Here is a 42,255-nt window from a genome sequence, read left to right as displayed (position 1 = left end):
CCTGGCCGAGTACCGCCTGTACTACTACCCGAAAGGGCAGAACGTGGTGCACACCTTCCCGCTGGGCATCGGTCGCGAGGGCTGGGGTTCGCCGATCGCCAATACCAAGATCACCGCCAAGACGCCGAACCCGACCTGGACGCCGCCGGCCTCGATCCGCGCCGAGCATGCCGCCGATGGCGACATCTTGCCGGCCGTGGTACCGGCCGGGCCGGACAACCCCCTGGGCCCATTCAAGTTCACCCTGGGGGTACCGGGTTACCTGATCCATGGCTCGAACAAGAAGTTCGGCATCGGCATGCGTACCAGTCACGGCTGCTTCCGCATGCTCAACAACAACGTGCTGACCTTGTCGAAGATGGTCCCTGTGGGCACGCCGGTGCGCATCATCAACGAGCCCTACAAGTTTGGCATCAGCGCCGGCAAGGTCTACCTCGAGGCGCACACGCCGCTGGACGACCACGGCAACCCGTCGGTGGTCGACAAGCATACTGCGGTCATCAACGCCTTGCTCAAGCGTGAAGACCTGGCCAACAACTTGCGCATGAACTGGGACATGGTTCGTGATGTGGTGGCGGCCGAAGACGGCATGCCAGTCGAAATTGCCGTGCCGGTCAATGGCTCGAGTGCGCCGATGGTGTCGAGCATTCCGCCAGAATTGCAGTAAGCGATTGCCCGCTGGCAACTAGCGGTGCACTTTGGGGCCGCCCGGCGGCCCATCGCGGGACACGCCCGCTCCTGCAGGTACGGCGAACGCCATGCCTTTGGGTGCAGGGTTGTTCCGCGATGGGTCGCAAGGCGGCCCCAGTTGTTTGGCCGGCATCGCCTGCTTTTCTCCCAGGCAATAAAAAAGCCGACCCACAAGTGGGTCGGCTCCATAACAATCCGTGAGGATTATTACTTGCGGCTGGCTTTGTCCAGCATACGCAGAGCGCGCTCGTTGGCTTCGTCAGCGGTCTGCTGAGCCTTCTGAGCAGCTGCCAGAGCGTCGTCAGCTTTGCGGTAGGCTTCGTCTGCACGAGCCTGGGCGCGAGCTGCTGCGTCTTCGGTAGCAGTCAGGCGAGCTTCGGTTTCTTTGGATACGCTGCTGCAACCGGTAGCCAGAACTGCGGCCAGAGCCAGAGCAGAGAATTTCAGAACGTTGTTCATCGTGTTCCCCTTCAAGGACTTTCTATTAAATAGCCATCTCTCGGAAAAGAGAAACTGGCCGGCGTACATAGTACCCATTACTTGTAGTAAGTAAACTGACTGAGCGCAAGAACTGCAAAAAAAATGCTCTGGGCGGCCCCGGCGACGGGGTTTGTAAACAAAGTGTGAAAATCCTGAGCAGCGTTCGCAAGCGATTGTAGTACAGGAACTTTTTGTTGAACTAAGGGTGACTTTAACTGTCGACGAGCGTCATAGCCCAAGAACATCCGGTTGCTGTTGCCGGGCCTCGGGCGGGTGGCTGTCAGTATTTTCATTCTGCGCAGCTTGAGCATTCTCGCTGGCGCCGCCTACTATTTGAGGGTGCCTCGACGCAGAACGATCCCGGTCGGGCTGCTGTCCAAGGGGCAACAGGTGGCGTAGAGGTTCCTCCGCCGGATAAACCACATCGGTAAGGTAAGGGTCTGCCGACAAGACCTGCGAGGAGTAGTGATGAGCGAAACGCTGACCATCCACCATGACCAGGCCGGTCATCAGTTCGAGACCACCGTGGACGGTCACCGGGCCTATCTGACGTACATGGACCTGGGCAAGCAGACGCTGGACATCTATCGCACCTTCGTCCCCAATGCCCTGCGCGGTCGCGGGATCGCCGCGGCGCTCACCGAGCAGGCCTTGGCCTATGCCGAGCAGATGGGCTATACCGTGATTCCCTCTTGCTCTTACGTCGAGCGCTATATGGAGCGCCAGCAGCGCCACTCGAGCAAGGTCTGAACGGCCGTACACATGAAAAACGCCGGGCATTGCCCGGCGTTTTCGTTTGCGCAGGATTTCAGCCGCGCTGGCGCTTGGGCAGCACGTCCTTGAGCTTGGCGTGCATGCTGCGCAGGGTCTTCTCGGTGGCCGCCCAGTCGATGCAGGCATCGGTGACCGACACGCCGTATTGCAGCTCGTCGAGGTTCTTCGGAATAGCCTGGCAGCCCCAGTTCAGGTGACTCTCGACCATCAGGCCGATGATCGACTGGTTGCCTTCGAGGATCTGGTTGGCGACGTTCTCCATGACCAGGGGCTGCAGGGCCGGGTCCTTATTGGAGTTGGCGTGGCTGCAGTCGACCATGATGTTGGGCTTGATCTTTGCCTTGACCAGGTCCTGCTCGCACAGGGCAACGCTAACCGAGTCGTAGTTGGGCTTGCCGTTGCCGCCGCGCAGTACCACGTGGCCGTAGGCGTTGCCCTTGGTAGTGACGATGGACACGCCGCCTTCCTGGTTGATGCCCAGGAAACGGTGCGGCTTGGACACCGACTGCAGGGCGTTGATGGCCACGGTCAGGCCGCCATCGGTGCCGTTCTTGAAGCCGACCGCCGAGGACAGGCCCGAGGCCATCTCGCGGTGGGTCTGGGATTCGGTGGTGCGGGCGCCGATGGCCGACCAACTGATCAGGTCCTGCAGGTACTGCGGGGAGATCGGGTCAAGCGCTTCGGTGGCGGTGGGGAGGCCCTTCTCGGCCAGGTCCAGCAGCAGTTGGCGACCAATGTGCAGGCCGTCCTGGATCTTGAACGAGTCGTCCAGGTACGGGTCGTTGATCAGGCCTTTCCAGCCGACGGTGGTCCGCGGCTTCTCGAAGTACACGCGCATGACCAGGTACAGGGTGTCGGAGACTTCCTCGGCCAGCACCTTCAGGCGCTCGGCATACTCGTGGGCGGCCTTGATGTCGTGGATCGAGCAGGGGCCGACCACCACGAACAGGCGATGGTCCTTGCCGTCGAGGATGTTGCGCACCACTTCGCGGCCGGCAGTCACGGTCTGCAGGGCCTTGGCGCTGAGGGGGATTTCCTTCTTGAGCTGATCGGGGGTGATCAAGGTCTCGTTGGAGGCAACGTTAAGGTCATCGATCGGTAAATCAGCCATCGTGTTACTCGTCAGGTCACGGGTGCCGGCCGCCAGCGTTCCCCGTGCGGCCCAGCAGCAGAATATTCGCAGCGGGGAGGCCGAACCTTAGCGCGTTAGCAGGGGCGCGACAATGGGCTGGGGCCCGTCGATACGGGGTTTTTACCCATCTGACGGCATTTGCGGGCAAGCGCCGCGCCTATGGGGAGGATTTGGCCGCGATGGCTGGCACGCGGGTATAGTGGCTGACTCACAATAATGACTCTCGACCAGGAGCACGGCATGGCGTCCCTTGACCCTCGCATTGGCAATCCCCGCATCGGCATCATCGGCAGCGGCGCAATCGGTGGTTTCTACGGCCTGATGCTGGCCCGTGCCGGCTACGACGTGCACTTCCTGCTGCGCAGCGAATACCAGGCCGTGCGTGAGCAGGGGCTGCGCCTGGACAGCGCGGTGCATGGTCAGGTGCACATGTCGGTGCAGGCATACGCCCGTGCCGCCGACATGCCGCCCTGCGACTGGCTGCTGGTGGGGGCCAAGGCCACCAGCAACGCGGAGCTGGCGCCCTTGATCGTCCAGGCAGCGGCGCCCGAGGCCCGGGTGGTGTTGCTGCAGAACGGCCTTGGGGTCGAGGAGCAGTTGCGCCCGGCCTTGCGCCCGGACCTGCACCTGCTCGGCGGCCTGTGCTTCATCTGCGTCAATCGCGAGGGGCCCGGCGAAATCCGCCACCAGTCGCTGGGCGCGGTGAACCTGGGCTATCACAGTGGCCCGGCGCAGGACGGCGGGGCCGCCGTGGTGGAGGAGGGCGCCGGGCTGTTCCGGGCTGCGGGCATCGACTCCCAGGCCATGGCCGACCTCGACCAGGCGCGCTGGCAGAAACTGGTGTGGAACGTGCCCTACAACGGCCTTTCGGTGTTGCTGCAGGCCAGCACCACGCCCTTGATGGGCGATGCCGACAGCCGCGCGCTGATCCAGGCGCTGATGGCCGAAGTGGTGGCGGGCGCCAAGGCCTGTGGCCGCGAGCTACCGTCGGGTTATGCCGAGCACCTGTTTCGCATCACCGAGAAGATGCCGGACTACTGGCCGAGCATGTACCACGACCATGTGCAGCAGCGGCCGCTGGAGCTGCAAGCGATCTATGCCGAACCCCTGGCCCGCGCCCGCGCGGCCGGTTGCGCGCTGCCGCGCATGGAGGCGTTGTACCAGGCCCTGGCGTTCATCGACCGGCGTAGCCGGCAGGCCTGAAGCCCGCGGCGGCTGTGCGCCGGACGGCCAGGCGACCGGCTATGGCGCTGCTAAGCTCAAGCTTGCTCTGCCGTCGCGGCAGTCGAGGAGGTCGAATGATCCGTTCCATGCTGTTTGCCACTGACCTCGGTGTCTATGCGCCCTTTGTCATGCAGCACGCCCTGGCCCTGGCGCGGACCTTTAACGCAGAGCTGTATGTGATCCACGCCGTGGAGCCCATGGGGCAGTTCGCCGAATCGCTGCTGCAGAGCTACCTCGACGAGCAGACCCTCGATGCGCTGCACAGCGAGGGCGTCAACACGGTCATGGCCAATATCGAGCAGCGGGTGCTGGAGAACTTTCGCGACGAGATGACCGAACCGGCCGACCTGGCATTGATCCGCGCGGTGCGGGTGCGCCAGGGCGACCCGGCCCAGGTGATCCTCGAGCAGGCCCAGCGGTTGTCGGTTGACCTGTTGATCTTCGGTAGCCACAGCGCCGGCGCGGGGGTGGATGTGCCGATCGGCCGCACGGCGGTGCGGCTGCTGCAGCTGTCACCGGTGCCGGTGTACATGGTGCCATTGGCTCACCATCTTGGGCGTAGGAAATCGTGAGCCTCACGGTAGGACTTTTTACAGCGAACGTAACAAAATAGTTCTAGATTTATTTCTCAAGCCACTAATATAGTTATAACTCGTCGCTGCCGGCGCGCCGGTGACCTACCGCCTTTGAGGGAAATCTATGAAGCTTCAGCAACTGCGCTACATCTGGGAAGTGGCGCACCATGACCTCAACGTTTCCGCGACGGCGCAGAGTCTGTACACCTCCCAACCAGGTATCAGCAAGCAGATCCGCCTGCTCGAGGATGAGCTGGGCGTCGAGGTCTTCGCCCGCAGTGGCAAGCACCTGACCCGCGTCACCCCGGCCGGCGAGCGCATCATCAACACCGCCGGCGAGATCCTGCGCAAGGTCGAGAGCATCAAGCAGATCGCCCAGGAATTCTCCAACGAGAAGAAGGGCACCCTGTCGATCGCCACCACCCACACCCAGGCGCGCTACGCGCTGCCGCCGGTGATCAGCAACTTCATCAAGCAGTACCCGGAAGTCGCCCTGCACATGCACCAGGGCTCGCCGATGCAGATCGCCGAGATGGCGGCCGACGGCACCGTCGACTTCGCCATCGCCACCGAGGCGCTGGAGCTGTTCGGCGACTTGATCATGATGCCTTGCTACAAGTGGAACCGCTGCGTGGTGGTGCCCCAGGGCCATCCGCTGACCAAGCTGCCGAAGCTGACCCTGGAAGCGGTGGCCGAGTACCCGATCGTCACCTACGTGTTCGGCTTCACCGGTCGCTCCAAGCTTGACGAGGCGTTCAATCACCGTGGCCTGACGCCGAAGGTGGTGTTCACCGCCGCCGACGCCGACGTGATCAAGACCTATGTGCGTCTGGGTCTGGGCGTGGGCATCGTGGCCAAGATGGCGGTCGACCCGAAGCTCGACAGCGATCTGGTGTGCCTGGACGCCAGCGAGCTGTTCGAGGCCAGCATCACCAAGATCGGCTTCCGTCGTGGCACCTTCCTGCGCGGTTTCATGTGCGACTTCATCGAGAAGTTCGCGCCGCACCTGACCCGTGAGGTGATGGCCAAGGCGATCCAGTGCCATAACAAGCAGGAGCTCGAAGAGCTGTTCGAGGGTGTCGAGCTGCCGGTGCACTGATCTGAAATAGCGGGGCCGCTTTGCGGCCCATCGCGACACAAGGCCGCTCCTACAGGCCCCGGCTATTTCAAGCCTTGGTAATTAGGTTGCCGGCATGCAACCCGCACTCCTTCTGCGTCGACTCTTCCCACCACCAACGCCCTTCGCGCTCGTGCTGGTTCGGCAGCACCGGGCGGGTGCACGGCTCGCAACCGATGCTGATGAAGCCGCGCTCATGCAGGCTGTTGTAGGGCAGCTCGAGCATGCGGATGTAGCCCCAGACTTCCTCGCTGGTCATCTGCGCCAGCGGGTTGAACTTGTACAGGGTGCGCTCCGGGGTGGAGAAGGCGCTGTCGATCTCCAGGGCAGCCACCTGACTGCGGGTACCGGGGCTCTGGTCGCGGCGCTGGCCGGTGGCCCAGGCGCTGACGGTGGCCAGCTTGCGGCGCAGCGGCTCGATCTTGCGGATGCCGCAGCACTCGCCGTGGCCGTCCTTGTAGAAGCTGAACAGGCCTTTTTCCTTGACGAACGGGTCGAGCTTGTCGCGGTCCGGGCTGAGGATCTCGATGGGCAGGTTGTACTGCTCGCGTACCTGGTCGATGAACCGGTAGGTTTCCGGGTGCAGGCGGCCGGTGTCGAGGCTGAACACCTTGACCTGCTTGTTCAGTTTCCAGGCCATGTCCACCAGCACCACATCCTCGGCGCCGCTGAAGGAGATCCACAGGTCGTCGCCAAAATGCTCGAAGGCGAGCTTGAGGATCTCCTGCGGGGACTTGCTGGCATAGGTCGCGGCCAGGGCGGCGACGTCGAAGGGTTGGCTCATCAGGCGGTTTCCATCGGTTGAGTGGCGCTGTGCGCTCGTAGTGGTCAGATGGTAACAAAAAATGGCGGGGCAGACGCCTGGCGATCGCGGGGCAAGCCCGCTCCCACCGAGTCTTACAAGGCCTGCAACGTTTCCATCAGCACCCGCACCTTGGCGATCGACTCCTCGTACTCGGCCTGCCAGTGCGAGTCGGCCACCACCGCGCCGCCACCCCAGCAACTGACCTGGCCATCCTTGACCAGCAGGCTGCGGATGGCGATGGAGCTGTCCATCTCGCCGCGCACGTCGACATACAGCAGCGAGCCGCAGTACAGCGCCCGGCGCGCCGGCTCCAGCTCGTCGATGATCTGCATGGCGCGGATCTTCGGCGCACCGGTGATCGAACCGCCGGGGAAGCTGCCGGCGATCAGGTCCAGGGCGTCCTTGCCGGCGGCCAGGCGGCCGACCACGCTGCTGACCAAGTGATGAACGTTGGGGTAGCTCTCCAGGCTGAACAGCTCCGGCACCTTCACCGAGCCGGTCTGGCAGGTGCGGCCGATGTCGTTGCGCAGCAGGTCGACGATCATCAGGTTTTCCGAGCGGTCCTTGGGGCTGGCCAGCAGCTCGGCGGCGTTGCGTGCGTCCTCCACCGGATCGGCGGCACGCGGGCGGGTGCCCTTGATCGGGCGCGTCTCGACCTCGCCCTGGCTGACACGGATGAAGCGCTCGGGGGAGAAGCTCAGTAGCGCAGTGCCTTCATCCAACTGCTGGTAGCCGGAGAACGGCGTCGGGCAGGCAGCGCGCAGGGCCAGGTAGGCGCGCCACGGGTCGCCCTGGCAGGGGGCGCGAAAGCGCTGGGTAAGGTTGATCTGGTAGCAGTCGCCGGCCTGGATGTAGCGCTGCACCTGGTCGAACGCCGCCCGGTAATGCTCGGGGCGAAGATCGCCGGTCATGGGCGCGAGCAGGCGGAAGTCGCCGGTGTCGCCCGGGGCGCTGGCGTCGAACAGCGCGATGAGCCGTTGCCGCTCGGTCTGGGGCAGGCTCGGGTGAAAGACCAGTTGGCTGCTGCTTAGCCGATGGTCGGACACCAGTGCCCAGGCATACAGCCCCAGCCGGGCATCGGGCAGGCCGAGATCGTCGACCGCGTGTGTCGGCAACTGCTCCAGGCGCCGGCCGAAGTCGTAGCTCAGGTAGCCGATCAGGCCACCGGCGAACGGTAGTTCGATGCCCTCGGGCAGTTGTGCCGTCCCCAACTCGGCCAAGGCCTGGCGTAGGCGCTGCAGGTAGTCGCGACCGTCCTCCTCGGGATTTGCCTGCAACTGCTGCAAAGGCCAGGCGCTGAGCAGGTCGTAGCGACCGCGTTCGGCACCTGGGCGGGCGCTGTCGAGCAGGATCGCACCGGGCGCGCGGCGCAGGCGTTCGAAGTAGAAGGCGGGGTCGGGCTGGTAAGGCAGGGGGTGGAGCGTACAGGTCGGCATCAGGATGGACGGCGATGAACAAGCGAGGTGGGCGATTGTAGACCCGTGCGGGAAATGCGCCTAGCACTGGCAACGACATTCATCGTCCGGTTCTGCGCAGTTCCCCTGTAGGAGCGGCCTTGTGTCGCGAAAGGGCCGCAAAGCGGCCCCGGCAATCTCTGCATAAACGCTGAAATTCTGGGGCTGCTTTGCAGCCCTTTCGCGACACAAGGCCGCTCCTGCAGGGATTGCGCAGGGCCTGGGCTATAGCGGATTGACGTGCCCGAACAACCCCTGCGAGACCTTCACGCGCTGCTCGGCATCCTCGCTGCGACCTTCCTTGGCCAGCATCTCCAGGTGCGCCTCGATGGCGTGGGTGCGCTGGGTCAGGCCGCAGTCGTTGGCGATCTGGATGTTCAGGCCGGGGCGGGCGTTGAGCTCGAGGATCAGCGGGCCCTTGTCCTGGTCCAGAACCATGTCCACGCCGATGTAGCCCAGGCCGCACAGCTCGTAGCAGCTGGCGGCAAGCTTCATGAAGCCGTCCCAGTTCGGCAACTGCACACCGTCCACCGCGTTGGTGGTGTCCGGGTGCTTGCTGATGATCTTGTTCAGCCAGGTGCCGCGCAGGGTGAGGCCGGTGGCCAGGTCAACGCCCACGCCGATGGCGCCCTGGTGCAGGTTGGCCTTGCCGCCAGACTGGCGGGTCGGCAGGCGCAGCATGGCCATCACCGGGTAGCCCATCAGCACGATGATGCGGATGTCCGGCACGCCTTCGTAGCTGATGCTCTTGAAGATCTGGTCCGGGGTGACCCGGTACTCGATCAGCGCGCGGTCGCGGTGCCCGCCCAGCGAGTACAGGCCGGTAAGGATGCTGGAGATCTGGTGCTCGATCTCCTCGTGGCTGATGATCTTGCCGGAGACCGTGCGGTAGCGGTCCTCGAAGCGGTCGGCGATCACCAGGATGCCGTCACCGCCGGCGCCCTGGGCCGGCTTGATGACGAAGTCGCTGCGCCCGCCGATGATCTCGTCGAGTTTCTCGATCTGCTTCTCGGTCTCGATGATGCCGTACATCTCCGGCACATGGATGCCGGCTGCCAGGGCACGCTCCTTGGTGATGATCTTGTCGTCGACGATCGGGTACAGGTGGCGCTTGTTGTACTTCAGCACGTAGTCCGCGTTGCGCCGGTTGATACCCATGATGCCCCGGGCCTCCAGGGCTTTCCACGTCTTGATCAGGCCGAACATCAGGCGTCAGCCTTCTTCAGGAATGCCTTGAAGCGCACGAGCTCGGTCAGGCGGTAGCCGCGATAGCGACCCATCGCCAGCATGAAGCCCACCAGGATCAGCAGTACCGCCGGGAAGGTGAAGACGAAGTACACCGCTTCCGGCACGGTCATCAGCAGGTGCGCGATGGAGGCAGCGAACAGCGTGCCAACGGCCACTTTCATGGCATGGCCGCCGCCACGCTCTTCCCAGGTGATCGACAGGCGTTCGATGGTCATGGTCAGGATCACCATCGGGAACAGTGCCACCGACAGGCCGCGCTCCAGGCCCAGCTTGTGGCTGAACAGGCTGATGGCGGCGATCAGCACCACGACGAAGGTCAGTACCACCGACAGGCGCGGCAGCATCTGCAGCTTGAGATGCTCAAGGTACGAGCGCAGCGACAGGCCCAGGGCGGTGATCACCGTGAACAGGATGATGCCGAAGCCCAGCTGGGTCTCGCGGAAGGCCAGGGCGATCAGCACCGGGGTGAAGGTACCCAGGGTCTGGATGCCGATGAGGTTGCGCAGCACCAGGATCACCAGCACGCCGATCGGGATCATCACCATGATCATGAAGGTCTGCTGGGTCTGCAGCGGCAGGCCGTACAGCGAGTATTCGAGGAAGTCGGCGTCGGTGTTCTCGTCGGTCAGCTTGGCCAGGCGGATGGCGTTCATCTCGCTGTTGTTCATGCTGAAGGTGACGGTGGCCTTCTTGCCGCCATCGACGGTGATCAGGTTGTCGTCACCGGTCCACCACAGCAGGCGGTCGCTGGGCAGGCCCTGCTCGCCGGTCTCCGGGTTGAAGTACAGCCAGTCGTTGCCGTTGAAGCTGCGCAGCCACAGTTCGGGGCTCTGCGGGGTGTCGGCCACCAGGCGGATGGTGTGAACCTTCTCCAGCGGCACGTGGGCGATGGACAGCAGCAGGTCGATGACCTGGGCCTTCTTCAGCGGTGAGTTGTCGCCGGCCAGCAGCAGCTTGGCGTTGTCGTCGTTGACATTGTTGACGCGCTTGATGGTCTCGCTGACGAAGGTCTCGACGTCGGCCGAGTGCTGGCGGATCGGTGCCATCAGCGCTTCGGCGGCGATCTTCTCCGGGCCCTCGACGGCCAGGCTGTCGCGGAAGGTCGGGCCCTTGATCTTGGTCTTTTCGTTGCTGTAGCGCTTGGTCAGCACCAGGCGGTAGTAGAGGGTCTGGTTGCCGCTGGCGCGACGGGCCGACCAGGTCACCTTGCGGTTGCCGTCGGCGCGGTTGACGCTGACCCCGTAGTTGTTGGAGATGAAGCTCTCGTTGAGGCTCACGTAGTCACGGTTCAGCGGGGGCACGAACATCTGCACCTTGACCGGGTCCTTGGCGCTGGCGACGAACTCGACCTTGGCGTCGATGTTCCACAGGTCGTCGGTCTCGTCCTCGGTCACCGGGATGCCGAGGGCGAAGATCTGGTAGGCCGTGATCGCGATGCCCAGCAGCACCAGGACGGTGATCAGGACTTTCAGGTGAAGGGTAAGAGAGCGCATCGGAATTACTCTGCTTTGGGAGCTTCGGTGGCGCAGGCAGGTTTGCCGGCCGCGTATTTAAGGCTTGGGTCGACCAGCGCACCGAAGTGCTTGAGGGCCTCGGAACCGATCAGCAGCGGGAACTGGAAGGCGCTGCGGTCGGTGAGGTTGACCTCGATGGTGCGTTGCGTCTGGCCCATGCAGATCTCGAGTTCGATGACCGGGCGGGCAGTGTAGGCCTTGCCCGAGTCGGCATCATAGTCCCCGGCGCGGCGCTTGATCTTGCTGACGCGGGCCAGGGGGCGTTCGATGGGGTGCTTGTGCGCGGCGTCGATGGCCAGGTAGAAGCGCACCCAGCTCTCGCCGTTGCGCTTGAAACGCTTGATGTCGCGGGCGCTGAGCGAGGCGGTCTTGGCGCCGGTGTCGAGCTTGGCCGCCACTTCCAGGTCAAGGTCGCCCAGGCGGGCGTATTCGTTCAGGCCGTACACGGTTTTCTCGGCCGCGGGCGCGAGCGCCGGCAGCAGGGTCAGGCAGAGCAGCAATAAAGCGGGTTTGAGTCTCATAATCCTGGCGCGGTGCTGTGCAGGTTTCAGGGCAAGGCGACTGGCCAAGCGTCCTCATTGATCTGTCAACAACATGAAATGATGACAGACACACTATCCATGCTCCCGAAGGAGCGCGGCATTCTATCACGCCGATGTCTTGACGCCAGCGCGCCCGCGATCAGACCCCATGAAGGCGGGGTAAGTTCGTTATTAGACGATTGTCGACAATATTCTTTTTGTCTTTGACTCCATTCCTCTATTTGGCTAGTTTTGGCGTCACTGATTTTGAAGGTGTCGACAATCATGCTGGACACAGCCCCGGCCACCACGCTGCCTCAGGACGAGACCGAGACCCTCTCGGAGCACGTCTTCCGGCGCATCCAGGCCGCCATCGTCAAGGGCGAGATCGCCCCCGGCAGCAAGATCTCCGAGCCGGAGCTGGCGCGCACCTACGGCATCAGCCGCGGCCCGCTGCGCGAGGCGATCCACCGCCTGGAGGGCCAGCGCCTGCTGGTGCGCGTGCCCCATGTCGGCGCCCGGGTGGTGTCGCTCAGCCATGCCGAGTTGATCGAGCTGTACGAAATCCGCGAATCCCTCGAAGGCATGGCCTGCCGCCTGGCCGCCGAACGCATGAGCCAGGCGGCCATCGACGAGCTGCGCCATGTGCTCGACACCCACGAGCGTGACGCCGCGTTCCAGGCCGGCCAGGGCTACTACCAGCAGGAAGGCGACTACGACTTCCACTACCGGATCATCCAGGGCAGCGGCAACCAGACCCTGTACAAGATGCTCTGCGGCGAACTGTACCAACTGGTGCGCATGTACCGCATCCAGTTCTCCAGCACGCCCAACCGCCCGCGCCAGGCCTTCGCCGAGCACCACCGCATCCTCGATGCGATCGAAGCCCGCGACGGCGAACTGGCAGAACTCCTGATGCGCCGCCACATCGGCGCGTCCAAACGCAATATCGAGCGCCACTACCAAGGTGCCGACAACAATAGCCCACGAGGTGAGTCATGACAGTGAAGAGCACGCCCGGCCAGCGTTTCCGTGACGCGGTCGCCGCCGAACATCCGCTGCAGGTGGTCGGGACCATCAACGCCAACCACGCCCTGCTGGCCAAGCGTGCCGGCTTCAAGGCCATCTACCTGTCCGGCGGCGGTGTCGCCGCCGGCTCCCTGGGCCTGCCGGACCTGGGCATCAGCGGCCTGGACGACGTGCTCACCGACGTACGGCGCATCACCGATGTATGCGACCTGCCGCTGCTGGTGGATGTCGACACCGGCTTCGGCGCCTCGGCCTTCAACGTCGCCCGCACCGTCAAGTCGATGAGCAAGTTCGGCGCCGCGGCCATTCATATCGAGGACCAGGTCGGCGCCAAGCGCTGTGGCCATCGCCCGAACAAGGAGATCGTCTCGCAGCAGGAGATGGTCGACCGCATCAAGGCCGCCGTGGATGCCCGCAGCGACGACAGTTTCGTGATCATGGCGCGCACCGACGCGCTGGCGGTGGAAGGCCTGAACGCCGCCCTGGACCGCGCTGCCGCCTGCATCGAGGCCGGCGCCGACATGATCTTCCCGGAAGCCATTACCGAGCTGTCGATGTACAAGACCTTCGCCGACCGGGTGAAGGCGCCGATTCTGGCCAACATCACCGAGTTCGGCGCCACGCCGCTGTACACCACCGAGGAGCTGGCCTCGGTCGACGTGTCGCTGGTGCTCTACCCGCTGTCGGCTTTCCGCGCCATGAACAAGGCGGCCGAGAACGTCTACACCGCGCTGCGCCGTGACGGCACGCAGAAGAACGTGATCGACACCATGCAGACCCGCATGGAGCTCTACGATGCCATCGGCTACCACGCCTTCGAGCAGAGCCTCGATGCGCTGTTCGCGCAGAAGAAGGGATGATTCAAGCGCACGTCGCCCTGTAGGAGCCGGCTTGCCGGCGAACAGGCCCGATACCCGATTAGCCAGAAAAGACTTCGATAACAAATTCAAGAAAGGAGAAACACCATGGCCGAAGCAAAAGTACTCAGTGGCGCTGGCCTGCGTGGCCAGGTGGCCGGCCAGACCGCGCTGTCGACCGTCGGCCAGGCCGGGGCCGGCCTGACCTACCGCGGCTATGATGTGCGCGACTTGGCCGCCGGCGCCGAGTTCGAGGAAGTCGCCTACCTGCTGCTGTACGGCGAGCTGCCGAGCAAGGCGGAGCTTGCCGACTACAAGCGCAAGCTCAAGGGCCTGCGCGACCTACCGCAAGCGCTGAAGGAAGTGCTCGAGCGCATCCCGCGCGACGCCCACCCGATGGACGTGATGCGCACCGGCTGCTCGGTGCTCGGCACCCTGGAGCCGGAACTGACCTTCGACGCCCAGCGCGAGAAGACCGACCGCCTGCTGGCGCTGTTCCCGGCGGTGATGTGCTACTGGTACCGCTTCACCCACCACGGCGTGCGCATCGACTGCACCAGCGACGAGGACACCCTCGGCGGCCACTTCCTGCACCTGCTGCACGGCAAGAAACCGAGCGCGCTGCACGTCAAGGTGATGAACGTCTCGCTGATCCTCTACGCCGAGCACGAGTTCAACGCCTCGACCTTCACCGCCCGGGTCTGCGCCTCGACCCTGTCCGACCTGTACTCCTGCGTGACCGCCGCCATCGGCTCGCTGCGCGGCCCGCTGCACGGCGGCGCCAACGAAGCGGCGATGGAGCTGATCGAACGCTTCCAGACTCCGCAGGAAGCCACTGCCGAGCTGCTGCGCATGCTCGAGCGCAAGGACAAGATCATGGGCTTCGGCCACGCCATCTATAAAGAGTCCGATCCGCGCAACGAGGTGATCAAGGGCTGGGCCAAGCAACTCGCCGATGAAGTCGGCGACAAGGTCCTGTACCCGGTTTCCGAGGCCATCGACAAGACCATGTGGGAGCAGAAGCGCCTGTTCCCCAACGCCGACTTCTACCATGCCTCGGCGTACCACTTCATGGGCATCCCGACCAAGCTGTTCACCCCGATCTTCGTCTGCTCGCGCCTGACTGGTTGGGCCGCGCACGTGTTCGAACAGCGCGCCAACAACCGCATCATCCGCCCGAGCGCCGAGTACGTCGGCGTCGAGCAACGCCAGTTCGTGCCGATCGAGCAGCGTTGACTGATAGAGCGCTGGGGCTGCTGTGCAGCCCTATCGCGACACAAGGCCGCTCCCACAGGTGCGGCGCAGTCCCTGTAGGAGCGGCCTTGTGTCGCGAAAGGGGCGCGTAGCGCCCCCCAAGGCCAGACCTGCCTACTGAACACCGTGACCGAGCCCGATAACGATATGAACACCGCATTCCGCAAGAACCTGCCAGGCACCGCCCTGGACTACTTCGACGCCCGTGCCGCGGTCGAGGCGATCAAGCCCGGCGCCTACGACGGCCTGCCGTACACCTCCCGCGTGCTGGCCGAGAACCTGGTGCGCCGCTGTGATCCGGCCACGCTCAACGCCTCGCTGGAACAGCTGATCGAGCGCAAGCGCGACCTCGACTTCCCCTGGTTCCCCGCCCGCGTGGTCTGCCACGACATCCTCGGCCAGACCGCCCTGGTCGACCTGGCCGGCCTGCGCGATGCCATTGCAGATAAAGGCGGCGACCCGGCCCAGGTCAACCCGGTGGTGCCGGTGCAGCTGATCGTCGACCACTCGCTGGCCGTGGAGTGCGGCGGCTTCGACCCGCAGGCGTTCGAGAAGAACCGTGCCATCGAGGATCGCCGCAACGAAGACCGTTTCCACTTCATCAACTGGACCAAGCAGGCTTTCAAGAACGTCGACGTGATCCAGCCGGGCAACGGCATCATGCACCAGATCAACCTGGAGAAGATGTCGCCGGTGGTCCACAACGATCGCGGCGTGGCCTACCCGGACACCTGTGTCGGCACCGACAGCCACACCCCGCACGTGGATGCCCTGGGTGTGATCGCCATTGGCGTCGGCGGCCTGGAGGCCGAGAACGTGATGCTCGGCCGCGCCTCGTGGATGCGCCTGCCGGAGATCGTCGGCGTCGAGCTGACCGGTCGCCTGGCGCCGAACATCACCGCCACCGACCTGGTGCTGGCGCTCACCGAGTTCCTGCGCAAGCAGAAGGTGGTCGGCGCCTACCTGGAGTTCCACGGCGCCGGCGCCAGCGCGCTGACCCTGGGCGACCGCGCCACCATCTCCAACATGGCCCCGGAATACGGCGCCACCGCGGCGATGTTCGCCATCGACCAGCAGACCATCGACTACCTCAAGCTCACCGGCCGCGATGACCAGCAAGTGCAGCTGGTGGAAACCTATGCCAAGGCCACCGGCCTGTGGGCCGACAGCCTGGCCAAGGCCGAGTACGAGCGCGCCCTGAGCTTCGACCTGTCGAGCGTGGTGCGCAACATGGCCGGCCCGTCCAACCCGCACGCCCGCGTGGCCACCAGCGACCTGGCGGCCAAGGGCATCGCCGGCCAATGGGAAGAAGTGCCTGGGCAGATGCCCGATGGCGCGGTGATCATCGCCGCCATCACCAGTTGCACCAATACCAGCAACCCGCGCAACGTGATCGCCGCCGGCCTGCTGGCGCGCAACGCCAACAAGCTCGGCCTGGTCCGCAAACCATGGGTCAAGTCGTCGCTGGCGCCGGGCTCCAAGGCCGTGCAGTTGTACCTCAAGGAAGCAGGGCTGGAGCAGGAATTGGAGCAGCTGGGCTTCGGCATCGTCGCCTTCGCCTGCACCACCTGTAACGGCATGTCCGGCGCGCTGGACCCGGTGATCCAGCAGGAAATCATCGACCGCGACCTGTACGCCACCGCCGTGCTATCGGGCAACCGTAACTTCGACGGGCGCATCCACCCGTACGCCAAGCAGGCGTTCCTGGCTTCGCCGCCGCTGGTGGTGGCCTACGCCATCGCCGGCACCATCCGCTTCGATATCGAGAAGGATGTGCTGGGCGTGGTCGACGGCAAGGAGATTCGCCTGAAGGACATCTGGCCGAGCGATGAAGAGATCGACGCCGTGGTGCGCGCCTCGGTCAAGCCTGAGCAGTTCCGCCAGGTGTACATCCCGATGTTCACCATCGAGGAAGACAAGGGGCCGAAAGTCGCGCCGCTGTATGAATGGCGCCCGATGAGCACCTACATCCGCCGTCCGCCGTATTGGGAAGGCGCCCTGGCCGGTGAGCGTACCCTGCGTGGCATGCGCCCGCTGGCGGTGCTGCCGGACAACATCACCACCGACCACCTGTCACCGTCCAATGCCATCATGCTCGACAGCGCCGCCGGCGAGTACCTGGCGAAGATGGGCCTGCCGGAGGAGGACTTCAACTCCTACGCCACCCACCGCGGTGACCACCTGACCGCCCAGCGCGCCACCTTCGCCAACCCCAAGCTGTTCAACGAGATGGTGCGCAAGGACGACGGCAGCGTGAAGCAGGGTTCGCTGGCGCGCCTCGAGCCGGAAGGCAAGGTGACCCGCATGTGGGAGGCCATCGAGACCTACATGGAGCGCAAGCAGCCGCTGATTATCATCGCCGGTGCCGACTACGGCCAGGGCTCGTCCCGTGACTGGGCGGCCAAGGGCGTGCGTCTGGCAGGTGTCGAGGCCATCGTCGCCGAAGGCTTCGAGCGTATCCACCGCACCAACCTGGTGGGCATGGGCGTGCTGCCGCTGGAGTTCAAGCCGGGCACCGACCGCAAGACCCTGGGCCTGGACGGCAGCGAGACCTACGATGTGCTCGGCGAGCGCACGCCACGGGCGACGCTGACCCTGGTGGTGACGCGGCGCAATGGCGAGCGTGTCGAGGTGCCGGTGACCTGTCGCCTGGATACCGCCGAAGAGGTATCGATCTACGAGGCGGGTGGGGTGTTGCAGCGCTTTGCCCAGGACTTCCTGGAGGGGGCGGCCTGAGCATGAAACGGGGGTCGCTTTGCGGCCCTTTCGCGACACATGGCCGCTCCCACAACGAGCGGCGCAGTACCTGTGGGAGCGGCCATGTGTCGCGAAAGGGCAGCAGGGCAGCCCCAGGGTACTTCACCGGACTATCAGGATGCCCAAGACAATGGCTCACGTACCCCAGATCAAAATTCCCGCCACCTATATTCGCGGCGGCACCAGCAAAGGCGTGTTCTTCCGCCTCCAGGACCTGCCCGAGCAGACGCAGATTCCTGGTCCTGCCCGCGACGCCCTGCTGCTGCGGGTGATCGGCAGCCCCGACCCGTACGGCAAGCAGATCGACGGCATGGGCGGCGCCACCTCCAGCACCAGCAAGACGGTGATCCTGTCCAAGAGCATCAAGCCCGACCACGACGTCGACTACCTGTTCGGCCAGGTGTCGATCGACAAGGCCTTCGTCGACTGGAGCGGCAACTGCGGCAACCTGTCCGCCGCGGTCGGCTCGTTCGCCATCAGCAGCGGGCTGGTCGATGCCAGTCGGATTCCGCGCAATGGTATCGCCACCGTGCGGATCTGGCAGGCCAATATCGGCAAGACCATCATCGCCCATGTGCCGATCACCGAAGGCGAGGTGCAGGAAACCGGCGATTTCGAGCTCGATGGCGTGACCTTCCCGGCCGCCGAGGTGCAGCTGGAATTCCTCGATCCGGCCGCCGACGAGGGCGGTGACGGCGGGGCGATGTTCCCTACCGGCAACCTGGTCGACGACCTCGAGGTGCCGGGTGTCGGCACCTTCAAGGCGACCCTGATCAACGCCGGCATACCGACCATCTTCGTCAATGCCGCCGATATCGGCTATACCGGAACCGAGCTGCAGGACGCGATCAACGGCGATGCCGCGGCATTGCAGCGTTTCGAGATCATCCGTGCCCATGGCGCGGTGCGCATGGGGCTGATCGAGCACATCGACCAGGCCGCCGGGCGCCAGCACACGCCGAAGGTCGCGTTCGTCGCGGCGCCGACCGGCTATACCTCCTCCAGTGGCAAGGTTGTCGCAGCCGAGGACGTCGACCTGCTGGTGCGTGCGTTGTCGATGGGCAAGCTGCACCACGCGATGATGGGCACCGCGGCGGTCGCCATCGGCACCGCCGCAGCGATCCCGGGGACGCTGGTCAACCTTGCCGCCGGTGGCGGTGAACGCAGTGCCGTGCGTTTCGGTCATCCGTCCGGGACGTTGCGGGTCGGGGCCGAGGCGCGTCAGGTGGATGGGCAGTGGACCGTGACCAAGGCAATCATGAGCCGAAGCGCTCGGGTGCTGATGGAGGGCTGGGTGCGCGTGCCCGGTGATAGTTTCTAAGGCATCTAGCGTTCGGCTTTCGTTGGTTGGGGCCGCAAAGCGGCCCCGGCAATCCAGAAGGGAGCTGTATATGAGCGCAAACGTAGACCTCAACACCCGCCCCGACTACGACCAGGTCCTGCAGACCCTCGCCGACTACGTGCTTGGCTACCGCGTCGATTGCGCCGAAGCCCTGAACACCGCCCGCTATTGCCTGATGGACACCCTGGGCTGCGGCCTGCTGGCCCTGCGCTTTCCTGAATGCACCAAGCACCTAGGCCCGCTGGTCGAGGGCACCCTTGTCCCCCATGGCGCCCGCGTGCCTGGTACCAGCTATCGCCTCGATCCGGTCAAGGCCGCCTGGGACATTGGCTGCATCGTCCGCTGGCTGGACTACAACGACACCTGGCTGGCGGCGGAGTGGGGGCACCCCTCGGACAACCTCGGCGGCATCCTGGCGGTCACCGACCACCTCTCGCAAAAGCGTGTGGCCAATGGCGAGGCGCCCCTGGTCATGCGCGAGGTACTCGATGCCATGGTCATGGCCCACGAGATCCAGGGCGTGCTGGCGCTGGAGAATTCGTTCAACCGGGTCGGCCTGGATCATGTGCTGCTGGTCAAGGTCGCCTCCGCGGCGGTCTGCGCCAGGCTCATGGGCGCCAATCGCGAGCAGTTGCTGTCGGCGCTGTCCCACGCCTTCGTCGATGGCCAGGCCCTGCGCACCTACCGTCACGCGCCCAACGCCGGGTCGCGCAAGTCGTGGGCGGCGGGGGATGCCTCCAGTCGCGGCGTGCGCCTGGCCGATATTGCCCTGCGTGGCGAGATGGGCGTGCCCGGTGCGCTGACCGCCAAACAGTGGGGCTTCTACGATGTGTCGTTCAGCCACACCAACAAGGACTTGGCGCTCAAGCCCGAGCCGCTGCGTGAACTGCGCCTGCCGCAGCCGTTGGGCAGCTACGTGATGGAAAACGTGCTGTTCAAGATCAGTTTCCCCGCCGAGTTCCACGCCCAGACCGCCTGCGAGGCTGCAGTGACCCTGCACCCGCAGGTGCGCAACCGCCTGCACGAGATCGACCGGATCGTCATCACCACCCATGAGTCGGCGATCCGCATCATTTCCAAGGAGGGGCCGCTGGCCAACGCCGCCGACCGCGACCACTGCCTGCAGTACATGACCGCCGTGCCGCTGATCTTCGGTGACCTGGTGGCGGAGCACTACGAGGATGCCTTCCACGCCGCGCACCCGAGCATCGACCGCATGCGCGAGAAGATGGTGATCGTCGAGGAGCCGCGCTTCACTCGCGAGTACCTGGAGCCCGACAAGCGCTCCATCGCCAATGGCGTGCAAGTGTTCTTCAGGGATGGCTCGCACACGCCGCAGGTGGTGGTGGAGTACCCGATCGGGCATCGGCGGCGGCGGGAGGAGGGGATGCCGTTGCTCGAGGCCAAGTTCCGCGAGAACCTGGCGACGCGGTTCGCGCGGCAGCGCTGTGAGGCGATCCTGGACGTGTGCAAGGATCAGCAGGCGCTGGAGGTGATGCCGGTGCACAGGTTCGTTGATCTGTTCGTGATCTGACGACAATCGCGGGGCAAGCCCGCTCCCGCGTGGGGAAATTCATGTTGACGTGGGAGCGGGCTTGCCCCGCGACAGGATCGTAAATCCAACAAAAAAGCCCCGGTATCGCTACCGGGGCTTTCTTCTACAACGTCCTGCTCAGCTTACGCCTGAACCACCGGGATCTTGGCGTTGGCCGCCGCTTCGCGGAACTCGGCGATCTGGTCGAAGCTCAGGTAGCGGTAGACGTCGGCAGCCATGCTGTCGATGTCTTTCGCGTACTGCATGTACTCCTCGACGGTCGGCAGCTTGCCGATGATCGAAGCGACAGCAGCCAGCTCGGCCGAGGCCAGGTACACGTTGGTGGCGTCGCCCAGACGGTTCGGGAAGTTACGGGTCGAGGTGGAGACCACGGTCGAACCGGTCTGCACACGTGCCTGGTTACCCATGCAAAGCGAGCAGCCTGGCATTTCCATGCGCGCGCCAGCCTTGCCGTAGATGCCGTAGTAGCCTTCTTCGGTCAGCTGGTGGGCGTCCATCTTGGTTGGCGGAGCCAGCCACAGACGGGTCGGAATACCGCCCTTGACCTTGTCCAGCAGCTTGCCGGCAGCGCGGAAGTGACCGATGTTGGTCATGCACGAGCCGATGAACACTTCGTCGATCTTCTCGCCTTGTACCGAGGACAGCAGGCGGGCATCGTCCGGGTCGTTCGGCGCGCAGAGCACAGGCTCCTTGACGTCGGCCAGGTCGATCTCGATGATTTCGGCGTACTCGGCGTCGGCGTCGGCCGACAGCAGCTCAGGCTTGGCCAGCCAGGCTTCCATGGCCTGGGCGCGGCGCTCCAGGGTGCGGGCATCGCCGTAGCCTTCGCCGATCATCCAGCGCAGCAGGGTGATGTTGGACTGCAGGTACTCGGCGATGGCCTTCTCTGGCAGCTTGATGGTGCAACCGGCGGCGGAACGTTCGGCCGAGGCGTCGGACAGCTCGAAGGCTTGCTCGACGGTCAGCTCGTTCAGGCCTTCGATCTCGAGGATGCGGCCGGAGAAGATGTTCTTCTTGCCTTTCTTCTCGACGGTCAGCAGGCCCTTCTGGATGGCGTAGTAAGGGATCGCGTGGACCAGGTCACGCAGGGTGATGCCTGGCTGCAGTTTGCCCTTGAAGCGCACCAGCACGGATTCAGGCATGTCCAGCGGCATGACGCCGGTGGCGGCGGCGAAGGCCACCAGGCCGGAACCGGCCGGGAACGAGATGCCGATCGGGAAGCGGGTGTGCGAGTCGCCACCGGTACCCACGGTGTCAGGCATCAGCATGCGGTTCAGCCAGCTGTGGATGATGCCGTCGCCCGGGCGCAGCGACACGCCGCCACGGGTGCGGATGAAGTCTGGCAGGGTGTGGTGGGTGGTGACGTCGATCGGCTTCGGATAGGCCGCGGTGTGGCAGAACGACTGCATCACCAGGTCGGCGGAGAAGCCCAGGCACGCCAGGTCTTTCAGCTCGTCGCGGGTCATCGGGCCCGTGGTGTCCTGGGAACCGACGGTGGTCATCTTCGGCTCGCAGTAGGCACCTGGACGCACGCCCTGGCCTTCCGGCAGGCCGCAGGCGCGACCGACCATCTTCTGCGCCAGGGTGAAGCCCTTGGTCGAAGCGGCTGGCTGCTCGGGTTTCTTGAACAGGTCCGATGGGGCCTGGCCCAGTTCGGCGCGGGCCTTCTCGGTCAGGCCACGGCCGACGATCAGCGGGATACGGCCGCCGGCGCGGACTTCGTCGAGCAGTACTTCGGTCTTCAGCTCGAAGTGGGTGACCAGTTCGTCGCTGCCGTGGCGGCGCACTTCACCTTTGAACGGGTAGACGTCGATGACGTCGCCCATGGCCAGGTTGGTGCAGTCGAACTCGATCGGCAGGGCGCCGGCGTCTTCCATGGTGTTGTAGAAGATCGGGGCGATCTTGGTGCCGAAGCAGAAACCACCGGCGCGCTTGTTCGGCACGTACGGAATGTCGTCGCCGAAGAACCACAGCACCGAGTTGGTGGCGGATTTGCGCGAGGAGCCGGTGCCGACCACGTCACCGACGTAGGCAACCGGGAAGCCTTTGGCTTTCATGGCTTCGATCTGGGCCAGCGGGCCGACCGAACCTGGCTGCGAAGGCTCGATGCCGTCGCGGGCCATCTTCAGCATGGCCAGGGCGTGCAGCGGGATGTCAGGGCGCGACCAGGCGTCCGGAGCAGGGGACAGGTCGTCGGTGTTGGTTTCGCCAGGCACCTTGAACACGGTCAGGGTGTACTTGTCGGCGATCGCCGGACGGCTGGTGAACCACTCGCCGGCAGCCCAGGATTCCAGCACGGCCTTGGCGTGGGCGTTGCCCGCCTTGGCTTTTTCGGCCACATCGTGGAAGGCGTCGAACATCAGCAGGGTGTGCTTGAGCTGTTCGGCCGCGACGGCGCCCAGTTCGGCGTCGTCCAGCAGCGCGACCAGCGTCTCGATGTTGTAGCCGCCCTGCATGGTGCCCAGCAGCTCGGTGGCGTGCTTACGGTCGATCAACGGGGATTTGGCTTCACCCTTGGCGACGGCGGAGAGGAACGCGGCCTTGACGTAGGCGGCTTCGTCCACTCCTGGCGGAACGCGGTTGGTGATCAGGTCTACGAGGAAGGCTTCTTCGCCGGCCGGCGGGTTTTTCAGCAGCTCGACCAGGCCTGCAGTTTGTTCGGCGTTCAGCGGCTGGGGCACGATACCCAGAGCGGCACGCTCTTCGATGTGTTTGCGGTAGGCTTCAAGCACAGTTATTACCCTCATCAGTGGTCCCTAAAGGGAGTCCGGGACGCTCATCCAGCATTCCCATGCACCCATGCGCTCAAGACGGCTTTTTGGGCCGGCAAGCCAGGGTCGCAGAGAATCCTTACAGAAGCTGCTTTCAAAGTTTTACGCCTGTAGAACGGAAGGCTGATGAGGGGTTGGCCATGGCCATGCACGCTTGCATGGACAGGGCCAACGCCGTTCTACCGGATTAACTGTGCTCGTGACGCTTTGAAAACAGCTTCCAACGGACATTGTTGCCTTGAAAAGGCGGGATGATTCTACGGCAAAAATAAGCCGAAAGTAAGGCGGCGTAGATGACTTTAACGGGTGACCCTGGTTAGACAAAGGGCTAACATGAACCGGTGTTCCACCGCCAAGCTGTTGTTTCTACATGTCCAACCAATCCATCAAGACCCCTTGCGTCGGCCTGTGCTCCACGGTCTACGGCGACCTGGTGTGCCGCGGCTGCAAGCGCTTTCACCACGAAGTGATCCACTGGAACGGCTACGACGACGAGCAGAAGCGCGCGGTGTGGCTGCGCCTGGAGCAACTGCTGGTGCAGGTGATGATGGCCAAGCTGGAAGTGTTCGACAAAGCGCTGCTGCGCCAGCAGCTGGAGCAGCGCTCGGTCCGTTTCGTCGCGCACCAGTCCGAGTATTGCTGGGCGTATCAGCTGATCGCCCGTGGGGCGCGGATGATCCGTGACCTGGAGGCGTACGGGATGGCGCTGCTGCCGGAGTTTCGCGACTGGGAACTGCCGCAGTTGCGCGATGCCATCGACCGGGAGTTTTTCCTGTTGTCGGAGGCGCATTACCAGCGCTATATCGCGCCGAGCTTTTTGCGAGACGCCCTGGACCGCGGGCAGGGCTGAAGCTCTGGGATAACGGTGCTGGCCTCTTCGCGGGATTACCCGCGAAAAGGCCGGTGCAGATCAGTCGCCGGTGTACTCGCACCCGCTGGTGCAGGTCTCATGGATCCGCACCTTCGACAGCTCCGGCAGCAGCGGCTTGACCTGGTCCCAGATCCACTTGGCGATCACTTCGCTGGTGGGGTTTTCCAGGCCTGGAATATCGTTCAGGTAGTTGTGGTCCAACTGCTCGTAGATCGGCTTGAAGATCGCCTTGATCTCGGAGAAATCGCGGATCCAGCCGGTGTGCGGATCGAGCGGGCCGGTCAGGTGCAGGGCAACCTTGAACGAGTGGCCATGCAGGCGACCGCACTTGTGGCCGGCAGGGACGTTGGGCAGGCGGTGAGCCGATTCGAAGGTAAATTCCTTAAAGATTTCCACGCTGGCATAACTCTGTGTGAATCAACGATGCGCGCAGTCTACCAGCATGCCCGCTACAAGGCTTGCAACCGATCCTGCAACCGCCCGGTGGCGATCAGTTCCAGCAGTTCGTCGCCCAGGCGCCGGCTTTCGGCCATGGCCTGGTACCAGTAGCGCCTGCGGCCCGACGCATCGCCCATGAAACGCTTGAAGTCGTTGCGGTCTGGCAGCTTGCCGTAGGGGAGGGCGGCCAGGTACTGCGGTGACGGGGTCATCAGCAGCACGTTCTGCAGGCGCGTGGCGTCGCCTTTGCGCCAGGGCAGGGCCTTGTCGAACCAGCCGGGCACCACCTTGTCGGTGAAGTGCGGGTAGAGCACCAGGTCGTCGCCCTGGTAGGGCAGGTCCAGGTGATAGTCGAGCAGGCCGCCGTCGCGGTAGGTGCCGGCCCCGGCGCCGGGGATGTCGCGCACGCCTTCCATGACCATGGGGATCGAGCCCGAGGCGAGCAGGGCGTGGCGTAGGTTGGCCAGGTCCAGCGGCAGGCTGCGCGACGGGAAGTCGGTCAGTGGCTCCAGCGGCGGCGCGGCGCGTTGGTCGTGGAGGATGACCCGCTCGAAATGCCGGCCCAGGCGCGCGCGTCCCAGCAGGTTGCTGGCGATCACCGAGGACAGGCCCATGCCCAGACGGCCGCGGTGGTCGTGGGCGAGCTGGCCATGGCTCTTCACCACCAGGATGTTCAGGCGGTAGTGCGGGTTGGCCAGGACCTGCCCGTCGCGGCCTTGCAGCAGGTCGTCGAGCATGCGCTGGCAGCTCTGGCTGATCTCTTTGGGTGTCACGCCCTTGGCGAAGTCCTGCTCGGTGTACAGCTCGCCCAGGCGGCGGATGCCGGCGACCGGATCGTCGAGGCAGGCGCTGGCGAAGCGCCAGGCACCGATCGAGGCGCCGATCAGCGCACGCTGGCGCGGCGCGCTGGTCAGCCATTCACCGAACAACGCCAGGTCCAGGCCCTGGATCCCCAGCGGCTTGGGGCCACCGGCGGCGCCCGGCAACACACCGACATCTTCGGCCCGCAGGCCGCGTTCGCGGATCTGCCGCAGGGCACGCTGGCCGGCCTTGAAGGTCAGGGCGGGGTACTTGATGTGAATCGCGCTCATGGCGGGGTCTCGGGTGGGGCAGGCGGGCAGTATAGGGGATTTGCCGGCCTTGCCGAGGTGCTCCTGCAAGGGGCTGCGCATGGGTACCAAGAGCTGCGCTATCATGCGGCCAGCTGTTTTCAGGTTGAGTTAAGGGCCGGTGGTTAATCTTAACCCCGGAGACAAATTACACATCTCGCTGGAGAGAACCTCATGAAAACTTTGACTGCCCTGTTCACCGCCGCTGCCCTCGCTTTCGGTGCCAACGTCGCCTTTGCCAAGGACGTGCAGCCCGATGAAGTGGTCAAACTGGTGAACGCCAAGACCATCAAATCGCTGGACGAACTCAAGGCCGCCGCCATCGCCAAGCACCCCGGCGCCACTGTGACCGACTCGGAGCTCGAGAACGAGTACGGTCGCTACATCTACAAGGTCGACCTGCGCGATGCCCAGAACGTCGAATGGGATGTGGATCTGGACGCCAAGACCGGTGAAGTCCTGAAGGACGAGCGAGACAACTGATGCACGCACTACCGCGAACGGCACGCTACCTGGCCTTGGCCCTGATGGTCGTGTGTTCGCTGGCCGCCGCGCGCGACCTGGATCAGGATGAAGCCCTGGCGCTTCGGCAACAGGGCATCATCCTGCCGCTCGAGCAACTGCTCGAGTCCGCCCTGGGGCGTTACCCCGGGGCGCGGCTGCTGGAGGCGGAGCTGGAAGAAAAGCACGAGCGCTACGAGTACGAGGTCGAACTGCTGACCCCGGCCGGCGTGGTACGCGAGATCAAGCTCGATGCCCGCACCGGCGAGTTGCTCAAAGACGAGGAAGACGACTGAGATGCGCCTGTTGCTTGTCGAGGACAATGTCCCCCTGGCCGATGAACTGACCGCCGCCCTGCAACGCCAGGGCTACGCCGTGGACTGGCTGGCCGATGGCCGCGACGCGGTGTACCAGGGCCAGAGCGAACCCTATGACCTGATCATCCTCGACCTCGGCCTGCCCGGTCTGCCGGGGCTCGAGGTGCTGGCGCAGTGGCGGGCGGGCGGCTTGGCCACTCCGGTGCTGATCCTCACCGCCCGCGGTTCCTGGGCCGAGCGGATCGAGGGGCTCAAGGCTGGCGCCGACGATTACCTGAGCAAGCCCTTCCACCCCGAGGAGCTGCAACTGCGCATCCAGGCCCTGCTGCGCCGGGCCAAGGGGGTGGCCAACCAGCCGAAGCTGGAAGCGGCCGGCCTGCACCTGGACGAATCGCGCCAGTGCGTGAGCCGCGAAGGCGTCGATGTCCAGCTCACCGCCGCCGAGTTCCGCCTGCTGCGCTACTTCATGCTGCACCCGGGGCAGGTGCTGTCCAAGAGCCACCTGGCCGAGCACCTGTATGACGGTGAAACCGAGCGCGATTCCAATGTGCTGGAAGTTCACGTCAACCATCTGCGGCGCAAGCTTGGGCGCAGCGTGATCGAGACCCGTCGCGGTCAGGGCTACGTGTACGCCGGGAGCACCGCGTGAAGTCGATCCAGGCGCGCCTGAGCCTGGGCCTGGTGGCGGTGCTGGTGGTGGTGGGGCTGGTCCTGGCGCAGTTGACCCTGTGGCTGTTCGAAGCCGGCCTGCAGCGCTACCTGGAAGCCGGCCTGCGCAAGGAAAGCGAGAACCTGCTGGTGGCGCTGGTGCGCGGCCCGTCCGGTTTGCAACTGGACGAGCGACGGCTGTCGGCGGCCTACCAGCAGCCATTCTCGGGCTACTACTTTCGCATCGATTTCGACCAGGGCACCTGGCGCTCGCGTTCGTTGTGGGACATGGACATGCCCAAGCCCGGCAAGCCGGGGCTGGACGATGGTCACAAGCTGGGGCCCGAGGGCCAGCAGCTGCTGGCCTATCGCGGCGATTACCGGCGCCTGGGGCAGGACATCTCGATCAGCGTGGCCCAGGACTATTCGCCGGTGCGCGAGGGCTTTCGGCGCATGCAGCAGATCGGCCTGGGCCTGGGCCTGGTGGCGCTGCTGCTGGTGCTGGTGCTGCAGCGCATCACCGTGACCCGTTCGCTGCGTCCACTGGAACGGGCGCGTCAGCAGATCGCCCAGTTGCAGCAGGGCCAGCGCTCGCAACTGGACGCCGAGGTGCCCAGCGAGCTGCAACCGCTGGTGGACCAGATCAACCACCTGCTGGCCCACACCGAGGACAGTTTGCGCCGCTCGCGCAATGCCCTGGGCAACCTCGGCCATGCCTTGAAGACACCGTTGGCGGTCCTGCTCAGCCTGGCCGCCAGCGAGCGCCTCCAAGGATTGCCTGAGGTACGTGCGCAGATGCGCGAGCAACTCGAGCAGATCCAGCAGCGCCTGGCCCGCGAGCTCAACCGCGCGCGCCTGGCCGGCGATGCGCTGCCGGGGGCGCAGTTCGACTGCGACGCTGAGTTGCCCGGGCTGCTGGCGACGCTGGGCATGATCCATGGCGAGGGCCTGCTGCTCGAGCGCGATGTACCGCCCGGGTTGTTGTTGCCTTGGGACCGCGAAGACCTGCTGGAACTGCTCGGCAACCTGCTGGACAACGCCTGCAAATGGGCCGACAGCGAGGTGCGCCTGGGTATCGCGCCGACCGCCGAGGGTTACCGGCTGTGGGTGGACGACGATGGCCCGGGCATCCCCGAGACGCAGCGCCTGCAGGTGCTTGAACGCGGTTCGCGGCTGGACGAGCAGGTCGATGGCCATGGCCTGGGGCTGGGCATCGTGCGCGATATCGTCGAGGCCTGGGGCGGGCGGATTGCGCTGCTGGAAAGCCCCCAGGGCGGGTTGCGGGTCAGCATTGACCTGCCGCGCAAGGGGCGTTGATCGGCGAGGCCGTTCCCACAGGGATGGCGTATGCCTTGAAGAAAGGCGGATCAACCCTGCAAAAAAATTGCAGTACAGCCGCAGTTTTTTGAATTGGCCCATGGCCACCCGCGCCCGGCACAATCATTCCCCACGAAACCCTGCGGTTTCCATCTCTCCATGGACGGAGCCCCTTGCGCGATTGCACTGCGCAACACAGGGCCCAGGCCGGTCGCGCTGGGCTTTCTTTTTCGCACAAGAACACGATCCGAATACCTCGATGCCTGCCTCGCGTCCCCAATCCCGCTTGCAGCGCCTGCTCCCGGCGCCCCTGAACATTCCTCGCAAAGAGTGGTTGCGCGCTGGCTTCGGCGCGCTGCTGGGCCTGTTTCTCGCCGGCTACTTGTGCAGCCTGGCCTACGGCCCGTCCATCGCCCTGCACCTGCTCGGGCCGCTGGCGGCCTCGGCGGTGCTGGTGTTCGCCGTGCACTCCGGGCCCCTGGCCCAGCCCTGGCCGGTGCTGGGCAGTTATGCCCTGGCTGGCGTGGTGGGCCTGGCCATGCGCCACGGTTTCGGTGATGGCCTGTGGGTGGCGGCGGCGGCGCTGGGTGTCGCGATCCTGGCGATGTGCCTGCTGCGCTGCCTGCACCCGCCTGGTGGCGGCGTGGCGGTGAGCGCGGTGCTGGCCGATCCGGGCCTTGTGGCCATGGGGGACCATCTGCTCGAACCGGTGCTGCTCAACGCGCTGGTGCTGGTGGCGGTGGCGGTGCTGTACAACCGCCTGACCGGCGTGCGCTATCCCAAGAATGCGGCGCCGCGCAAGGACCCGCACCATACCCACGATCCCCTGCCGGGCGAACGGGTCGGTATCCGGGGCGAAGACCTGGACCAGGCCCTGGCAGAGATTGGCGAGTTCGTCGATGTCACCCGCGATGAGCTGGAACGCATCATCCTGGCCACCGAGCAGCATGCCCTGCAGCGCAGCCTGGGCGGCATCACCGCGTGCTTGGTGATGTCCCGCGATATTCAGGCCGCCACTCCGGCCACCACCTTGGAGCAGGCTTGGCGGATGCTGGCCGATCACCACCTGAAGACCTTGCCGGTGCTGGAAGATGGCCACCTGGTCGGCATGGTCAGCCTCAGCGACCTGGTCGGCGCGGCCATGGCCCGTGGGCGATTCAGCTGGCGTGGCCTGTTCCGTCGCCAGCCCGTGCGTCTGGAACAGGTGATGAGTCGCCGGGTGGTCAGTGTCGACTGCGGGCAGCCCCTGGAGCGCTTGTTGCCGTTGCTCGGCGAGCAAGGCTTGCACTGCCTGCCGGTGCTCGACGGCGAGCGTCTGGTGGGGGTGATCACCCAGACCGACCTGATCGCCGGCCTCAAGCGACACCTGCTTAGCGCCGCCGCGTCGGGCTCAGATCAACGGATCCCAGCGTTGTGACCAGTCGCTTTCGCCAGCGGCCACCAGCCGGCGCAGCACGTTGAAGGCCTGCTGCAAAGCCTCGCTGTCGCGCTCGCGGGCATGCACCAGGAAGGTCGGGTAGGTGAACTCCGGCGCCTGGGGCACGCGCTCGAACACGCCGTTCTGCAGGTAGGCCTGCACCACGCGCGTACGGAAATAGCCACTGCCGCCACGGTCGAGGATGAACTGCAGAGCCAGCGGCCCAAGGTTGAAGCTCAGGGCCGGGCGTGACAGCTCGGGCAGGGCCGCATCGTGCTGGCGACGGAAGGCCTCGCCCCAGTCGATGTAGACATAGGGATCGGGCGCATCGGCCCGACGCACGCGGATCAGCTTCTCTTCCATCAACTGCTCGACCTGCAGGCCCGGACCATAGGTCGGCTGGTAGACCAGCGCGGCGTCGAGCAGGCCCATCTGCACCTTGCGCAGCAGCGATTCGCCGTCGCTGACCTCGCTGCGGATGGCGTGGCTGGGCAGCTCGTGATGCAGGGCGCTGACCCAGTCGAGCAGCATCGGATTGCCCAGGCTCACTTCGGCGCCCACGTGCAGCACCTGTTGGCAGCCCTGGGGCAGCGGCAGGTCACGGCGTGCTGCTTCCCAGGTCTGCACCAGCTGGTTGGCATAGGGGACGAACGCCTCGCCGTCGCTGGTGAGGCTGGCGCCATTGCGGCTGCGCACGAACAGCTGGCAGCCCAGTTGCTGCTCCAGGCGCTGGACCCGGGCGGTGATCGCGGTCTGCGACACGAACAGGCGTTCGGCGGCGGCGACCAGGCTGCCGCAGCGGACAATTTCCAGGAAGGTACGGGCCTGATCGATGTCCATGGGAAGGTTCTGTGGCTGGAGAGACCGCCCATTCTAGTGACTTTGCACCGAGATGGGGCGACCGATGCCTGGATGACTGCGCATGCCAGGCATTTCGCCACTACCCTGGAGGCTTCTGCCCGAAGCGGGTCTAGCCCCGCGCCAGCTCGGCCAGGTGCGACTTGGCCTCCTCGCTCTTGAGCACCAGTACATCGCTTTCCAGCGAGTCCAGCACGACCTCCGCGGTGTTACCGATCAAGGCCCCCGAGATACCTGTTCGTGCCACGGTGCCGATAATGGTCACCACGGCATCGAGCTTCTTCTCGGTATGGGGAATCAACACATCCGCCGGCCCCTCGGCGATATGCAGTCGGTCATCGGTAATATCGAACTCCGCCTGGAACGCCAGGCATGCCTCACGATAGCGTTTCTCGATGGTCTCCGTCAGCTGGTAGACCGGGTCGGACGCCGACAGCATGGGCGAGGGGTGGGCACTGATCACGTGCAGTTCGCCCTTGGCCAGGCTGGCAATGTCATAGCCATGGTCGATGATGCTGGCATGCAGCAGGCGATGGGCTTCATCCTGGTTGCCGACATCCACGGCCGCCAGGATCTTGCCCCCCGTCCATGGCCGCTCGCTTTTGACCATCAGCACCGCGCACGGGCACTCGCGCAGCAGTTTCCAGTCGCTGGGGGTGAGCAAGGCCTTGCGCAGCGGATTGTCCGGCCGGTGCTCCTTGATCACCAGTTCGCAGCCTTCGGCTTGCTGCACATGGATGATCGACTTGTGCAGGTTGTCCTTCCAGTGCTGCTCGTGGGTGACACTGTCGTAACCGTCGTCATGCAATTGGCTGCTGAGCAGGCTGAGCAGCGCGTCATGATCCTGTTTCTTGTCGCACATCAGCAGGTGCAGGCGCGCGCCGGTCACCCCCGCGATCAGCTTGGCCCGTGTCAGGGCACGGCTGTGGGCGTGCTCGGGGTCGAGGACGACAAGAATGCTGCGTACGGCTTGCATGGGCGTGAACTCCGTTCAGAATGGCGGCCAATGCCTGACTATAGACGGCGCCGCTGCCGCCGCCGCTTGATATGTATCAAGCATAGTCACTGGTGCTCGACGCGGTCGCCGGTATAATCGCCGGTCCTGCCGATGTCCTGTGTGATTGTGAGTGCCATGTCCCTGATTCCCGAAATCGACGCCTTCCTCGGTTGCCGTACCCCTGATGCCTGGATCGAGGCGGCGCTGGCCGACCAGGAGACGCTGCTGATCGATCACAAGAACTGTGAATTCAAGGCCGCCAGCACTGCGCTAAGCCTGATCGCCAAGTACAACACCCACCTGGACCTGATCAACATGATGTCGCGCCTGGCCCGCGAGGAGCTGGTGCACCACGAGCAGGTGCTGCGCCTGATGAAGCGCCGTGGCGTGCCGCTGCGTCCGGTCTCGGCCGGGCGCTATGCCTCGGGCCTGCGGCGGCTGGTGCGTGCCCATGAGCCGGTCAAGCTGGTCGATACCTTGGTGGTGGGCGCCTTCATCGAGGCGCGCAGCTGCGAGCGCTTCGCCGCCCTGGTGCCGCACCTGGATGAAGAGCTCGGCACGTTCTACCACGGCTTGCTCAAGAGCGAGGCACGGCACTATCAGGGCTATCTGAAACTGGCTCACCAGTACGGTGACGAGGCGGATATCGCCAAAGTAGTGGAGCAGGTGCGCGAGGCCGAGGCCGGGCTGATTACCTCACCCGACCAGGAACTGCGCTTCCACAGTGGGATCCCGATGGCGCAAGCCGCCTGAGCTATTGCCGGCGTCCGAGCAAGAGGCCGACCACCAGGCCGAAGCCCGCGGAGATCGCCACCGTCTGCCAGGGATGGCCGCCAATGTATTCCTGGGTCGCCTCGACCACCGGCTGCGCCTTCTCCCCCAGCCGGCCAGTGGCTTCGCGTGCCTGGCGCAGTTTCAGCCCCAGTTGCGCCCTCAGGCCCTCTGCTTCTTCCCCGACCAGCGACGCGCTGTCGCTGAGCAGTTTCTCCGACTCCTCGATCAATGCCTGCAGTTCGCTGAATACCTGATCCTTGATCTGGTCGTTGTCGGCTTGCGCGGCGGTTTTCCTGGCCATGTACACATCCTCATGAAGGGTTGGGCGTTGAACAGTGGATGCCACGGCGCCGGGAAAGTTGCAGCGGCGTACCGATGGCCCGTCGCTAAGTGTAAGATAGCGTCCATTTTCCAGCGGCAGGTAATACCCCCATGAGTTTCAATCTGGCCAACATGAGCTTCCAGGAACGGGCGCAGATCGAGGCAGAGAAGGCGCGTTTGTTCGAGTACTGGCAGAACAACCTGGCCAAGGCCAAGGGCGAGGCCGCGCGGCTGATCGCGGAGAAACCGCGGCGCAAGGGCAAGTGGGCCGAATGGGTGCGCGCCGAACTCGACTGCATGTCGCCAGTGGAGTTCAACCAGCTGGTACGCAGTGAAGTGAACAAGATGATGGCCGCCGCCAGCGCCAACCGCTGAGTCAGGCGAACACTTGCGCTGAGGCGGCGCGCACCTTTCGGCTTTCTTCTGACAGGAGTCTCCAAGATGCCAAGATCCATCGTTGCCGCCTTGCAGATCGGTTCGCTGCCGGCGGGCAAGGCCGCTACCCTGGCGCAGATCCTCGACTACGAGCAGGCCATCCGCGAGGCCGGCGCCAGCCTGGTGGTGATGCCCGAGGCGTTGCTCGGCGGTTATCCGAAAGGCGAGGGGTTTGGCACCCAGCTCGGTTATCGCCTGCCTGAAGGGCGCGAAGCCTTCGCCCGCTATTTCGCCAACGCCATCGATGTACCGGGCGTCGAGACCGAAGCGCTGGCCGGGTTGGCGGCACGGACCGGCGCGAGCCTGGTGCTCGGGGTGATCGAGCGCAGCGGCAACACCCTGTACTGCACCGTGCTGTTCTTCGAGCCCGTGGGCGGTCTTGTGGCCAAGCACCGCAAGCTGATGCCCACCGGCACCGAGCGGCTGATCTGGGGCAAGGGTGACGGCTCCACGCTACCGGTGGTGGAGGGCCGCGCCGGGCGCATCGGCGCGGCGGTGTGCTGGGAGAACTACATGCCGCTGCTGCGCACCGCGATGTACGCCAAGGGCGTGCAACTGTGGTGCGCGCCGACGGTGGATGAGCGCGAACTGTGGCAGATCAGCATGCGCCACATCGCCGCCGAAGGGCGTTGTTTCGTCATCAGCGCCTGCCAGGTGCAGGATTCTCCGGCGGCGCTGGGTCTTGAGGTGGCCAACTGGCCGGCCGAGCGGCCGTTGATCAACGGTGGCAGCGTGATCGTCGGCCCCCTCGGCGAGGTGCTGGCCGGGCCGCTGGTGGGCGAGCGCGGCCTGCTCTGCGCCGAAATCGATACCGACGAGCTGGTGCGTGCGCGCTACGACTTCGATGTGGTCGGCCACTATGCGCGGCCGGACGTGTTCGAGCTCAGCGTGGACGAGCGTCCGCGTCCCGGCGTGCGCTTTGTCGGTCAAGCCACTGCTGGCAAGTGATCGTTCGTTTGCTCGACAACAGGTTCACCATCCGGCGCTTGTGGCTGCGGGCAGGTCCAGTTTGCCTTTGTCGGTGAAGCGTACGGTGCCCAGCGGGCCGCTTGCCAGTTTGCCGCGCAATACATAGGGCAGGCCCTGCAGGGACTCCACCCGGCTCAGGCCATAGGCCTGGCGCAGAAAGGCAAAGGCGGTGATGCTCACCGGCACCACGATCACCGCTTCGTCGTAGCGGCCAATATGCCCGCGCTGGTCGCTCACCCCGGCGGCCAGGGGCTGGTCGTTGACTTCCAGGTTGAGGGCGATGCCATTGAAGTCCACGGGGGTTTCGTTGGGGTTCTGCACGCGGATCTTCACCGCCATGCGCAGCTCCAGATCCTGGCCGGGCAGAGGATCGATACCGATCACGCTGATGTTCAGCGGATCACGCGCCTGGAACAGGGCGCAGGCACTCAGGCCAAGGGTCAGCAGCAGGATCAGACAGACGCGGGCATGCATGGTGATCGGGACCTCGGGGCACGGGCGAGTCCGCAGTGTGGCAAATGCGCGGCGGCGAGGAAAGCGGGGCTCAGTGCGTTCCCTGTTCGACAAAGACACGGTGCAGATCCTCCATGAACGCCTGCTGCGCCTCACCGGGCTCCTGCCCACGGTGCCGCGCCAAGGTAAACGGCACCACGAAATCCAGTGTCGGGTCCAGTGCCCGCAACAGTCCCTGGGCTTCCCAGGGCGCGGCGCAGTGGCAGGGCAGGTAGCCGATATGCTGGCCTGACAGGATCAGGGTCAGCGCGCTGTCGATCTGCTCCGCCACCGCCAGGCTGTGGCGGCTCTGGAAGGGTTCACCTTGCTTGAGAAAACGATAGGGATGACAGACCTGGTCGGCCTCCAGCAAGTGCTCGCGACTGACCAGGGACCGGTCGAACAGTTCATGCCCCAGGCCACAGTAGAGTCGCTGGCGTTCCTCGAACAACGGCAGGTAATCGAACGCCGCCTGGTTGCCGGAAAAGTAGCTGATGGCGCAATCCAGGCGCTGCTCCAGCAACAGCCGCTCAAGCTCGGCGGGTGGCGCACTGGTCAATTCAAGGCGCACCTGCTCGTCGCGTTGACGGAACCGGGCGATGGCCCGGGCCAGGCGCAAGGTGACCTCGCGGTCCTGGTTCTCGGCCAGGCCGATGCGCAGCGTGCCGAGCAAACGCCCGGCCACGCCGTTGGCCTGTTGGCGAAACTGTTCGATCTGCAGCAGCAGGCCGCGGGTCGCCTGGAGCAGCAGCTCGCCTTTCTCGGTCAGCCGGAAGCCGCCCTTGCCACGGCTGCACAGGCGATAACCCAGGCGGGTCTCGAGCCTGGCCATTTGCTGGCTGATGCTGGGCTGGCTGAGCCCCAGCACGCCCTGGGCGGCGCTGAAGCCGCCGGCCTCGACTACAGTGACGAACAGCCGCAGCAGGTGCAGGTCGGGGTCGTGCAATTGTCCGAGCATTACATTGATCCTGGTGAATGTCAGCTTTGAATAGTTGTCATTTTTACAATGTAACCCGGCAGGCATGCTGGCGGCATCCACCCCCAAGCCGAGGTGCCCGCCATGCGTCGAACGTTGTGCCTGCTTTCATTGCTGATCGCCCTGCCACTGCAGGCCGAGGAGAAGGTCGTCAACCTGTACAGCTGGGCCGATTATGTCGCCCCGCAAACCCTGGCGCGGTTCGAGCAGGAGACCGGCTACAAGGTCCGCTACGACACCTTCGACACCACCGAGGTGCTGGAAACCAAGCTGCTCACCGGCGGCAGTGGCTACGACGTGGTGGTGCCGTCGGCCACGGTGCTGGCCCGGGCACTCAAGGCCGGTGCCCTGCAGCCGCTCGATGCCCAGGCGCTGCCCGGCTATGCCAACCTTGACCCGGACCTGCTGACCAAGCTGGCCGAGGCAGATCCCGGCAACCGCCATGCCGTGCCGTACACCTGGGGCACGCTGGGTCTGGGGGTGAATGTCGAGGCCGTGCGCCAGCGCCTCGGTGACGTGCCGCTGGACAGCCTCGACTTGCTGTTCAAGCCCGAATACGCCAGTCGCCTGAAGGACTGCGGGATCGCCATGCCGGACTCGCCCCAGGAGGTGATCGGGGTGACCCTCAACTACCTGGGCAAGGACCCGTACAGCCAGAGCAAGGCCGACCTGGACGCCGCCCAGGCGTTGTTGCAGCAGTTGCAGCCATCGATCAGCTACGTGGCCAACGGTCGCCAGATCAACGACCTGGCCAACGGCAGCGTGTGCCTGGCGCTGACCTACAACGGCGATGCGGCCATGGCCGCCGACCAGGCCCGACGCGCCGGCAAGCCGTTCGAGCTGATCTACCGCATTCCCCGCGAGGGCACGCTGGTCTGGCAGGACAACCTGGTGATCCCCAAGGACGCGCCGCACCCCGAGGCGGCCCGCGCCTTCATCGCCTTCATGCTGCGCCCCGAGTCGGTGGCGGCACTGACCAACACGCTGTTCTTCGCCAACGCCAACCAGGCCGCCACGCCGCTGGTGGACGCGGCAATCCGCAATGACCCGGACATCTACCCATCGGCCGAGGTGCGCCAGCGCCTGTTTGCCGACCGCAGCATGGCGTTGTCCGACCTGCGCCAGCGCAACCGCCTGTGGACCACCTTCCGCAGCCGCCAGTGAACAACAACGACAGGAGACAGACCGTGGACCTCGCCCAGGACAACGACCAGGCCATGACCCGTGACAGCCTCTACGGCACCGCCGCCGAGAGCACCTACGCCGGTATTACCAGTTTTTCCCGGCGCCGCTACAGCCGCGACCTGCGCGGTGTCGACGTGGTGGTCAACGGGGTGCCGTTCGACACCGCCACCAGCAACCGCCCCGGCGCGCGCTTCGGCCCGCGGGCGATCCGCGCCGCCTCGGTGCAGCAGGCGTGGGCCCGCCACTGGCCCTGGACGTTCGACCCGTTCGATCACCTGGCGGTGATCGACTACGGTGACTGCGCGTTCGACAGCGGCACGCCAGCCTCGGTGCCGGACAGCATCGAGGCACACGCCGAGCACATCCTCGGGGCCGGCTGCGCCATGCTCACCCTCGGTGGCGACCACTTCATCAGCTACCCGCTGCTCAAGGCTCATGCCCGCCAGCACGGTCCGCTGGCGCTGATCCACTTCGACGCCCACAGCGACACCTGGCCGGACGAGGAGGGCAAGCGCATCGATCACGGCACCATGTTCTGGCACGCGGCGCGCGAAGGCCTGGTGGACCCGGCGCATTCGGTGCAGATCGGCTTGCGCACCACCAATGACGACAGCCAGGGCTTCGCCATCCTCGATGCCCGTCAGGTGCATCGCCAGGGCACCGAGGCGATCATCGCCGCGATCCGTCAGCGGGTGGGGGACAGGCCGGTCTACCTGACCTTCGATATCGACTGCCTGGATCCGGCCTTCGCGCCTGGCACCGGCACGCCGGTATGCGGCGGGCTGAGCACGGTGCAGGCACTGGAAATTCTCGGCGGCTTGCGCGGGATCAACCTGGTGGGGATGGACCTGGTGGAGGTGGCGCCGGCCTATGACCATGCCGATATCACCGCGCTGGCCGGGGCAACGCTGGCGATGGAGATGCTGTGCCTGTATGCGGCGCGGCACAAGGTGGACCAGGCCTGATCGACAACGCGACGCACGGCCTCATCGCAAACCGGCGATGAGGCCGAACCCGTCTACCAGCGCATTCTCACGCCAAGGCTGCCGATCAAGCCGTTGAGGTCGTTGTCATCCACGTCGGAGCTGTAGTCGGCGCTGACGAACAGCGCCACGTTCGGCGTCACCCGGGCCACCAGGCCCAAGCCCAGTTCCACCGTGGTGGCGCTGCGCGAACTGGAGATCTTGTCGACCTGGTCGAGCTTCACCGAATCGGCATTGCTGAAGTCGTACCAGACGTTGGTGCGCACATAGGGTTCGATGGGCATGCCGCGCACTTCGTAGCGCGCCGACAGCTTGGCACCGACCCGGCCACTCCAGCTGGGCTGGCTGTCGAAGGCCTGCAGGGTTTCCTCCTGTACCTGGCTACCCGGGAAGAACTGCTGGTTGATCAACTGCGCCTGGGGCTCGATCACCCAGCCGGCGCCCAGGCCGATGGGATAGCCGCCTTGCACCGAGAGCGTCATGGCATGACCACTGTCGTCGACGCGCTGCCCCGCCTGTGAGCGGCCGTTGACATCGATGCGTGTGCCCATGGCCAGTGCATCCACGTGCCAGCCCTGTTCATGGGTCATGCTCCAGTACACCCCGAGGCTCTCGCCACTGAGGTTTACCGCGTCACGCTGCTTGTCGCCCAGCAGCGGGCGCATGCCGTTGAAGCTGCTCTGCAGGTTGTTGTGACCGACGAAGATCCCCGCGCGGTGCACGTTGCCGCCGCTGGTTTCACGCACGAACAGGTCCGGGCCGATCAGCATCTGCTGGCTGGGTGCCTCCACCTGCGCTGGCGGCTGGGCGCCCGGGCGCGGCGTGCCGGGGAAGAACTGCGCCCACTGGCTGGCGATAGGGTTGGTGTCGGGCTGGCCATGACGTTCATCCATGCGCTCGGAGAAGGCGCTGAGCAGGCCCTGGTTGAGGCCGCTGACGCTGACCGGATCGAGCGACAATCGCGGCACCTCGGGCTGCGCCAGGACGGGGGCGAAGGGTTCGCCCTCCTGGGTTTCGAAGGCGAAGGTTTCCACCGGGGTTGCCAAGAGCAGCGACGTGGAAACCGCACAGAAAAAAGCGTCGAAGCGCGAAGGATTCGAGGTGCTTTTCATGGCGGATCTCCTGTTGGTGTGTGAAGTGAACAGCCCAAGACCTGGCCTGATGTCACGTGCTGTACGACAAGAACAGGGGCGACACGAACCAGCGCACCAACCTTCTGGAGAGCGCACGAAGGCGCGCGCTAGAGGCCCGGCACGAGTTTTTACGTCTGGTGATTACTGTTCAGCTAAGGAGAGGACAGCGCTTGCGTCAAGAAAGCGTGAATGGATTGCAAAATTACTGTTTGACAGCTCAACCTATTGAATTTATGTGATTTTTAAGCGTGCATATCGAAAATGGTGATTTGCCGTGCGGCGGCTATGCCGAATCGTTGCTACAACCGCACTTCCACTGCCAGCGGCAGATGGTCGGAGAGGTGGGTCCAGGGTTTGTTGCCAAGGATTCTCGGTGCGTGGCTTTCGGCGTTGCGCAGGTAGATACGGTCCAGGCGCAGCAGCGGCAGGCGCGCGGGGTAGGTGCGGGCCAGCAGGCCATGGTGGCGCTCGAAGGCCTCGTGCAGACCATGCTGCAGCCCCAGGGTGTGGTTGCCGCGCAGCCGCCAGTCGTTGAAATCGCCGGCGATGATCACCGGAGCGTCGGCGGGCAGGGCGTCGAGCAGCCGGCGCAGCAGGTGCAGCTGTTGCTGGCGGTGGCGCTCGAGCAACGACAGGTGCACGCAGATGGCATGCACCTGGCGCCGCCCGGGTACGTCCAGCACGCAATGCAGCAGGCCGCGGCGCTCGGGGCCGGTGATCGACACGTCAAGGTTGCGGTGCTCGATGATCGGGTACTTGGACAGCAGCGCATTGCCGTGGTGGCCGTCGGGGTAGACCGCGTTGCGGCCATAGGCGAAGTCGCTCCACATGCTGTCGGCGAGGAATTCGTACTGCGAGGTCCGCGGCCAGCCGGGGTAGCGCGCGGCGTGGCGGTCATGGCTGCCGAGCACCTCCTGGAGGAACACGATGTCGGCCCCGGTGCTGCGCACCGCCTCGCGCAGCTCTGGCAGGATGAAGCGTCGGTTGAAGGCGGTGAAGCCCTTGTGGGTGTTGACCGTCAGTACCTTGACCCGGTGCACGGCCGGCGCCTGGTTGACGTTGGCGAAACCTGGACTGCCGGCTTCGAGGTTCACGGGTGCTCCTGGCTGACGGGGCCGCTTTGCGGCCCATCGCGACACAAGGCCGCTCCCAAAGGAGATCGCGGCCTCTGTGGGAGCGGCCTTGTGTCGCGATGGGCTGCGCAGCAACCCCAGATTTTTACTGACACAACACAGTCTAGGACAGGCCTTCCCCTTTGGGGTTCAGTCCTCCTCGCGCTGCAGCACCAGCAACAGCAATGACCGTCCAGTGACCTCGAACACCGTGTCGAACGCCAGGTGCTGCGGCTTGCGCAACTCGGGCCGGTCGGTGTCCACCAGGCAGCTCCAGTAGTCGCCCTCCGGCACCGCCGGCAGGGTGAACGGCACCACGTCGTGGTAGGCATTGACGATCAGCAGCATGGTCGCCTCGGCGCCCGGCCGGGCAATGCCGCTGACCTGGGCGCGACCGTCCATCAGCATGCCCAGGCAGCGCCCGTGCGGGTCTTCCCACTGTTCGACGGTCATCTCGCTGGCGTCCGGGGCCAGCCAGGTGACGTCCTTGACGCCAATCGCCTCGTTGTAGTCGCCGACCAGGAAGCGCGAGCGCCTCAGGATCGGATAGGCCAGGCGCAGCCGGGTCAGGCGCTTGACGAAGGCCATCAGCGCCTGGCCGTCCTCGTCCAGGTCCCAGTTCACCCAGCCGATCTCGCTGTCCTGGCAGTAGGCGTTATTGTTGCCGTGCTGGGTGCGGCTGAATTCGTCGCCGGCGACGATCATCGGCGTGCCCTGGGCCAGCAGCAGGGTGGCGAAGAAGTTGCGCATCTGGCGCATGCGCAGGGCGTTGATCGCCGGGTCGTCGGTGGGGCCTTCGACGCCGCAGTTCCACGATAGGTTGTTGTCGGTGCCGTCCTGGTTGTTCTCGTCGTTGTCCTCATTGTGCTTGTCGTTGTACGACACCAGGTCGCGCAACGTGAAACCGTCGTGGGCGGTGACGAAGTTGACCGAGGCGTAGGGGCGTCGACCACGGTTGTTGAACAGGTCGCCCGAGGCGGTCATGCGCGAGGCGAAGTCGGCAAGCATGCTTTCGTCGCCCTTCCAGAAGCTGCGCACGGTGTCGCGGAAGCGATCATTCCACTCGGCCCAGCCAGGGGCGAAGTTGCCTACCTGGTAGCCGCCCGGGCCGCAGTCCCAGGGTTCGGCGATCAGCTTGGTCTGGCTGAGCATAGGATCCTGGCGACAGGCGACGAGGAAGCCGTGGCGCTCGCTGTAGCCGTCGTGATAGCGGCCGAGGATGGTCGCCAGGTCGAAGCGAAAGCCATCCACGTGCATCTCGCCGGCCCAGTAGCGCAGCGAGTCGGTGACCAGTTGCAGCACCCGTGGATGGCTCATGTCGAGGGTATTGCCGGTGCCCGAATCGTTAATGTAGAAGCGCCGGTCGTCGGGCATCAAACGATAGTACGAGGCGTTGTCGATGCCGCGCATTGACAGGGTCGGTCCGCGCTCGTTGCCTTCGGCGGTGTGGTTGTAGACCACGTCGAGAATCACCTCGAGCCCGGCGTCGTGCAGGTGCGCAACCATCTCCTTGAACTCGGCGATCTTGCCGCTGGCCAGGTAGCGCGGATGGGGGGCAAAGAAGGCGATGCTGTTGTAGCCCCAGTAGTTGTTCAGGCCCTTGTCCAGCAGGTGCTGGTCGTTGACGAAGGCGTGGATCGGCAGCAGCTCGATGCTCGATACGCCAAGTTCCTTGATATGCGCCAGCAGCTCGTCGTTGGCCAGCCCGGCGAAGGTGCCGCGCAGGTGCTCGGGCACCGCCGGGTGGCGCATGCTGATGCCGCGGGTGTGGGCTTCATAGATGATGGTGCGCTCCCACGGGATCGACACGCGCTGGTCGCGACCCCAGGTGAAGGCCGGGTCGATGACCTTGCACTTGGGCACGAATGCCGCGCTGTCCCGCTCATCGAACGACAGGTCGGCATCGGGGTGGCCGATGGTGTAGCCGAACAGCGCCTCGGACCATTTCAGCGAGCCGACCAGCTGCTTGGCGTAGGGGTCGATCAGCAGTTTGTTGGGGTTGAAACGGTGGCCGTTCTCGGGGTCGTACGGGCCGTGCACACGGTAGCCGTAGACCAGGCCAGGGTGGGCGTCCGGCAAGTAGCCGTGATAGATCTCGTCGGTGTACTCGGGCAGTTCTATGCGCTCTATTTCCTGCTCGCCGCTGGCGTCGAACAGGCACAGCTCGACCTTGGTGGCGTTGGCCGAGAAAAGCGCGAAGTTGACCCCCAGGCCGTCCCAGGTGGCGCCGAGCGGAAAGGGCAGGCCTTCGCGAATGCGCGACGGGGCGACGGAGCGGGTCTTCTTCGGGGTGCGGGGGCTCA

General features: G+C 65.1%; 40 protein-coding genes. 22 read left to right on the top strand and 18 right to left on the bottom strand.

Features of this window, described 5'->3' with window-relative positions; genetic code table 11:
• A partial coding sequence (locus tag CC207_RS17250) for a L,D-transpeptidase family protein (protein WP_256582107.1) occupies window positions 1-667 on the top strand: 667 nt, incomplete at its 5' end.
• A gap of 230 nt (window positions 668-897) precedes the next feature.
• On the opposite strand, the gene oprI is transcribed toward CC207_RS17250, so the two are convergent.
• Entirely contained in the window at window positions 898-1,149 is a 252-nt protein-coding gene (gene oprI, locus CC207_RS17245) for an outer membrane lipoprotei OprI (protein WP_003259780.1), read from the bottom strand.
• Between the two features lie 489 nt (window positions 1,150-1,638).
• On the opposite strand from oprI, the gene CC207_RS17240 reads away from it, so the two are divergent.
• Window positions 1,639-1,920, top strand: coding sequence for a GNAT family N-acetyltransferase (locus CC207_RS17240; RefSeq protein ID WP_028692616.1), 282 nt, complete (start codon window positions 1,639-1,641; stop codon window positions 1,918-1,920).
• Between the two features lie 58 nt (window positions 1,921-1,978).
• On the opposite strand, the gene CC207_RS17235 is transcribed toward CC207_RS17240, so the two are convergent.
• Complete coding sequence (locus tag CC207_RS17235; RefSeq protein WP_028692615.1) at window positions 1,979-3,055, bottom strand: 3-deoxy-7-phosphoheptulonate synthase; 1,077 nt, start codon at window positions 3,053-3,055, stop codon at window positions 1,979-1,981.
• 261 nt (window positions 3,056-3,316) lie between these two features.
• On the opposite strand from CC207_RS17235, the gene CC207_RS17230 reads away from it, so the two are divergent.
• The 3 genes from CC207_RS17230 to cysB all read left to right on the top strand — a co-directional run bounded on the left by CC207_RS17230 (window position 3,317) and on the right by cysB (window position 5,974).
• Window positions 3,317-4,279 carry a putative 2-dehydropantoate 2-reductase gene (locus CC207_RS17230; RefSeq protein ID WP_088852466.1) on the top strand — a complete coding sequence of 321 codons (963 nt, stop codon included), beginning with the start codon at window positions 3,317-3,319 and terminating at the stop codon, window positions 4,277-4,279.
• A gap of 95 nt (window positions 4,280-4,374) precedes the next feature.
• Window positions 4,375-4,872: a universal stress protein gene (locus tag CC207_RS17225; RefSeq protein WP_028692613.1), complete on the top strand. Its 498-nt coding sequence runs from the start codon at window positions 4,375-4,377 to the stop codon at window positions 4,870-4,872.
• Between the two features lie 127 nt (window positions 4,873-4,999).
• Entirely contained in the window at window positions 5,000-5,974 is a 975-nt protein-coding gene (cysB, locus tag CC207_RS17220) for an HTH-type transcriptional regulator CysB (RefSeq protein WP_011533140.1), read from the top strand.
• Window positions 5,975-6,041: 67 nt separating this feature from the next.
• Here the strand turns inward: cysB and CC207_RS17215 are convergent, their stop codons facing one another.
• The 5 genes from CC207_RS17215 to CC207_RS17195 all read right to left on the bottom strand — a co-directional run bounded on the left by CC207_RS17215 (window position 6,042) and on the right by CC207_RS17195 (window position 11,534).
• A complete protein-coding gene (locus CC207_RS17215) occupies window positions 6,042-6,776 on the bottom strand; it encodes a phosphoadenylyl-sulfate reductase (RefSeq protein WP_062359495.1) in 735 nt (244 codons plus the stop codon).
• 113 nt (window positions 6,777-6,889) lie between these two features.
• Entirely contained in the window at window positions 6,890-8,233 is a 1,344-nt protein-coding gene (pabB, locus tag CC207_RS17210; protein WP_028692611.1) for an aminodeoxychorismate synthase component I, read from the bottom strand.
• 243 nt (window positions 8,234-8,476) lie between these two features.
• Window positions 8,477-9,457, bottom strand: a complete 981-nt coding sequence (locus CC207_RS17205) for an alpha-L-glutamate ligase-like protein (protein ID WP_028692610.1) — start codon at window positions 9,455-9,457, stop codon at window positions 8,477-8,479.
• Window positions 9,457-10,992: an inactive transglutaminase family protein gene (locus tag CC207_RS17200; protein ID WP_062359491.1), complete on the bottom strand. Its 1,536-nt coding sequence runs from the start codon at window positions 10,990-10,992 to the stop codon at window positions 9,457-9,459. The genes CC207_RS17205 and CC207_RS17200 overlap by 1 nt, the downstream gene beginning before the upstream one ends.
• A gap of 5 nt (window positions 10,993-10,997) precedes the next feature.
• Window positions 10,998-11,534 carry an ATP-dependent zinc protease gene (locus CC207_RS17195; RefSeq protein ID WP_028692608.1) on the bottom strand — a complete coding sequence of 179 codons (537 nt, stop codon included), beginning with the start codon at window positions 11,532-11,534 and terminating at the stop codon, window positions 10,998-11,000.
• Window positions 11,535-11,819: 285 nt separating this feature from the next.
• Here CC207_RS17195 and CC207_RS17190 point away from each other — a divergent pair, with 285 nt between their 5' ends.
• From CC207_RS17190 to prpD, 6 genes are all read left to right on the top strand, one after another.
• A complete protein-coding gene (locus CC207_RS17190) occupies window positions 11,820-12,536 on the top strand; it encodes a GntR family transcriptional regulator (protein ID WP_028692607.1) in 717 nt (238 codons plus the stop codon).
• Complete coding sequence (gene prpB, locus CC207_RS17185) at window positions 12,533-13,423, top strand: methylisocitrate lyase (protein ID WP_028692606.1); 891 nt, start codon at window positions 12,533-12,535, stop codon at window positions 13,421-13,423. Before CC207_RS17190 ends, prpB begins: the two co-directional genes overlap by 4 nt.
• Window positions 13,424-13,528: 105 nt before the next feature.
• The gene (prpC, locus tag CC207_RS17180; protein WP_028692605.1) at window positions 13,529-14,656 is read left to right on the top strand and encodes a 2-methylcitrate synthase; all 1,128 of its coding nucleotides are present in this window, start codon (window positions 13,529-13,531) and stop codon (window positions 14,654-14,656) included.
• Between the two features lie 165 nt (window positions 14,657-14,821).
• A complete protein-coding gene (gene acnD, locus CC207_RS17175) occupies window positions 14,822-17,410 on the top strand; it encodes a Fe/S-dependent 2-methylisocitrate dehydratase AcnD (RefSeq protein ID WP_028692604.1) in 2,589 nt (862 codons plus the stop codon).
• A gap of 151 nt (window positions 17,411-17,561) precedes the next feature.
• Window positions 17,562-18,752 (top strand): 2-methylaconitate cis-trans isomerase PrpF, encoded by a 1,191-nt coding sequence (prpF, locus tag CC207_RS17170; RefSeq protein ID WP_088852465.1) that lies wholly within the window; start codon window positions 17,562-17,564, stop codon window positions 18,750-18,752.
• A 70-nt stretch (window positions 18,753-18,822) separates the two neighbouring features.
• A complete protein-coding gene (prpD, locus tag CC207_RS17165) occupies window positions 18,823-20,307 on the top strand; it encodes a 2-methylcitrate dehydratase (RefSeq protein ID WP_088852464.1) in 1,485 nt (494 codons plus the stop codon).
• Between the two features lie 143 nt (window positions 20,308-20,450).
• Here prpD and acnB read toward each other — a convergent pair whose 3' ends face one another.
• The gene (gene acnB, locus CC207_RS17160) at window positions 20,451-23,060 is read right to left on the bottom strand and encodes a bifunctional aconitate hydratase 2/2-methylisocitrate dehydratase (RefSeq protein WP_062359486.1); all 2,610 of its coding nucleotides are present in this window, start codon (window positions 23,058-23,060) and stop codon (window positions 20,451-20,453) included.
• Between the two features lie 409 nt (window positions 23,061-23,469).
• Between acnB and CC207_RS17155 the strand changes: the two genes are divergently transcribed.
• The gene (locus CC207_RS17155; protein WP_028692600.1) at window positions 23,470-23,949 is read left to right on the top strand and encodes a DUF1289 domain-containing protein; all 480 of its coding nucleotides are present in this window, start codon (window positions 23,470-23,472) and stop codon (window positions 23,947-23,949) included.
• Between the two features lie 60 nt (window positions 23,950-24,009).
• Here CC207_RS17155 and queD read toward each other — a convergent pair whose 3' ends face one another.
• Together queD and CC207_RS17145 are read right to left on the bottom strand one after the other, a co-directional pair.
• The gene (queD, locus tag CC207_RS17150; RefSeq protein WP_023630589.1) at window positions 24,010-24,366 is read right to left on the bottom strand and encodes a 6-carboxytetrahydropterin synthase QueD; all 357 of its coding nucleotides are present in this window, start codon (window positions 24,364-24,366) and stop codon (window positions 24,010-24,012) included.
• Between the two features lie 53 nt (window positions 24,367-24,419).
• Complete coding sequence (locus tag CC207_RS17145) at window positions 24,420-25,499, bottom strand: patatin-like phospholipase family protein (protein ID WP_028692599.1); 1,080 nt, start codon at window positions 25,497-25,499, stop codon at window positions 24,420-24,422.
• A 192-nt stretch (window positions 25,500-25,691) separates the two neighbouring features.
• Here CC207_RS17145 and CC207_RS17140 point away from each other — a divergent pair, with 192 nt between their 5' ends.
• The 5 genes from CC207_RS17140 to CC207_RS17120 all read left to right on the top strand — a co-directional run bounded on the left by CC207_RS17140 (window position 25,692) and on the right by CC207_RS17120 (window position 29,717).
• Window positions 25,692-26,000 carry a PepSY domain-containing protein gene (locus CC207_RS17140; protein ID WP_088852463.1) on the top strand — a complete coding sequence of 103 codons (309 nt, stop codon included), beginning with the start codon at window positions 25,692-25,694 and terminating at the stop codon, window positions 25,998-26,000.
• Window positions 26,000-26,314, top strand: coding sequence for a PepSY domain-containing protein (locus tag CC207_RS17135; RefSeq protein WP_036986688.1), 315 nt, complete (start codon window positions 26,000-26,002; stop codon window positions 26,312-26,314). The genes CC207_RS17140 and CC207_RS17135 overlap by 1 nt, the downstream gene beginning before the upstream one ends.
• 1 nt (window position 26,315) lies before the next feature.
• On the top strand, window positions 26,316-26,984 hold the full coding sequence (locus CC207_RS17130) for a response regulator transcription factor (protein ID WP_028692596.1): 669 nt from the start codon (window positions 26,316-26,318) through the stop codon (window positions 26,982-26,984).
• Window positions 26,981-28,300 (top strand): sensor histidine kinase, encoded by a 1,320-nt coding sequence (locus tag CC207_RS17125; RefSeq protein ID WP_088852462.1) that lies wholly within the window; start codon window positions 26,981-26,983, stop codon window positions 28,298-28,300. The genes CC207_RS17130 and CC207_RS17125 overlap by 4 nt, the downstream gene beginning before the upstream one ends.
• Before the next feature lie 259 nt (window positions 28,301-28,559).
• The gene (locus CC207_RS17120; protein WP_028692594.1) at window positions 28,560-29,717 is read left to right on the top strand and encodes an HPP family protein; all 1,158 of its coding nucleotides are present in this window, start codon (window positions 28,560-28,562) and stop codon (window positions 29,715-29,717) included.
• Here the strand turns inward: CC207_RS17120 and CC207_RS17115 are convergent.
• Together CC207_RS17115 and CC207_RS17110 are read right to left on the bottom strand one after the other, a co-directional pair.
• Entirely contained in the window at window positions 29,691-30,557 is an 867-nt protein-coding gene (locus CC207_RS17115; RefSeq protein ID WP_028692593.1) for a LysR family transcriptional regulator, read from the bottom strand. The genes CC207_RS17120 and CC207_RS17115 overlap by 27 nt on opposite strands.
• A 130-nt stretch (window positions 30,558-30,687) precedes the next feature.
• On the bottom strand, window positions 30,688-31,551 hold the full coding sequence (locus CC207_RS17110) for a universal stress protein (protein WP_028692592.1): 864 nt from the start codon (window positions 31,549-31,551) through the stop codon (window positions 30,688-30,690).
• A gap of 156 nt (window positions 31,552-31,707) precedes the next feature.
• On the opposite strand from CC207_RS17110, the gene CC207_RS17105 reads away from it, so the two are divergent.
• Complete coding sequence (locus tag CC207_RS17105; RefSeq protein WP_028692591.1) at window positions 31,708-32,325, top strand: tRNA-(ms[2]io[6]A)-hydroxylase; 618 nt, start codon at window positions 31,708-31,710, stop codon at window positions 32,323-32,325.
• A gap of 1 nt (window position 32,326) precedes the next feature.
• Here CC207_RS17105 and CC207_RS17100 read toward each other — a convergent pair whose 3' ends face one another.
• Entirely contained in the window at window positions 32,327-32,647 is a 321-nt protein-coding gene (locus CC207_RS17100; protein WP_028692590.1) for a YqjD family protein, read from the bottom strand.
• A 131-nt stretch (window positions 32,648-32,778) separates the two neighbouring features.
• Here CC207_RS17100 and CC207_RS17095 point away from each other — a divergent pair, with 131 nt between their 5' ends.
• Both CC207_RS17095 and CC207_RS17090 read left to right on the top strand, forming a co-directional pair.
• Window positions 32,779-33,042: a hypothetical protein gene (locus tag CC207_RS17095; RefSeq protein WP_088852461.1), complete on the top strand. Its 264-nt coding sequence runs from the start codon at window positions 32,779-32,781 to the stop codon at window positions 33,040-33,042.
• Window positions 33,043-33,108: 66 nt separating this feature from the next.
• A complete protein-coding gene (locus CC207_RS17090) occupies window positions 33,109-34,050 on the top strand; it encodes a carbon-nitrogen hydrolase family protein (RefSeq protein ID WP_028692588.1) in 942 nt (313 codons plus the stop codon).
• Between the two features lie 24 nt (window positions 34,051-34,074).
• On the opposite strand, the gene CC207_RS17085 is transcribed toward CC207_RS17090, so the two are convergent.
• Both CC207_RS17085 and CC207_RS17080 read right to left on the bottom strand, forming a co-directional pair.
• Window positions 34,075-34,545 carry an LEA type 2 family protein gene (locus CC207_RS17085; protein WP_028692587.1) on the bottom strand — a complete coding sequence of 157 codons (471 nt, stop codon included), beginning with the start codon at window positions 34,543-34,545 and terminating at the stop codon, window positions 34,075-34,077.
• Window positions 34,546-34,615: 70 nt separating this feature from the next.
• The gene (locus CC207_RS17080; RefSeq protein WP_028692586.1) at window positions 34,616-35,521 is read right to left on the bottom strand and encodes a LysR family transcriptional regulator; all 906 of its coding nucleotides are present in this window, start codon (window positions 35,519-35,521) and stop codon (window positions 34,616-34,618) included.
• Window positions 35,522-35,623: 102 nt separating this feature from the next.
• Here CC207_RS17080 and CC207_RS17075 point away from each other — a divergent pair, with 102 nt between their 5' ends.
• A complete protein-coding gene (locus CC207_RS17075) occupies window positions 35,624-36,703 on the top strand; it encodes an extracellular solute-binding protein (RefSeq protein ID WP_028692585.1) in 1,080 nt (359 codons plus the stop codon).
• Between the two features lie 23 nt (window positions 36,704-36,726).
• Window positions 36,727-37,689 carry an agmatinase gene (gene speB / locus CC207_RS17070; protein WP_028692584.1) on the top strand — a complete coding sequence of 321 codons (963 nt, stop codon included), beginning with the start codon at window positions 36,727-36,729 and terminating at the stop codon, window positions 37,687-37,689.
• Between the two features lie 53 nt (window positions 37,690-37,742).
• On the opposite strand, the gene CC207_RS17065 is transcribed toward speB, so the two are convergent.
• From CC207_RS17065 to glgX, 3 genes are all read right to left on the bottom strand, one after another.
• Entirely contained in the window at window positions 37,743-38,819 is a 1,077-nt protein-coding gene (locus tag CC207_RS17065) for an autotransporter outer membrane beta-barrel domain-containing protein (protein ID WP_062359470.1), read from the bottom strand.
• Between the two features lie 320 nt (window positions 38,820-39,139).
• Window positions 39,140-39,934, bottom strand: coding sequence for an endonuclease/exonuclease/phosphatase family protein (locus CC207_RS17060; RefSeq protein ID WP_028692582.1), 795 nt, complete (start codon window positions 39,932-39,934; stop codon window positions 39,140-39,142).
• Window positions 39,935-40,102: 168 nt separating this feature from the next.
• A partial coding sequence (glgX, locus tag CC207_RS17055) for a glycogen debranching protein GlgX (RefSeq protein WP_088852470.1) occupies window positions 40,103-42,255 on the bottom strand: 2,153 nt, incomplete at its 5' end.

Origin of the sequence: Pseudomonas sp. DrBHI1, from assembly GCF_002205115.1 — a bacterium.
GTDB classification, from domain to species: domain Bacteria; phylum Pseudomonadota; class Gammaproteobacteria; order Pseudomonadales; family Pseudomonadaceae; genus Aquipseudomonas; species Aquipseudomonas mosselii.
Note: the sequence above shows the minus strand (reverse complement) of the source record. Positions and strands in the feature narration are given on the sequence as shown.

Coding starts and splice junctions, on each gene's coding strand:
- pabB (WP_028692611.1), bottom strand. CDS start 8,233: ATGCCGACCTGTACGCTCCACCCCCTGCCTTACCAGCCCGACCCCGCC.
- prpD (WP_088852464.1), top strand. CDS start 18,823: ATGAGCGCAAACGTAGACCTCAACACCCGCCCCGACTACGACCAGGTC.
- CC207_RS17135 (WP_036986688.1), top strand. CDS start 26,000: ATGCACGCACTACCGCGAACGGCACGCTACCTGGCCTTGGCCCTGATG.
- CC207_RS17095 (WP_088852461.1), top strand. CDS start 32,779: ATGAGTTTCAATCTGGCCAACATGAGCTTCCAGGAACGGGCGCAGATC.
- CC207_RS17085 (WP_028692587.1), bottom strand. CDS start 34,545: ATGCATGCCCGCGTCTGTCTGATCCTGCTGCTGACCCTTGGCCTGAGT.
- CC207_RS17215 (WP_062359495.1), bottom strand. CDS start 6,776: ATGAGCCAACCCTTCGACGTCGCCGCCCTGGCCGCGACCTATGCCAGC.
- CC207_RS17120 (WP_028692594.1), top strand. CDS start 28,560: ATGCCTGCCTCGCGTCCCCAATCCCGCTTGCAGCGCCTGCTCCCGGCG.
- CC207_RS17075 (WP_028692585.1), top strand. CDS start 35,624: ATGCGTCGAACGTTGTGCCTGCTTTCATTGCTGATCGCCCTGCCACTG.
- CC207_RS17225 (WP_028692613.1), top strand. CDS start 4,375: ATGATCCGTTCCATGCTGTTTGCCACTGACCTCGGTGTCTATGCGCCC.
- CC207_RS17100 (WP_028692590.1), bottom strand. CDS start 32,647: ATGGCCAGGAAAACCGCCGCGCAAGCCGACAACGACCAGATCAAGGAT.
- CC207_RS17155 (WP_028692600.1), top strand. CDS start 23,470: ATGTCCAACCAATCCATCAAGACCCCTTGCGTCGGCCTGTGCTCCACG.
- CC207_RS17190 (WP_028692607.1), top strand. CDS start 11,820: ATGCTGGACACAGCCCCGGCCACCACGCTGCCTCAGGACGAGACCGAG.
- CC207_RS17130 (WP_028692596.1), top strand. CDS start 26,316: ATGCGCCTGTTGCTTGTCGAGGACAATGTCCCCCTGGCCGATGAACTG.
- cysB (WP_011533140.1), top strand. CDS start 5,000: ATGAAGCTTCAGCAACTGCGCTACATCTGGGAAGTGGCGCACCATGAC.
- prpB (WP_028692606.1), top strand. CDS start 12,533: ATGACAGTGAAGAGCACGCCCGGCCAGCGTTTCCGTGACGCGGTCGCC.
- CC207_RS17065 (WP_062359470.1), bottom strand. CDS start 38,819: ATGAAAAGCACCTCGAATCCTTCGCGCTTCGACGCTTTTTTCTGTGCG.
- CC207_RS17205 (WP_028692610.1), bottom strand. CDS start 9,457: ATGTTCGGCCTGATCAAGACGTGGAAAGCCCTGGAGGCCCGGGGCATC.
- CC207_RS17145 (WP_028692599.1), bottom strand. CDS start 25,499: ATGAGCGCGATTCACATCAAGTACCCCGCCCTGACCTTCAAGGCCGGC.
- CC207_RS17195 (WP_028692608.1), bottom strand. CDS start 11,534: ATGAGACTCAAACCCGCTTTATTGCTGCTCTGCCTGACCCTGCTGCCG.
- CC207_RS17105 (WP_028692591.1), top strand. CDS start 31,708: ATGTCCCTGATTCCCGAAATCGACGCCTTCCTCGGTTGCCGTACCCCT.
- CC207_RS17200 (WP_062359491.1), bottom strand. CDS start 10,992: ATGCGCTCTCTTACCCTTCACCTGAAAGTCCTGATCACCGTCCTGGTG.
- prpF (WP_088852465.1), top strand. CDS start 17,562: ATGGCTCACGTACCCCAGATCAAAATTCCCGCCACCTATATTCGCGGC.
- CC207_RS17080 (WP_028692586.1), bottom strand. CDS start 35,521: ATGCTCGGACAATTGCACGACCCCGACCTGCACCTGCTGCGGCTGTTC.
- acnD (WP_028692604.1), top strand. CDS start 14,822: ATGAACACCGCATTCCGCAAGAACCTGCCAGGCACCGCCCTGGACTAC.
- CC207_RS17240 (WP_028692616.1), top strand. CDS start 1,639: ATGAGCGAAACGCTGACCATCCACCATGACCAGGCCGGTCATCAGTTC.
- CC207_RS17110 (WP_028692592.1), bottom strand. CDS start 31,551: ATGCAAGCCGTACGCAGCATTCTTGTCGTCCTCGACCCCGAGCACGCC.
- CC207_RS17230 (WP_088852466.1), top strand. CDS start 3,317: ATGGCGTCCCTTGACCCTCGCATTGGCAATCCCCGCATCGGCATCATC.
- CC207_RS17140 (WP_088852463.1), top strand. CDS start 25,692: ATGAAAACTTTGACTGCCCTGTTCACCGCCGCTGCCCTCGCTTTCGGT.
- oprI (WP_003259780.1), bottom strand. CDS start 1,149: ATGAACAACGTTCTGAAATTCTCTGCTCTGGCTCTGGCCGCAGTTCTG.
- CC207_RS17235 (WP_028692615.1), bottom strand. CDS start 3,055: ATGGCTGATTTACCGATCGATGACCTTAACGTTGCCTCCAACGAGACC.
- CC207_RS17090 (WP_028692588.1), top strand. CDS start 33,109: ATGCCAAGATCCATCGTTGCCGCCTTGCAGATCGGTTCGCTGCCGGCG.
- prpC (WP_028692605.1), top strand. CDS start 13,529: ATGGCCGAAGCAAAAGTACTCAGTGGCGCTGGCCTGCGTGGCCAGGTG.
- CC207_RS17115 (WP_028692593.1), bottom strand. CDS start 30,557: ATGGACATCGATCAGGCCCGTACCTTCCTGGAAATTGTCCGCTGCGGC.